The organism is Streptomyces sp. TAA204 (assembly GCF_000424965.1).
In genome coordinates this window covers 40,054-97,724 of record NZ_KE384282.1, presented here as the reverse complement: position 1 = coordinate 97,724, position 57,671 = coordinate 40,054, and the positions used below count along the sequence as shown (strand labels likewise).

Below are 57,671 nucleotides of genomic sequence, written 5' to 3'. Positions count from 1 at the left end.
GACCGGCGACGGCGTCGACGACCTGGCGACCTTCCACGCGTACCAGAACCACGCCGAGGGCGGAAAGTTCTGGCGCGGCACCGCCTCCGGCCTCTCCACCACCCCGGTCGCGCTGCCCTCCGCCGCGACCGCGACGGTCGGCGACTTCGACAGGGACGGCAAGGGCGACCTCGCGACCCGTACGGTCCCGGGCAACATCACCGAGGAACTCCCCTACGACGCGGGCACTCTCAAGATCTACTACGGCACGCCGGACGGCCCCAGCAAGACCCGCATCAAGACGATCACGCAGAACACCACGGGCGTCCCCGGTGCAAGCGAGGAGGGCGACCAGTTCGGCGCCCGCCTCGACGCCGGCGACGTGACGGGCGACGGCTACGACGACCTCGCGGTCGGCGTCCCCTTCGAAGCCATCGGCAACAAGGCCGCGGCCGGGGCGACGGTTGTGCTCAAGGGCGCCTCCCTGGCCTCAGGCGGACTCAGCGGCACGGGAGCCAAGGCATTCCACCAGGACACCGCCGGTATCCCCGGGGTCGCCGAGGCAGGTGACCGCTTCGGCGGAGCCGTACGACTGCTCGACGTCACCGGGGACGGCAAGGCCGAACTCGCCGCCGCCGCACCGTACGAGAACGACACCGGCGCCATCTGGTCGCTGCGCGGCACGTCTTCGGGCGCGACCGCGACGGGTTCGACGGCCTACAACCCCGTCGACCTCGGCACCCCGGCCCCGAACGCCCGCTTCGGGTCGGCTTTCGCCAACGAGAACGGCACGTTCCTCTACGCGCCCTGACGGGCCGTAGGGCGGACACTGGGACGGACACCAGGACGGACCGGGCGCACCGCTCACCGGGATGCTCCCGCCGGGCAGGCGGGGGCATCCCGGCGTCCTCTCAGCAGTCGGCCTTCGGTTGTCAGCAGACGCGGCCGGAGCTGAACCAGTCCTGGAAGACGGACCAAGTGCTCTGTCCGACGACGCCGTTGACGGGCAGCCCGGCACAGTTCTGGAACTGCCGCACCCTCATCCGGGTCTTCGCGTCGAAGTTGCCGCTGACCTCGATCATGTCGTCGATGATCAGAGTGTGCAGCAGATAGCACTGGGCCTGCTTGACGGCCGGTCCGGTGTCACCGAGCTGGAGGGTGGGTCTCGCGTTGGAGTACTCGCACTCCTTCGCGGTGGGCCCGGCCGTCCCCTCACCGGCGGTCGCGGTGCCGGCGGACGCCGTACCGGCTGATGCGGCGCAGGCGGCGACGGCGAGCAGTGCGGTCGCGGCTGCGGTGGCGATCCGTGCCTTTGTCCTGGTGCGGTCGGGAGTCATCGGTTCCCCTCTTGGTCAACTGGTCCTCGGTCAACTGGTCCCGGTCACTGGCCGGCCGGGCGAGGGGTGAGTGAGGCCGGTGCGTCGCGCCCCTGCTGTGCTCCGTCCCCCGGGTCGGCACAGGCGCTCAATACTGCTGTGCGGCCCGGCAGTTGAACAGCGGAGCGCAGCATTCCCGGGTGCCTCCGTCGTGACCGCGAAGGAATTCCGCGAGATCGCCTCCCGGAGGTATCCGCCGCCGCAAGTGAGGGCATGAACACGTCAACACACTCGAGCTCTGTCCCCCACCAGGAGGCTGATGTGTTGGTCCGTAATATCGCCCGAGCGGTCCTCGTCGGGCCGCTGACGGCTCTCGTCCTCATGAGCGGCCAGGCAGTGGCCGCCCCGGCGGAGTCGCCGGGCAGCGCGGCCGCGCCCGTGGTCCTCACCTACGACGCCGGCGGCTCGGCCGAGTTCGCCGACGCCGTCGACAGCGGCGTGCAGGTATGGAACGAGAGCGTCACCGGCGTCCGCCTCGAACCGGCCGAGGGCGGTGAGCAGGCGAACGTGAGCATCGTCGCCGACGACGGCTGGCCTCGCGCCGTCACCACCAGCCTCGGCAACGGCATCGTCTACATGGGCCGCGAGGCGGTGCAGCAGGGCTACGACACCACCCGCATCGCCTCCCACGAACTGGGGCACATCCTGGGTCTGCCCGACATCAAGCCGGGCCCGTGCTCCAGCCTGATGTCCGGGTCCACGGCGGGAGTCTCCTGCACCAACCCCAACCCGGACGCCTCGGAGAAGGCCGAGGTGGAGGAGAACTTCGCAGGAGGCTTCGCGGGCGCACCCGACGACCGGCGGGCCAAGGTCTTCGTGGACTGACAGACGGGCGGTGACGCCTGAACCCGTGAACCCGGGAACGGCTCCGAGAGGTTCAACTCCCGGGGCCGTTCCCGCTGTTCACCTGCGGGGCCGAGCCCGTCCGCCGGACGGGAGGACGCGGGCGGGACCACCCCGCGCCGGGCAGCGGGCCCGCCGACGCGCGAGACCACCGGCGAGATCCCGGGCGGTCTGCACCGGGGTCGGCACCGGCGCCGGCGCGGTACCGGGCCCCTGACTGCCGCTGCCCGCGCTAGCGTGAGTGGTGTGACGCTGTTCATCTCCCCTGAGGGGCCGGGCCTCGCCGAGCTGGCACGGCAGGCCATGTCGTCCACCCGGCGCGGCTACGACCTGCTCGCGCCGAAGTTCGACGGCAGCCCGTTCCGGACCCCGGACGAGGTGCTGGACGCCACCGCTCTGGCGCTGCGCCCGCTCGGGCCGTTCGCTGCGGGGCTCGACCTGTGCTGCGGCACCGGCGCCGGTGTCGACCGGGTGCTGCGACGGGTGTGCACCGGCCCTGTCACGGGGCTCGACTTCAGCGAGGGCATGCTCGCGCGGGCCCGCCGGTCGGTGCCGGGTGCGGAGTGGGTGCGTGCCGACGCCCGTGCGCTGCCGGTCCGCGACGCCTTCGACCTGGCCGTCAGCTTCGGGGCGTTCGGCCACTTCCTGCCGCATGAGCGGCCCACCCTGTTCGAGCAGGTCCACGCCGCTCTGCGCCCCGGTGGCCTCTTCGCCTTTCCCGTCGCGGCGCCACCCCGTGTCGGTTCGCGCCAGTACTGGGCGCTGTGGGGATTCGACGCGGCGATGCGGGTGCGCAACGCGCTGTGGCACCCGCGTTTCGTCATGTACTACCGGAGCTTCCGCCTCGCCGAGGTGCGCCGTGACCTGCTCGGCGCGGGCTTCACGGTCACCACCCTCGCCCTGGAGAGCCTCGGCCGCCTGCCGGACGGCAGCCCCCGCTGCCGCCTGGTCCTGGCCCGGCGGCAGGACTGAACTCGCTTCTTGGGACGGCACGTTGCAGCGGCAACGCCCGGCTGACGCTGCACTGTTCAGGCGGTCTCGCCGAGACCCCCGCTGGACGGCGCGGCACTGATGAGCGCTGACCTCGGGCTGCTGCGCGTCGCGGGGCGCGGACCACCCGGCTTGATGACGGGCGAAGCCGCCGGTCGCAGCACCTAGTCTTGCTCCCCATGCGGGTGTGGGTGAGCGGAGCGCGTGGAACGCTCGGTGCCGAGGTCTGCCGGCAGTTGTCAGCCGCAGGGCACGGCGTGATCGAAGCCGACGTCAGGGGTGACGGGGGCGGCACGGTCGATCTGCTGGACCGGCACGCAGTGGCCCGGTCCCTGGAATCGGCCGAAGCGATCATCCACTGCGCCGGAATTCCGAGCCCGGAAGGGGTCGCCCCTGCGGATCTGGTGCATGCCAACACCATGTCCACCTTCAACGCCCTGGAGGAAGGGTGGACGGCCGGAGTCCGCACGGCCGTTCTGGCATCGAGCGGGTCCGTCCACGGGACGGCGTGGTCGCCCGAGCCGCTCACCCATCCCTATGTCCCCGTCGACGAGGACAGCCCCCTGCGGTATGTCGACCCGTACGCGCTGACCAAGGACTTCCTGGAGCGCATGGGTCAGATGTTCGCCCGCCGGGGCATGACCGTGACCGCTCTGCGCTTCCACTGGATCCTCACCCGTGACGAGGTGCGCCGACTCGTCGACAGCGTCCCGGAGGAGGACGGAGCCCGCGGCCTGTGGGGTTATGTCGACCTTGAGGACGCGGCACGGGCCTGCCTGCTCGCCCTGGAGCCACGGGACGGGTACGACGCCTATCAGGCCTTGCTCATCGCCGCGGACGACACCCGCGTGAAGCGCCCCGTCGAACAGCTCCTCGCCGAGCACTGCCCCGGCACCGAACTGCGGGCTTCCCTCACGGGCGAGGCCGGCGGCTTCGACTGCTCTCGCGCACGCCGCGTTATCGGCTGGGAGCCGCGCTCGCGTTGGCGAGACCCGTAGATCGGCCTCACAACGAAAGCTGAGGGGCTGTCGAGCCCAGTTCGGCGCTCCGTCCTGGAGGATCTGCCGCGTACGGCCGAACTGCTGGGGTACGGCGACGGCTCGCCGGCCCGGATACCGGTCCGGAGGCCGACGCCCTCCTGCACCCGCGAAGAAGACAACGGGACGACGGGCGGTCATCCGCCCCTGGGGCTGCTGTGCGGGCTCGGACCGCGTGGTTCGAACCGTGTGGGGCGGCCCAGCGCTTGTAATTGATGAGATGCGTGGAGAGACTGTCGGCGTGTCAGGCCATGGCCCGGGGGAGGTGGAGTGGCCGACCTCGACCGTCGGTTCCGGGCTTTGGCGTGCGCCCACGCCGTCTCGTCATACGGCACCTATCTGAATCTCATCGCGCTGAGCCTCTTCGCATTCGAGGTCACCGGTGGCGCCTTCGGCGTCGGAGTGGTGATGGCGGTGCGTCTGGCCTCCGGCTTCCTGGCCGGTTTCGCCGCCCCCAGGGTGGCTGCGGTGGCGGGCCGCCGCAGCATGATGGTCGGCGCCGACGTCGCGCAGGCTGCGGCAATGACCGTGCTGGTCGTCGTCGCCGGGGACGCCACCGTCTCTCTGCCGCTGGTGGCCGGTGTGGTCGTGGTGCTCGGTGCCGGCAACACGCTCTTCTCGGTCGCCCTGCGCAGTTCGGTGCCCGTGATGGTGGGTGACGCCCGTCGCGGGGAGGCGAACGGGCTGCTGGTGACGCTGCGTTCGTTCGCCACCGTACTCGGATTCGCTTCGGCGACCCCGGTCGTCGCCGTCGGCGGCTATGCGGCGGCGTTCGCGGTCAACGCCGCGAGCTTCGTGGTGTCGGCGGCGGTGCTGCTCATCGCGCGCCCCCGCGTGGACGTGGCGGACCGTACGAACGACGTGAGCGGCTCAGCGGACGCCTCCTCCTGGTCGGAGAACGGCGGAGGGCTGCTGCGCGGACTGCTGGGCCTGCCCGTCGTGCTGATCGGTATGGTCCTGCTCCGCGGCGTCGACGCGCTGGCGTCCTCCTCCCACAACGTCGGCCTGCCGGTGTTGGCTCAGGAGACGTCGCCGTCCGAACCCGCGCTGATGATGACTCAGTTCTGGGCGTCGTGGGCGGTGGGCACACTGCTCGCCCACCAGGTGCTCAAGCGACGCCGCCATACGGGTGGCCGGGTCTGGGACGAGCGGGGTTTCGCGATCGGGACCTGCGCGATGTCCGTGTGTTTCGCCCTCGCCTTCACCGGGTTGCCGGGCATCGCGCTGATGCTCGTGGCGCTCGGCGCCGGCCTCGGCGACGGATATACCGAGATCATCTACACCTCGCGGCTGCAGGAGGCTCCCGACGCCCTGCGCAACCGGGTCTTCGGCATCTCTGCCGCAGCCGAGACCGCCGGATTCACCGTCGGAGCCGTCTCGGCCGCGGCGGCGCTCGACGTGCTGCCCGCCTGGGTCGTCGTCGGCTTCTTCCACGGTCTGGCCGTGTGCGCGGCGTCAACCCTGTTGCTGTTCCTCGCCACCCGCCGAAGGCGCGGTCGGCACCTGTCGAGATCTGGCGCAGACGAAGGAGAGGATGCGCGTGCAGCGCGTACCGGAACCGGCCCTGTACCAGGGTCCTGAGCTGGAGTTGGCCGAGGACGCCCCACGCGACGCAGTCCGGGCCCTGGTGCGTGCCGCGGAAGCGTTCCCCCAGGAGGCGCTGGTCACGGTGGGCCACGACGGGCAGGCCACGAGGCTGCCTTACCCGGAACTGCTGGACCGTGCCCGCCGGTTGCTCACGGGGCTGCGCCGGCACGGGCTGCGTCCCGGGGACGATCTGGTGCTGTGCGGACTGCCCCTGCGCGAGTACTTCCCCGCCTTCTGGGCCGCCCTGCTCGGCGGCGCCCGCCCGGCCGGCATCACGGACCGCGCCGAAGCGGGGTCACCCGCTCTGGAACGGCTCCGGCACACAGCCGAGTTGCTGAATCAGCCGCTGGTCGTCTGCGATGCGGAAGGCGCGTCGGCACTGGCCCGGACATCGCCCGGTCTGCGTGTCGTCTCCGTCGAGGAGTGCCTGGCCCACGAGCCCGCCGAGGACCTCGTGGAGCCGGAGGAGTCCGATGTCGCGCTGCTGATGCTCTCCTCGGGCAGCACCGGTCCACCGAAGGCGGTCCGGATCACCCACCGCGGTCTGGCCGACTTCGCGGCCAGCGCCCCAATGGCACTGGGCATGCGCCCGGGCCACACCACGGTCAACTGGCTCCCGGTCGACCACAGTGGAGCCTTCCTGCTCTACCACCTGCTCCCGGTATTCGCCGGCTGCACCAACGTGCACGCACCCACCGGCCACGTGCTCGCGGAGCCGCTCCGCTGGCTGGACCTGCTCGACGAACACAGCGCGCAGCACAGTTGGGCACCGACCTTCGCCTACCAGTTGATCACGGAGGCATTGGCCGGGCACCCGAGCCGCCGGTGGGATCTCGCCGGAGTCCGGTCTCTGGTGTGCGGCGGCGAGCACCTGTCCCTGCCGGTGCTCCGGCGCTTCTTCGAGGCCACGGCTCCCTTCGGACTGGGCGAGTCCCTTCTGGTGCCCGTCTGGGGAATGGCGGAGACGGTCACGGGAATCACCTACGGCCGGCTCGACCGGCCCGGGACCGTGCACCGGCTCCTCAAGGACAGCCTCGACGGCGATCTGGTCACCGCCGGCGACGACGTGCCGGAGCACGAGTGCGTCACCTTTGTGGCGTCCGGCGCACCGGCGCACGGCGCCGCCCTGCGCGTCGTGGACCCGGAGGGTGCACTCCTGCCGGAGCGCAGGATCGGGCGGCTCCAGGTGTGTTCGGCCGCCCGGATCACACCGGGCTACGTACGCAATCCGGAGGCGGACGCTGCGGCCTTCCCGACGGGACGGGACTGGCTGGAGACGGGCGACCTCGCCTTTCTCGCCGAGGGCCAACTGGTCGTCACGGGCCGGCACAAGGACATGATCATCATGGGCGGCCACAACGTGTACTGCCATGAGGTCGAGGAGGTCCTCGCCGCCGTACCCGGGCTCCGCACCGGGGAGGTGGCCGCCTGCGCGGTCCCGGACCGGAAGAGCGGCACCGAGACACTGGCCGTGTTCTTCACCGGCCGTGGCCCCGGTGAGGACGAGCGCATCACGCGGGAGGTGAAGGCGGCGCTCTTCCGCAGGCTGCGGCTCACCGCGTCCCATGTGGTCCCGGTGCCGCCCGGGGAGTTCCCGAGGACACCGTCGGGAAAGGTGCGCCGCGGTGTGCTGCTCGGCCGCCTGGAGAGCCGACAGGAATCCGAACTGCCCCCGCCGGTCGCCAATCAGCCCGACGCTGTGGTGCGGATGGTCCGGGAAGAACTCGCGGCCGAGCTCGGCACCCCGGTGGACGTCGACGTACCGTTCTACGAACTCGGCCTGACTTCAGTGCAGTTGGTGCGCCTGCGCAGCCGTCTCGAACTACGGCTCGGCAGCGACGTCCCGCAGGTGGCCCTGTTCGAGCACCCCACGGCTGCTTCTCTCGCTCGGCATCTCGCCGGACCGGACGGCGCGGTGGGAAGCCTCGCGGCGGCGCGCAGGTCCGCCCCGGCAGAGGCCGGCGATGACCGGCGGGTGGCGGTCATCGGCATGGCCGCACGTTTCCCCGGGGCGGAATCGGTCGAGCAGTTCTGGACGCTGCTGCGCGACGGTGAGAGCGGCTTGAGGGTTCTGACTCCCGAGGAACTGGCGTCCGCCGGTCTGTCCACTCGACAGATACAGGAGCCCGCCAGGGTGCCCGTGGCGGGTGTCCTGTCGGGAGCCGACGCGTTCGACCCCGATTTCTTCCGTATGACGCCGCGCGAGGCCGAGTTGACCGACCCCGCGCACCGGCTGTTCCTGGAGGTCTGTCACCAGGCGCTGGAGGACGGTGGCCACGAGGCGACCGGACCGGGCACCAGAGTCGGCGTCTTCGCCGGCTCCGGAATGAACCTCTACGGGCATCAGCACCAGAGACCGGGCGGGCCCCTGCCCGACGACGAGCCGGCGACCGGCATGCAGGCGACGATCGGCCGGGAGCCGGACTTCCTCGCCTCGCGGGTCGCCTACCGGCTGGGGCTGACCGGCCCCGCGATCGGCGTCCAGACCGCCTGCTCCTCCTCCCTGGTGGCCGTGCACCTCGGCGTGCGAGCACTGCTCGACGACGACGCGGACATGGTCCTCGTGGGCGCGGCGGCCGTCCACACACCGCAGGAGACGGGCTACCTTCACCACCCGGGCTCGATCCTCTCGCCGACGGGCACCTGCCGGGCCTTCGCCGCGGACGCCGACGGCACCGTCGGGGGCAACGGCGTGGCGGCGGTCCTGCTGAAGCGGCTGGACCGGGCACTGGCGGACGGCGACACGGTGCACGCGGTGATCCGCGGCTCGGCGGTCAACAACGACGGCGCGGCCAAGGCGGGTTTCAGCGCGCCGGGCGTGCCGGGACAGACCGAGGTCGTGCGGCGGGCGCTGAGCAATGCGGGCGTACCGGCCCGGTCCGTCTCGTACGTGGAGGGGCACGGCACAGGCACGCCGCTCGGCGACCCGGTGGAGTTCGAGGCGCTGGCGCGCGCGCTCGGGGAGGGAACCGGCGACACCGGCTTCTGCGCCCTCGGCTCGGTGAAGCCGGCCATCGGGCACCTCGACAGCTGTGCCGGCATGGCAGGGCTCATCAAGACGGTGCTGATGCTGCGGCATCGCACCCTGGTACCGACCCGGAACCTGGACCGCCCCAACCCCGCCCTCGCTCTGGAGCGCGGCCCTCTGGTCCTCGCGACGGAGCTCCGGCACTGGCGGACGCCGGCCGGCCTGCCCCGGCGGGCCGGGGTCAGCGCCCTGGGAGTCGGCGGCACCAACGCCCATGTCGTGCTGGAGGAGGCCCCCGAGCCGCCGGACCCGCACGTGTCCGCCCACCCCGTGCTGGTACCGGTCTCCGCGAACGACGCGGACATGCTGGCGGAGCGCACCGCCCGGCTCAGCGAACACCTGCGGCAGCATCCCGGCCTGTCCGCCGTGGACGTGGCCGCCACCCAGGCACTGGGGCGCAAGCACCGCGGGGTGCGTACCGCCGTCGTCGCAAGGACCACGGAGGAACTCGCGCGGGCGCTGGCACAGCCGGTGCCGCGGGCCTCCGCCGGGCCCCTGGAGTCGCTGACCTTCGCGTTCCCCGGGCAGGGCAGCGCCCGCCGGGCAGAGATGCGGGACCTCTACGCCGCCTTCCCCGAGGCCCAGCGGGTACTGGACCGCTGCGCGGAGATCTTCGCCGACGAGTTCGGCGGCACGCTGCTGCCCCTGCTCACCGAGGAGGACGGTTCCGCGGACGACGGTCCGTGGCCCACCGAAACCGCGCAACCTGCTCTGTTCGCACAGCAGATGGCCCTGACGGAGCTCTGGCGGGCCTTCGGGATCGTCCCGGGACTGCTGCTCGGTCACAGCGTCGGCGAGTACGCGGCACTCTGTGCGGGCGGGGCGATGTCGCTGGAGGACGGCCTGCGCCTCACGGCCTGGCGCGGACGGCTCATGCAGCGGCACTGCCCACCGGGGAGCATGCTCGCGGTCCGGTGCGGCGCCGACGAGGCGCGCCGGATCGCGCGCCTCGCGGGTGCCGAAGTCGCCGCGTGCAACGGGCCGCGCGCCCAGGTCGTCGCCGGTTCGGGCGAGGCCCTCGACGAGGCGGCGCGGCTGCTGGCCGAGGAGGGGCTGCAGTGGCGGGCGCTCCCGGTGGACCGGGCCTTCCACTCCGCCGACCTCGACGAGGCGATCGACGCCTTCCGTCCCCACGCGGAGCGAACGCAGTTCGGACCGCTCCACACGGCTGTCGTGACGGGCGTGGACGGCCGGCTTCAGCCCGCCGGCTGGGTGCCCGGCGTCGACTACTTGTGCCGACAGGCGCGGCAGCCGGTCCGGTTCGACCTCATCATGACCACCGCCAAGGCGCACAAGGCGGCCGACTTCCTGCACATGGGGGCGGGGGCCGGCCTCGCAGGGCTGGGACGGCACTGCCTTCCCGACAGCCGGTGGCTGGCAGGCCAGGGGGAGCATTCCGACCAGATCGGCGGGGTGCTGGGGACACTGGCCGAGCTGTACCGGCGAGGTGCGGAGCCGAACTGGCACGCCGTCGTCCGGTCAGGTGGCCGGGTGCCCCTGCCGGGCCACCCGCTGCGCCGACGCAGTTTCGCTCCGGCCCCTGTACGGTCCGCGGACGCGTCCGGACCTGCCGACGAGCGGCAGACGCCGTCAGTCACGAAGGACAGGACGCCGCCGCCCGGGTCGGCCGGTTCGGACGACGTACTGCGGACCCTGTGCGAACTGACCGGCACCAAGCTGGGAATCGAGGTGTCGGCGGTGCACCCCGACGGCTCGTTCTTCGCACTCGGCGCGGACTCGCTCTCGCTGATGGGCCTCACGGCGGACATCGAGCGCCGGTACGGCGTCCGGGTGCCCATCCGGGAACTGTTCTCGGGTGCCGACACGCCACGCGCCCTGGCCGGCCTGGTCTCCGCGCGCACAGCCGTCCCAGCGGCCTCGCCGGCTCCCGCGGCGGACAACGCAACCCTGCCGTGCGAGGTGGCCGCCGCGGTCACGGAGCTGCCCGGTGAGGCGCCCGCCCGGCCGGACGTACCGCGGAACCCCCGCACCGCACCGGCCGCCGATGCTCCGGCGGCCGACGCCCCGGCTGCCGACGCCCCGGCCAAGGCGGAACTCTACGAGCTCTTCACGCGCCAACTGCACCTGACGGAGCAACTCGTCGAGAACGTGTCCGGGGTGCTCTCCGCCCAGCTCGACCTGCTGCGAGGAGGCGGCGCGGCCACCGCGCCTCCACAGGCCCGCGAACCTGCGACCGCGGCCGGTCCGGCCGTCACCGGCCGGCCGGAAACACCGATACCGGCGCCACCGACATCAGCATCACCGCCCCAGCAGCCCGCGCCGCCCCGACATGACGCAACAACACAGCAATCCGTACCCGAATCGGCAACGGCTCCTCCGCCGAACCCCGGGTGCGACTTCAGCCTGTACTTCTTCGGCGACTACCCCGACGACGCCGAGCAGGACAAGTACGGCCTCATCCTGGCGGCGGCCGAGTACGCGGACACGCAGGGATTCCACGCGCTGTGGTTCCCCGAGCGGCACTTCAACTCGTTCGGGGCCCTGTTCCCCAACCCCTCAGTGCTCGCTGCCGCGTTGGCGGCCCGCACGGAGCGCATCCGGCTGCACGCCGGCTCGGTGGTGCTGCCGCTCCATCACCCGGTCCGGGTCGCGGAGGAGTGGTCGGTGGTCGACAACCTCTCAGGCGGCAGAGTCGGTCTGTGCTTCGCCAGCGGCTGGCACGCGACGGACTTCGCCCTGGCTCCGGAGAACTTCGGCCGGCACCGCGAAGTCATGTACGAGCAGATGGAAACGGTGCGCGCCCTCTGGGCCGGTGACCCGCACACGGTGACCGGAGGCGACGGCCGGCCCGCCGAGATACGCCTGCACCCGCGCCCGATCCAGGAACAGCCGCCCATGTACGTGGCCGTGGTGGGCAACCCGGACAGCTACCGCCTGGCAGCGGCGAACGATCTCGGCATCGTCACCAACCTGATGGCCCAGACCGTCGAGCAACTCGCTCAGAACATCGCGCTGTACCGCCGGACCCGCGCCGAGCACGGGCTGGACCCAGCGGCCGGCAGGGTCGTGGTGCTGGTGCACACCTATCTCGGCGAGGACGCCGCACAGGCGCGGGAGGAGGCGTACCGGCCGTTCGTCTCCTACCTCCGCTCCACGCTGTCCCTGTTCAACCAGGTCACCAACAGCCTGGGGTTCGAGATCGACCTGGAGAACTCCGAGGACGAGGACGTCGAGTTCCTGCTCGGCCGTGCCTACGAGCGGTACTGCGACTCCCGTGCCCTGATCGGCGACGAGAAGTCCGCGGCCGGGATCGTACGGCAGTTGACCGCCGCCGGAGCCGACGAGGTCGCCTGCTTCGTCGACTTCGGAGTACCTGCCCAGCGGGTGCTGGACGCGCTGCCGATGATCGACCGGCTGCGGCGCGGCACTCCAGGCTCGCCGGGCGCGGAGGAACTTCCGGCGAAGGAAGCGACGAAGCCGCCGACGGCGGGGACGAACCCACCCTCGGCGCGGGCGCCGTTGTCCCCGGCGCAGCGGCGCATGTGGTTCCTGGAACAACTGCACCCCGGCACGAGCATGTACCACGAGCCGAAAGCCGTCCGGCTCGACGGCCCGCTGGATGTGGCGGCACTGCAGTGGGCGGTCAGGCAACTCCCGGGACGGCACCCGGCGTTGCGCACGGTCTTCCGTTGCGATGACGGGATCCCCTACCGCGAGACGCTGTCCTCGGTCCGGCTGGACTGCCCGGTCACCGACAGTGCGGGCGCCGACGAGGAGCAGGCCCTGCGGAGCGCCCTGCACACGGACGGGCGGCAGACTTTCGACCTGGGTGAAGGCCCGTTGATCTCGACGCGACTGCTGCGGCTGTCGGACGAGCGCCACTTGCTGTTCCTGATGGCGCACCACATCGTGTTCGACTCGTCGTCCACGTCCGTTCTGATCCGGGACCTCGCCACCTGCTACCGCGCACGGGTCGCAGGACGACCGGCGCCGGAGCCTCCGGCGCACCGGGGCCCCACCCCCGTTCCGGCTCCCGGAGCCACGGCTGCCGCTCTGGAGTTCTGGCAGCGTGAACTGAGCGGCGCTCCGGAGCTGACGCTGCCGGCCGACCGGCCGCGACCAGCGGTCCGCTCCGGCGCCGGCGCCGCCCTGACACACGACCTGGACGCCGGCCTCGTCACGGCGCTGCAGCGCCTCGCCGCCGGTCACCGGGCGACGCTGTTCATGGCGACGGCCGCCGCGGTCGCCGCTGTCGTCGGCCGGTTCGGCGGTCTGGAGGACGTCGTGCTGGGCACCGCGGTCACCGCGCGGCCGCCGGAGGCCGAAGACGAGGTCGGGCTCTTCCTCGACACGGTCGCGCTGCGCCTCAGGCTCGACGGCGACCCGGACTTCGGGGAGTTGCTGCGCCGTGTACGGGAGACGAGCACGGCGGCGTACGAGCACCGTGACGTGCCCTTCGACGAACTGGTGGCCGCGCTCAATCCGCACCGCGACCCGGGTCGCAACCCGCTCTTCCAGGTGCTCGTGGAGTACGAGGACGAGGGGCGGGTCGACTTCGCACCGCCGGACGTCCAGGCTGCCCTGCTGGACGTCCCCAGCTCCCGCGCTCCGTTCGACCTCAGCTTCTACCTCACTCGTCACCCGGACGGCCTGCGCCTGATGGTGGAGTACGACACGGAGCTCTTCGAAGCGGGCACAGTTCGCAGGTTCGTCGACTACGTGGAGCAGATGCTGCGCCGGGCCGTGAACGACCCCAGCAGCCCGCTGTCCGCGCTGACCGCCGTGACCGGCGCCGACCGCACCAGGCTTGCGGAGCTCGGCGGGCACGGCCAGGCCGTCTCCGGACCGGAGGACACCCTGCACGGACTGTTCGAAGGACAAGCGAGCCGGTGCCCGGACGCCACCGCGCTGGTCACCGACGACGACACGGTGAGCTACCAGGAACTCGACAGCCGGGCTGAGGCGTTGTCCCGCCTGCTGCGGGGACAGGGTGCGGGTCGCGGTGAGCGGGTGGCGATCCTGCTGCCTCGCGGCGCTGAGCTGATCATCGCGATCCTCGCGGTCCTCAAGAGCGGTGCCGCCTACCTGCCGCTCGATCCGTCTGCGCCCGGCCGACGCATCGCTGGACTGCTCGAGGACGGCGCCCCGGTGCTGGTGCTCACGACTGAGGAACTGTGGCAACGCCTCCCGGCGGTCGGCTCGTTCACCGTGCGGTTCCTGGACGGCACCGTCCGGGCCGGAGCCGGGGACGAGCTGTCCCCGGAAACCGGCGAGGACGCAGCCGGACCCGCCGTGGCGCCGGAAGACCCCGCCTATCTCATCCACACCTCCGGCTCCACGGGAGGCCCGAAGGGCGTCCTCGTGCCGCACCGCGGTCCGGCGGCGCTGATCAGCGCGCATCTTCGGGCGCATCCCCCGCTGCGGACTCTGCAGTGGACCTCACCGACATTCGACGTCAGCGTCCAGGAGATCTTCACCACTCTCGCCGCCGGCGCCGCTCTGGTGCTCATCGAGGACGAAGCGCGCAACGATCCGCACCGCGTGGTGGACGTGGTGCGCCGAGAGGGCGTGCAGCGCCTGTTCATGCCGTTCACCCCGCTGAAGTACCTGATGGAGTCGGAGCCACGTGTGCCGTCACTGCGGGAGATCTTCTGCGCAGGCGAACCTCTTCGGCTGGGGCCCGCATTCCAGCACTTCCTCGCCTCGCATCCGCAGTGTGTCCTCCACAACCAGTACGGGCCCACGGAGACCTCCGTCATCGTCACCTCCCACCGGGTCGACCCCACAGCCGGCGACCGGCCGCCCATCGGCACTCCCGTACCGGGCGCCCGGATACGGCTGCTGGACGGCGAGGGCCGCGAGGTGCCGGTCGGATCGGTCGGGGAGATCAATGTGACCGGCGCACCGGTCGCCCTTGGATACCACCGGCGCCCCGAGGAGACCGCCCGCGCCTTCCTGCCGGACGACGCGGGCGGCACCATGTACCGCACGGGGGACTTGGCCCGCTGGCGCGGCGACGGCGAGCTGGAGTACCGCGGGCGGGTCGACGAGCAGGTCAAGGTGCGCGGACACCGGGTGGAGCCCGGCGAGGTGCAGGCCGCGCTGAACGGTGTGTCCGGGGTCCTCGACGCCGCCGTCCTTCCACGGAGGGACCGGCACGGGGACGTCGAGCTCGTCGCCTACGTCGTCCCCGCCGACCCTTCGCACGACCTGGAAGAGCTACGGGCGTCCCTGGCCTCGGAACTGCCCGGGCACCTGGTGCCGGGGCGCTGGGTCGCTCTGGAGCGTCTCCCGGTCAGTTCCTCGGGGAAACTCGACCGCTCCCGCCTGCCCGGCCCGGCGACTGCCGACAGCCTGCGTGCGGCCGCCCCCGGTACGGGCACCGCCCCGGCCACCGCGTCGGAGAAGTCGCTGCACGAACTCTGGGCGGGCGAACTCGACTTGCGGGAGGTGCCGGTGGACCGCTCGTTCTTCGAGCTCGGTGGTCACTCGCTGAGCGCCGTACGCCTGCTCAACCGCATGCGCGAGGAGCTGGGCGTCGACTTGTCCATGGCGGAGTTCTTCCGCCGCCCCACCATCCGCGCGGTCGCGGCCGAAGACGAACAGCCTGCCTGCGGCCCGACCGTGATCGCCACCGCGCCCGCGACCTCCTTGCAGCGCAGGTTGTGGCAGCGGCACCACGAGCGCGACAGGCCGGAGGTCTACAACGTCGCGCACCGGACGGACATCCGGGGAGACCTGGACACCCGTGCTCTGGAGCGCGCGCTCGACGAGCTCGTACGGCGTCACGACGCCCTGCGCAGCCGTGTGGTGATCCGGGAAGGGCAGCCATGGGTGGAGGTGCTCGACGAACTCCCGGTGCGGCTGCCCGTCGAGAATCTCCCGTCGGCCACCGACCATGGTGAGGCGCCGGTGGCCCGGTTCCTCCAGGACGCCTACCGGCCCTTCGAGATGAACCGGGCGCCGCTGTTCCGGTTCCGTCTCGCCCTGGTGGCGCCGGGCCACTGGGTGCTGCTCAGCGTGCTGCACCACGCGGTGTGCGACGGGTGGTCGATGGGTATCGTCCGTAGCGAAATCGAGCTGCTGTACCGAGAGTTCCGGTCCGGCTCCGAGACGCTTCCGGCCGCTCCGGCCGGGCAGTTCACCGAGGTGGCGCATACCGAGCACGGGCTGCCGGAACGTCGCCGGGCAGAGCTGGAGGGCTTCTGGCGCGGGGAGTTGGAGGGCGCGTCGCTGCGTCCCCGACTTCCCGCAGACCGGCCGCGTCCCGCCCTGCTCTCCGGACGTGGGGGGCTGCACCGCTTCGTGATCGACGGTGAGATGCCGCGGCTGGTCGCCGAGTGCGCCACAGCTTCGGGCTCCACCCCCTACTCGGTGCTCGCCGCGGCGTTCTCGGTGTGGCTGGCGAGAACGTGCGAGGGTGACGGGGACGTCGTCCTTGCCGCTTCGAGCACCAACCGGATGCGCCCGGAGCATGCCGAGGTGGTCGGGATGATCGGGGACGCGGTGCTGCTGCGGGCACGGCTCGGCGAGGCCGTCACCTTCGCGGACCTGGTGACGCAGCTCGGTACGACGCTCTTCACCGTCCTCGAACGGCAGGAACTCCCCCTCACCGAGGTGGTGCGCCTGGTGGCCCCCGATGTCGCCGAGGGGCTTTTCCCCACGGTGCTCTTCACGGTGGTGACGACGCCGACACCACAGCTCCGCCTGGACGGCGCGACCACGACGGTCGAGGACCTTCCCACTCGGGGGACGGCCCGCAACGAGTTGTACGTCGTGCTCGTACCGCGGGAGGAGGCGATCGAGGTGGCCTTCGAGTATTCCGCCGACCTCTTCACGCCCGCGACTGTCGCCGCTTGGGGTGAGCGCTTCGCCGCAACTCTGGCGGAGCTTGTACGGGACCCCGCGAAGGAGCTGCCGAAACTGACGTCCTGACACCGTCGCCCCCGCCGGCGGACGGGGACGCGACCACCGTGCCGAGGGTGGGGTCGGGGTCATCTGCTCCCACTCGCCCGCACAGCCCGCAAGGCCGTGAAGGAGTACGACCGAACTGGTTCGGCCACGGTCTTAGAAGGTCGCTCCAGACGGTCCAGCGACGTCAGCGCCATGTAGACGCACTTGAGTGCGGCTGTACACGCTTCACGTATTGGCGCACCTGCTCGGGCATGCGCTGCGGGGAGCTGGTTGGCCTCTGCTGGTCCACGGTGGATCTGGAGAAAGGAACCTCGGACGTCCGGAGTCACCTTGCTGTGGCGGATCGCTGCCGTTGGCGTCAGAGCTGGCGTCATCCGGCACGCGAAAGCCCCCGTCCAATGATCTGGACGGGGGCGTTCTCGCTGTTCTGCGACGTGGCTGGGGCCGGGGTCGAACCGGCGACCTTCCGCTTTTCAGGCGGACGCTCGTACCAACTGAGCTACCCAGCCGCAGCGGTCCTGACGGGATTTGAACCCGCGGCCTCCACCTTGACAGGGTGGCGAGCACTCCAAACTGCTCCACAGGACCAAGCTCGTGCGAGCGCAAGTCTCGCACAGGGTGTTGCGTGCCCCCAACGGGATTCGAACCCGTGCTACCGCCTTGAAAGGGCGGCGTCCTGGGCCACTAGACGATGAGGGCTGATGGCCCACCTGGGCGCTTCCGTCGAGTCAGCGCGTCGGGGACGTGAGAAGCATATGGGATAGCGGGAGTGTTCGCCAAAACGGTTACGGGGAGTCGGCCGGCGAGGGCGAACGGGACGGGTCCTGGCCGGGGGACGGGCTGCCGGCCGAGGGGGAGGGAGTGGGCGTGGCCGACGGTGAGGGGGACGGGCCGGGGTCGCTGTCGTCGTCCGCGAGGTGGCGGGTGACCTCGGCGGTGGTCAGGCCGAGGCCGCCGAGGGTGATCTCGTCCCAGGCCTGCAGTCCGCCGTCGCCACGGTCCAGGTAGAGGACGGACGCGGAGACCTTCTGCGGCTCCTCCCCTTCCACCGCCCGCAGCCCGCCGCCGCCGGTGGAGCCCTCGATCATCAGCCGGGTGCGCTCGTCCAGGATCTCGGTGGTGCGCTCGTGCGTGTGTCCCGCGAGGGCGAGGGGGACGAGGCCGTCCGCCTCCTTGACCAGTACGGGGTTGTGCGCGACGGCTATGTCGACCGGGGTCCCGGCGGACTTCTGCGCGCGCAGTGCCACTGCCAGCCGCCGGCCCTCCTCGCGCTCCTCCGGGTCGCCCTCGGGCTTGACGGAGCGGTCCGGGGTGAACTGCGGGTCGCCCCATCCGGCGATGCGCAGTCCGGCGACGTTGAAGGGCACTCCGTCGTCGAGGACGTGGACGTTGCTGCCCTTCTCCTCCGACATCTTCTCCAGCGCCTTCTGTGTGGTGTCGGAGTCGTGGTTGCCGCGCACCCAGATGTACGGGGCGCCCAGGTCGCGTACGGGGTCGAGGAACCCGTTCTCGGCGGCGGTGCCGTGGTCCATCGTGTCGCCCGTGTCGATGATCGCGTCGATGTCGTACTGCTCGACGAGGGACTTGATGATCTGCCACGCGGCGGGGTTGAGGTGGATGTCCGAGACGTGCAGGACGCGGGTGGTGGAGGGGTCGGGCTGGTACGCGGGGAGGGTCGAGGTCGCCTCGTAGAGTTTGGTCACGTTGGCGACGAGGCGGGCCAGCTCCTGCTGGTAGATGTCGAATTCGGTGACGATGCTGCGGGCGTTGCCGACGACCGAGGGCGCGCTCGCCAGCAGCCCGGAGAACTTCGGCTCCAGTACCGACTTCGGGTTCCAGGTGGCGAACGCCGTGGCGCCGGAGACCGCCAGGAGCGCCAGGGAGAGCCCGCCCGCGGCGAGGGCGCGCCGGGGGCGGCGGTAGACGGCGAGGGCGAGCGCGCAGGAGCCGGCGACGGCGGCAGCGGTGGCGCGTACGGCGAGGTCGGCGGTGCCGGAGCGTACGTCGGAGGTGATCTCGCTCTCCAGGCCCTCCAGGCGCTCGGGATGGTCGACGAGGGCCGAGGCGCGTTCCTGGTCGAGCTGGTCGACGTCGACGTCGAGGCGCAGGGGGGCGTAGTGGCTGCGCAGTTCGAGGGCGCCCAGCGGGGAGACGTTGACCTTGGTGCCGCCCGTGAGCGAGGGGCGAAGCGCCATTTTGGTGTCGACGGGGCCGACGGGGGCGCTGATGCTGCCGACGACCAGCAGTCCCAGCCAGGCGCCGAGAAGGGTCACGGCGGCCAGGCCGAGGGCGCGCACGTACGGGCGGCCGGTGCCGGGTTCCGGGCCGCTGCCGGGACGGCGGTCCGGGCCGCCCTCCGGGCCGCCGTCCCGGCCGAGGCGTGCGCGGCGGCGGCGAAAGCGGTCGGCGAGAGGGGCGCGCACGGTGCGTACCCATTGCGGCAGGTGGAGCTTTTTGCGTGGCTTCCTGGCGTCACGGGCCATGAGGCCCCCTATGCCCGGTGAGCGGCAACCTATGCGGGATGCGTGGGGCCGACGGTGCGGGGCGAGGGGCCGGTGACCGACAATGGCCGCGTGGTGGAGATGACACGCGAGGACTTCGAGGAGTCGGTGGCGGAGGCGCTCGACCGTATTCCGCCCGAGCTGACCCGGCTGATGGACAACGTCGCGGTCTTCGTCGAGGACGAGCCGCCGGCCGAGGACCCGGAGTTGCTGGGCCTCTACGAAGGCACGCCGCTGACCGAGCGCGGCGAGTGGTACGCGGGGGTCCTGCCGGACCGGATCACGGTCTACCGCGGCCCGACTCTGCGCATGGTCGACGGCGAGGGCGGCGGCCGGGACGGGGTGGTCTCGGAGGTGGAGGTGACGGTCGTGCACGAGATCGCGCACCACTTCGGCATCGACGACGAGCGGCTGCACGAGCTGGGGTACGGGTGAGCGAGGACGGCCGGGGTGACCGGGACGGTCAGGACGGTCAAGGCCGTGAGGGAGGCCGGGCGAGCGGCGGTCCCGGCGATCCGCTCGCCCAGGAGGCACTCGACCCGGACGTGGACCTGCACGTACCCGCGCAGCGTGCCGAGGCCGCAGGCCGCCACGGACTGCTGGTGCTCGCCGTCATCGCGGCGGGCGGCGCCTCGGGTGCCGTGGCGCGCCACGCGGTGTCGCTGTGGCTGCCCGCCCGCGGTGCCGCCGGTTTCCCGTGGGGGATCTTCCTGGTCAATCTGCTCGGCTGCGCCCTGATCGGCGTGCTGATGGTGCTGGTCAGCGAGGGGGGCCGGGACGCGCGTACGGATCCGCTGCTGCGGCCGTTCCTCGGTGTCGGCGTGCTGGGCGGGTTCACGACGTTCTCGGCGTACGCGGTGGACACCGTCCGGCTCCTGGAGGAGGGCCCGAGGGCGGCCGTGGCGGCGCTGGCCTATCTGGTGGGGACGCCTGTCGGCGCGCTGTGCGCGGTGTGGGCCGCCGCGGCGGGTACGCGCCGGCTCCTGGGGAGCGGGTCCGGCGGGCGGCGTGCCGGCCGGCGGGGAGCCGGTGCCGCCGCCGGTGAGGGGGGCGTGCCGTGAACTGGCTGCTGGTGATCGTGGGCGGCGCGGTGGGTGCGCCGCTGCGGTATCTGGCCGACCGGGCCGTCCAGGTGCGGCACGACTCCGTCTTTCCCTGGGGCACCTTCTCCGTCAACGCGGTGGGCAGCCTGCTGCTGGGGCTGGTGACGGGGGCGGCCGTATCCGGCGTCGCCGGCCGGGGAGCGGTGGCACTGCTGGGCACGGGACTGTGCGGGGCGCTGACGACGTACTCGACGTTCTCGTACGAGACGCTGCGCCTGGCCGAACGCGGCCGGCGCTTTCTCGCGGTGGCGAACGTGGGGGCGTCGCTGCTGGTCGGTCTGGGGGCGGTGTTCACGGGGCTGGCCCTCGCACGTGACCTCCTCGCGTGAGGTCCCCGTGCGGCCTCCTCGTGCGGCCTCCCCGTGCGGCGTCCCCGTGCGGCCTCCCCGTGCGGCGTCCCGCGTGACGTCCTGGTGCGAGTCCTCCCACGGCCCCACAGCGTTCCCCCGTGACCCTTTGCACCGAGGGGCAGTTGGGCAGTTGGCCCGCTGCTTCCCGCGCCCGGAGGGCCCGTTGTGCGCCGATACAGATCCTCTCTCCCGTCCCGTGCCGCCTGTGCCGGCCCCCCGCCGGTGCCGGTTCCGGCGGCGGTTCCGGCAGTGACCGCGCGGGGCGCTGCCCGTACTGCTCCCCGTGCCGCTGTCCGTACGTTCGCGGCGGTACTGGCGGCCGTGGCGGTCGTGGTGGTCTCCGGTTGCGTGACGGTCAACGGCGCGGCGGGAGAGGGCACTTCGCGCGGCGGCGCGGCGGGTTCCGCGAATGGGGCCAGCGCGGCCCCGGAGGGCGCAGCGGACGGTGCGGACGGCAGCGGTGGGCGTGACGCGCACCGCGAGAGCGGCACCCGGGGCAAGGACGCCTCGCGGCGGGCGCAGAAGCGCGGGGACGGGCACGGCGGCGGTCACGGAGGGCGCGGGCAGGGGCACGGCGAGGGCGGCGGCTCCGGGAAGTCCGCGGCGTCCAAGTCCCGCCGCGGGGAGGCCGGCCGGCTGCCCGGCCTGCCGAAACACCCTGCGCCGCCCCGTACTTCGCATCCGCGTCCGCCCGTTCCGCCGATGCCGAGTGTGCCGAAGCCCACGCCGAGCCCTCCGCGTACGCCGACGGGGCTGCCGACGCCTCCGACCAGCGGATAGCCCTTGATCAGGCGCTGCGCCCCCTCCCGGACCTCATTTGCACGCGGCACCACGGGGTGCGTATGCTGGGTGATCGTTTGATCCCAATTGCCCGGCGCCCCTGAAGAGCGCGCCGCGTGGCGCGTTTCTCTTAGCCGTGGCTGACCGCATCGAGGCGGTCGTTTGCGAATTCACGGAGTCTGGGCGCGTGCTGCTGAACTCCGGAAGGTTCGCATTTCGCATGTCTGTTGCCTCAATCGATGTCGTCCTGCCCGATGACGAGGAGACCGTCACGTTCGCCGATCTCGGGCTTCCCGAGCCGGTCGTACGCAAGCTCGCGCAGAACGGCGTGACCACGCCCTTCCCCATCCAGGCCGCGACCATCCCGGACGCGCTGCAGGGCAAGGACATCCTCGGCCGCGGCCGTACCGGCTCCGGCAAGACCCTCTCCTTCGGGCTGCCGCTGCTCACCCGCCTCACCGGCGGGCGTACGGAGCGCAAGCGCCCCCGCGGCGTCATCCTCACGCCCACCCGCGAGCTGGCCATGCAGGTCTCGGACGCCCTCCAGCCCTACGGTGACGTCCTCGGCCTGAAGCTCAAGGTCGTCTGCGGCGGCACCTCCATGACCAACCAGATCACCGCCCTGGAGCGGGGCGTCGACATCCTCGTCGCCACTCCCGGGCGGCTGCGCGACCTCATCTCGCGCGGCTCCTGCTCCCTCGCGGACGTCGAGGTCGCGATCCTCGACGAGGCCGACCAGATGTCCGACCTGGGCTTCATGCCCGAGGTCACCGAGCTGATGGACCAGCTCCCCGAGGGCGGCCAGCGCATGCTCTTCTCCGCGACCATGGAGAAGGAGATCGACACGCTCGTACGGCGCTACCTCGTGACGCCCGTGCTGCACGAGGTCGACGCCGCGCAGGGCGCCGTGACGACCATGAGCCACCACGTGCTCGTCGTGAAGCCGCGCGACAAGGCGCCGGTGACCTCCGCCATCGCCGCCCGCAAGGGCCGCACGATCATCTTCGTACGCACGCAGCTCGGCGCGGACCGCGTCGCCGAGCAGCTCCGCGAGGGCGGTGTGGGTGCCGAGGCGCTGCACGGCGGCATGACGCAGGGCGCGCGGACGCGCACCATGGCCGACTTCAAGGAGGGCAAGGTCAATGTCCTGGTCGCCACGGACGTCGCGGCGCGCGGCATCCACGTCGACAACATCGACCTCGTCCTGAACGTCGACCCGGCCGGCGACCACAAGGACTACCTGCACCGCTCCGGGCGTACGGCCCGCGCGGGCCTGTCCGGGACGGTCGTCTCGCTCGCCCTGCCGCACCAGCGCCGGCAGATCTTCCGGCTGATGGAGGACGCGGGCGTCGACGCCTCGCGGCACATCATCGGCCGGGGCGACGTCTTCGACGACGAGGTGACGCAGATCACCGGTGCGCGCTCGCTGACCGAGGTGCAGGCCGACTCGACCGCCAACGCCGCGAAGCAGGCGGAGCGCGAGGTCGCGAAGCTCACCCGCCAGCTCGAGCGTGAGCAGAAGCGGGCCGCCGAACTGCGCGAGGAGGCCGAGCGGTTGACCGCGCGGGCGGCGCGCGAGCGCGGCGACGACCCGGAGGCGGCCGTGGCGCAGGCCGCGGCGGAGCTGACCGCGGAGGTCGAGGCGGAGGTCGCGAAGGAGCTGCGCCGGGAGCAGCGGCGCGAGGAGCGCGACCAGCGCCGCGACGCCAAGCGTGACGACCAGCGCGGCGACCGGCGTGACGACCAGCGCGGCGACCGGCGTGACGGGGGCGACCGCCCGCGCCGCGACGGCGACCGTCCCCCGTACAACCGGGGCCGCGACCGGGACGGTGGCGGCGACCGTCCGCGCCGTGACGGCGACCGTGGCGGATTCCGCCGCGACGACCGCCCCTCGTACAACCGTGACCGGCGGGACGGCGACCGCGGCGGCTTCCGGCGTGACGACCGCCGTCCGGCTCCCTCCGGGCACAGCCGTGACGCTCGCTCGCACGACGACCGCCGCCCCCACGGCCGCCGTGACGACCACCGCGCAGGTGGCCGCTCCTTCGACCGCCGTACGGACAAGCCCCGTTGGAAGCGCAACGGCTGACACTTCCCCAGCGCGAAGGCCCAATGCCTTCGAAGCCCGGCGGTCCGTCGGGCTATGCTGCGGGGGCGGGCCGTTAGCTCAATTGGCAGAGCAGTGGACTTTTAATCCATTGGTTGAGGGTTCGAGTCCCTCACGGCCTACCGAATTGGAGGCCAGCGCGCCCCGCTGACCTGCGAGGGAGTGCCCGGACCGGGTTGATCGGTCCGGGCACTTCCTCGTTTGGGGACTTTCTGCGTGAGCGATGCGTGAGCGGATGGGCCTTGACCGGGTGGCACGAGCGCTCATGCCGCGCGGTTGGAGTCAGCAGCTACGCCTTGAGGTCGAACTGGCGAAGCCATTCCGGGTCTCCGCCTCCAACGGTGGCCACCAAGCCTCCGCTCAGCAGCAGCATGTACAGAACGAAGGGCATCTCGCCGTTGTCATCGTCGCCGTAGTGCTCCACGCCCTGGTTGAGGGTCACGTCGGGATCGGCGTCGGGGTGACCGATGAGACCTGCTGCGTACAGGAGATCTTCGTGGGCGATCCCTAGAGCGTCAGAGACCCAGTCGACGGCCTCGCATGCCTGCTCCTCGGTGATCGCTTCGCGGGCTGCGACGAGCCAGCCCATGAGGACACCGAAGACCATGGTCGGGTCAGACGGATGGTCCCCCTCAATGAAGGTGCCTCCGGGGCCCTTTGATGGGTTCTCCAGCCAGGTGGCGATGTCGGCGCGTAAGCGTTTGGCTGTGCGAGCGCGGGAAGTCTCGGACAGATCCGGCGGGGGTAGGTTCTTACGTCCCGCGCGGGCGCTTCGTCGACGTTGGCTGTTTCGTCCCATGGCATAAGCGTGGCATTCCGACATCCTGCGCGGAGGGGAATTCGGCAACCCACGACCGGCACGCTGACTGAAGTCGCTGCGCAGCCGGGCTGGTTGTGAAGGTCAGAGGTTACGAACTTCCCCGTCCGCCATTTTGGCCACGAGCTCGGGGGATCAATTGCACGCCAGCCTCGGCGGCACTGCGATCAACCTCCGGGAGAAGGCTCGTGTACGTGTCCGAGGCCAGCACGATGGTGGAGTGGCGCAGAGTCTCTTTGATCGTGTGGAGGTCGCCGCCGCCCGCGTGGACGACGGTGGCAGCAACGTGGCGGAGATCGCGAAAGGTGATCGGTGGTAGGTCGGTTCTCGCGAGGATTCGGCGGAAAGTCTCTGACGCAGTTTCGGGGTGAAGCCTAGAACCATCCTCGTTGGTGAAGACCTTGCCGCTCTCCTGCCAGGCAGGGCCGGCGGCTTCGCGTTCGACTTGCTGGCGGGCGCGATGTTCACGTAGGACGCCGATGTTGACGGTGTCGAGCGCGATCGTGGCCGCGCTTCCGTCGGTCTTGGGAGCGTCCTCGTATGGATCCCAGCCGTCGACCGTTATGGCTCGGGCAGGGGTGATGGCGCCGCCCTCCAGGTCGACGTTGTCCCAGTCTTGGCCCACGCCTTCCCCGCGCCGCAGGCCGCGTGTGCCGCAAAGGTGGAAGAGCGCGTAGAGCCGGTCGCCTTCAGCTGCGTCGAGGAACGTACCGAACTGCACCGGCGTCCAGACCATGACGGGAGAGGGCTTCTCCCCGGTGGCCCGCCAGCGCTCTACGCGCTCGGGAGTCCACAGCAGCGGCTTGGGGCGCTTACCCGACTCCAACTCCACGTGGGAGGCCGGGTTGAACGTGATGAGCTGACGGGCGATGGCTGCGTTCAGTGCCGCCCGAAGCGTGCGACGGATGGCCTGTCGACTCGCTGGGCCCGTCTGCTTGCGGTACGGCGGCATCTCGGCGAGCTTGGCCCGCTCACGCTCCAGACGGTTTCGTTCGGGCAAGGGCGGGCGACCCGGCTTTGTCGGCTTGCACCGAGCCACTTGCTCATCCCGGGCTTCGTTCTCAGCGGCGATGACCTCATTGGTATCCGAGATCGCGTCGAACATCTCCACCAAGTGACCGACGTTGAGGCGGTCGAGGCGTATGTGGCCGATGCGTGGCTTGAGATGGACGCGTATGTGGGAGGCGTACCCGTTGTTCGTCGTACGGCGGGTCTTCTTGGCCGCCAGCCATTCATCCAGCCATTCCGCGACCGTGAGTCGAGCTATCAGGTCCAACCCGAAGCGAAGCCGGTGGCGGGTTGTCTCGATGTCTGGAAGCGGTGCCTTGTCATCCGCGATCTGCTCCAAGATCGCACCGACTCGATCAAGCTCGTCGGGTTCGTCCGGTGCGGCAAGGGCAAGGAGCCCGCGGACGTGATCCAGGTCCTTCTGGGCGTCCTTGAGGGTGTCGTAGCCGGCGCGGTTGAAGGAGCGGCGGGTGCCGTCTTGGCGGGGTGGGAGTTCCTGGCGGATGGAGTAGGTGCCGTGCTTGCGGCTGCTGCGTTTGGGACAGGCCGTGCCGAGTGGTTTGCCGGTCTCGGGGTCGCGGCAGTAGCAGCGGCGGTAGGTGGAGCCTTTCAAGCGTCCTCCTCAGGGGAGTTGGGATCGGGGCCGTGGGGGTGTTCGTCGAGGAAAACGAAATATCGGGGGAGGGTGGGGGGACGGAAGCCGGCACTGCGCATCTGGGCGCGAACACGGCGGAGTGCGGCGTAGTCGTCGGCCAGGCTCTGTTCGTGGTGCTCGGCGCTACGGAGGGCACTGCTGCGCTTGTCGGGGTCGTTTGCCATGCTGGCCTGCTGACGCCGGGACTTGGCGTATCTCCTGGCTTCTTCCGCGGAGGTGAGCACGGCGTGGTGGAAGCGGTGCAGACGCAGGCTCCAGTCGGTGTCGAATTTGTCGTCCTCGCCGGTGAACCAGGTCAGCGCGTCCCAGGGCGATCCGGCCCCTCGCAGGGGCAGTTCGGCGTAGGTACTGATGTGGCCGACGGGGATGATGAGGCTGATGGGGTTGGTCTCCAGGGCTTTGGCCAGCACCATGACGTCGACCAGGAGCAGTGAAGTGCGGCGTCCGGACTCCATGTTGGCGATCACGTTGCGGGGGATGGGGTAGCCGATCTCGCTGCACACTTGGGCCAGGCGCTCCGCGCTCATGTGTCGCTCCTTGCGTCGGCGGCGTACTTCGGCGGCCACGGTGGCGGCAACCTGCGCCGACCAGTCCAACTCATCATCCTCATCGTCGTGTGTCATGAAGACACAGTAGCTCTGTCTAGCCTTGTTTGTACTGCCGGGAGCCGGTCGCGACCGCCGCGTCCGCCGAAGGCAACGACGAGAGGGAGCACGGCACATGAACGACGAACCCGAGAAGCCCGCCGGTCGGCGGAGGGGTATGAGCCAGGGCGAGGTGCTGGAACTTCCTGCCACGGTTGACCTGGAGACAGCCAATCGTGCCCTGGGGTTGGGGCGGAGCAAGGGCTACGAACTCGCCCGCCGGGGCCAGTATCCGTGCCGGGTTCTGCGGCTGGGCAACGCCTACCGGGTGGTGACCGCCGACCTGCGGTCCCTGCTCGGCCTGGCCGTCTAGCGCCGGATGCTACACACCATCTGTATGTCTCAGGGACACAGAATTGCTGGACTGTTGCCAGTGGCCGGTCGTAGGTTGCTGCTCGCCTGCCGAGAGGCGGTGCATGAGGAAGGCCCTCGGGGCTGCCACCCCGAGGGCCGAGGACGCCCCAACTGATCGCGTGTGATGACGAATCGGTGGTGCGGGGCCTGCCAGCCCCGCACCACCGGGTGAGGAACGCCTATGGACAACCCTACGACCCAGCCCGAACCTGCCGCACCCCCCCACAACTATCCCTTCACCGGGTGACGGGGAGCAGCCACAGCCCACGACGGGCTCGTCCGCGAGCGAAGCCGGCAACCCGGCAGCGCAAGATCTCAACGCCGACGGCGGCGGCCACGAACTGGATGGTGCCGGTGCCGAATTCGAGCCGCCGGACTGCCCTGACGGTGGTGAAGACACCGGCGCAGAGTTGCTGGGCGACCTGCGCTCAGCGCTGGGCCGGTATGTGATTCTGCCGAGTACGGAGGCGTTGGATGCGGTCACGTTGTGGGTGGCTGCGACGCATCTGCAGCAGGTCTTCCAGCATGCGCCGAGGTTGGCGGTGGTGGGTCCGGCCAAGCGGTGCGGCAAGTCGAGGCTGCTGGATGTGATCACCGAGACCGTCCACAAGCCGGTGATCACCGTCAACGCCAGTACAGCGGCGATCTTCCGGTCGGTGACCGCGAATCCGCCGACACTGCTGGTGGATGAGGCCGACACCCTCTTCGGCAGCCCGAAGATGGCGGAGAAGAACGAGGACCTGCGCGGCCTGCTGAACGCCGGTCACCAGCGCAACCGTCCCGCTCTGCGCATCGCCGGGCCCGAGCACCAGCCGGTCTCCTTCCCCACCTTCGCCATGGCCGCGCTGGCGGGGATCGGCGACCTGCCCGACACGATCATGGACCGTGCGGTGGTGGTGCGGATGCGCCGCCGCGCACCAGGCGAAAGAGTGGCCACCTTCCGCTCCCGCCGCGACATCCCGCACTTGCATCTGCTGCGCGACCGCCTCGCCGCCTGGGCCGGTGAGGTTGCCGAGCTGGCGGTGGAGCGGGAGCCGCAGATGCCGGTCGAGGACCGCGCAGCCGACACCTGGGAACCCCTCGTGGTGGTCGCCGACCTTGCCGGAGGGGCCTGGCCTGCGCTGGCGCGGTCGGCGTGCGCGGCGATGTCCGCCTTCGAGGCCGGGCAGGACGAGGAGGGCGGGCTGAGGATCCGCATCCTGGCCGACATCCGCACCGCCTTCGCCTCCTGCGGCGATCCCGAAGCGCTGGCCACCACACGGCTGCTGGGGATTCTGAAGGAGGACGCGGAAGCGCCCTGGGCCGAATACGGCACCAGCGGACTCACCCCGCGCGGTCTGCAGCTGCTGCTGAAGGACTACGGCATCACCTCGGCCAACATCCGCTTCCCCGACGGCATCCAGGCCAAGGGCTTCGCCCGCAACAAGTTCCTCGACGCCTGGGCCCGCTACTGCCCCACCGCGGCCCCAGCACCTCCTGGGGGCTGACCCGCATCGACTGGTCCCACCCGTCCCCGCGCAGCTCACCGCCGGGACGGGTTCCGGGCCCGCAACGAGTCGACCCGTCACACCCCCTCCACCCGTCCCTGTGCTGACCAGCCACGCAACCAGTGGGACGAGTGCAACGCCAACCGCCCCTGCAGCAGGCGCGCGCAGCGTTCCGGCCACGCCTGCCGACACCCTCCACCCCCTGGAGACACCGCCGCATGACCCACCCCGCCCCCACCCACAACCCCACCACCACGAGGCCGCTTGCCCGACGGGTGAGCGGCTGGGACCGCGCCGCGATCCTCGCTCTCGGCGCAGCCGCCTGCGCCCTGTCGTATGACGCGCTGCAGCAGATGGCCATCGCCATCCACATACGCGGCCCCCTGACTTACCTCTTCCCCCTCGTGATCGACGGGTTCATCGCCTACGGCGTCCGCGCACTCCTCGTCCTGAACACCGCGCCCTTCCGGGCACGGCTGTATGTGTGGACGCTCTTCGGCACCGCCACCGCCGCCAGCCTCTGGGCCAACGCCCTCCACGCCATCCGCCTCAACAACCTCGCGGAATCAGGCGGGTTGCGGCTCGGAGACATCACCGTCGGCCTCCTTTCCGCCCTCGCCCCCCTCGCCCTCGCAGGCGCCGTACACCTCTACATCCTCATCGCCCGCCAAACCGACACCGGCACCGGCAGCAGCGGCCTCAGTGCGGAAGCCTCATCGCTCTTCGACGAAGCGGACGTGTCGGCTTCCGTGCAGAACGACGAGATACCGGCTCGCAGGATGCGGCGCATCGGCCGCCCGCCCGGCGCAGAACTCCCCGAACTCCTCGACCTGGCACGGCCGCTGTTCGCAGCGCACGAAACCCCCACCCGCGAGACGGTCCGCCACACCATCCGCACCGCCGGACACAGCATCAGCGAAGACCGCCTCACCCAGATCATGACCACCCTCCGCACCGGCCCCACTCCCCGGACCGGGGACTGACCGGAACTCCCCGCAGGCCACACCCGATACGCCCCAGGACGGTCCCACGGTCCGCAGCCCCACCGGACCGTCTCGCGCAGCAACTTCAGGAGTTCGGCCGAGTACCGGACCACCCCAGCGGACCGCTCCTCACAGCCCGGACCGGTTCGCAGCCGGCGCAGACCCAGCCACCTCCGACCCCCCTCGCCATCCCCAACACGCCACGGAGAACGCCGACATGCACGAAACACACCACGAAACACCGCCCGACCAGCAGCAGATGGCAGACCACCCCAGCCGAAGCGCAGCAAGGTATCCCGTTGGACCGTCCAAGGGCCGGTCCAACGGGGAGGTCTCCGCCCCGGGGGTGGCGGAGACCTGCGGGCACCAGGGGGTGCCCGAGAAGGACCGGTCCGTCGACGTTGGCCCCGCCGTAGCGCCGCGTGCGGCCGAGGAGGCGGCCCTCTACCGCGTCGCACGCCGCCGCCCGTACGGCAAGGGACAGCGCACCCAGCGCGTCGACGCCCGCTACAGCACCGACGAGAAGACCAAGATCCTCGCCAAAGCCAGGACGTTGGGCATCACCGGCGCCCACCTCGTCGGTGCCGCGGTCATGGCCTACATCGACGGCGACCTGACACTGCCCGGCCAGCGCACCGTCGTCGACGACTACATCGACGAACTGGCCGCCCTGCGCAAGCAGGTCGCGAGGATCGGCTGGAACGTCAACCAGATCGCCAAACGGCTCAACTCCGGAGGCGATCCCCACCCTGTGGACGCCACCGTCCTCGAACGGACCGAGCACACCCTGAACGCTGTCGGCACCGCCACCACGAGCATTGACGACGCCGCGCACCGGGCCGTCACGCAGATGCGGCAGACCGCCGCGTGATCGCCAAGATCACACGCGGCAAGAACACCGCCTCACTGATCGGCTACCTCTACGGCCCCGGCCGCGCCAACGAACACACCGACCCACACCTGGTCGCCTCCTGGGACGGCTTCGCCCCCGACCCCGGCCGCACCGACGACTTCACCACCACCAAGAAGCAGCTCGTCAACGCCCTGAACCTGCGCGTGCACCAGGCCGGCGACCGCGCACCCGAGCAGCATGTGTGGCACTGCTCAATACGGGCCGCACCCGAAGACCGCATCCTCAGCGACGAAGACTGGGCGGACATCGCACGCCGCATCGTCCACGCCACCGGCATCGCCCCCAACGGCGACCCGGACGGCTGTCGCTGGGCCGCCGTCCGCCACGCCGACGATCACATCCACATCGCCGCCACCACCGTCCGAGGCGACCTGAGGTCGGCACGCCACTGGAACGACTACCTCACCGCCAAAGCCGAACTCGGCGCCGTCGAGCAGGACTACGGCCTGCGCCGGGTCGCACTCGGCGACCGCACCGCCGCCCAGCGCCCCACCCGCGCCGAAAAGGAGAAATCCCGCCGCAGCGGCCACCAGCTCACCGCCCGCGAACGCCTCCGCACCATCGTCCGCACAGCCCTCTCGGCCGCCACCAGCACGGAGGAGTTCATCGGCCTCCTCACCGACACTGACGGCATCCTGATCGAGGTCCAGCACTTCCCCTCCGGCGACATCCGCGGCTACAAAGTCGCCCTCGCCGACGACACCAACGCCGCCGGACAGCCCGTCTGGTTCTCCGGCTCCAAACTCGCCCCCGACCTGTCCCTCCCCAAGATCCACGAACGCCTCAACGCCGACAACGACACGAGCACCAGCGACCACAAGGGGCGAAGCAGCCGGAACCCCTGGCACGAGGCCACCGCAGCCACCGAGGAGATCCCTGAGTGCCTGGAACAAGGCGATGACGCAGCCTCACAAGCCCACCTTGCTGCTCTCGGCGAAGCCCTCGACGCCCTGCCGCTGATCGCCCCACCACCGCTCCGGGCCCAACTCCGCCAAGCAGCAACAGCCTTCGAACGGGCAACCCGCTCCCGCATCCGCGCCGAACACCACCACGCCCGCGCCCTACGCAGTGCCATACGGGCCCTCGTGCGCGCCCCCGCGCCTGCGGGCGATGGAGACGGCCTCGCCATGCTCCTCGACGCCGCCATACTCGCCGTCATCGCCGCCACCCGATGGCACCAACTACGCCAGCACGACCAACAAGTCGCCGCAGCTAACCAAGCCCGGCTCCACCTCCAGGCCGCCTCCGACCAAGCGGCAGATGCACCCCTGGCCGCGCTGGCCCGACGAAAACCACCGAAGCAGACCGTGGACCGGCAGGTCTTCCCGATCCGCCAGGCCGTCCCTGGGCACGCGGAACGGGTCCTCGCCGATCCCGCCTGCGACGCGCTCACCTCCGTGCTCACCGACGCCGAGGCCGCAGGCCATAACCCGGCACAGCTCCTCCAGCAGGCCGCCGACCAACGAGCCCTCGATGACGCACGCTTCCCAGCACGCGTCCTGACCTGGCGCATCCAGCGCCTCACGACAGCAGGCACACCCACCGGCCATGACGCTGCCACACACGCCCACGGCTCGGCCTCGAAGCGGCCCCTCACCATCACACCGGCACCGCATCCACCGGCCCCTCAACCCCTGCCCAGCAGCCAACGCCATCGATGACTCCGCATCGAACGACGAACACAGCCTCTGGTCGACGTTGTGCTGTCGATGACCGGTCGCAGAAAGCCCAGCTCGTGAGCGCTCTCGCTCATGAGCTGGGCTTTCAAAGGCAGTCAGCCTCAGGCCCCGGTGACCTCGATGGCCGCCAGGTTCTTCTTGCCCCTGCGCAGCACGAGCCAGCGCCCGTGCAGCAGCTCGCCGGATGTGGCCACCGCGTCTTCGGCGGTCACCTTCACGTTGTTCACGTAGGCGCCGCCCTCCTTCACGGTGCGCCGGGCGGCCGACTTGCTCGCCACCAGGCCAACATCTGCGAACAGATCGGTGACCTGTCCGAGTTCGTTCACCTTGGCGTTCGGGAGCTCGGAGATCGCGGCGGCCAGTGTCGCCTCGTCGAGTTCGGCGAGCTCGCCCTGTCCGAAGAGTGCCTTCGACGCGGCGATCACGGCGGCACACTGGTCGTCGCCGTGCACCAGGGTGGTCAGCTCCTCGGCGAGCGCGCGCTGCGCAGTGCGGGCCTGCGGCCGTTCCTCGGTTACCTTTTCCAACTCCTCCAGTTCCTCGCGGGACTTGAAGGAGAGGATGCGCATGTACCGCGAGATGTCACGGTCGTCTGTGTTCAGCCAGAACTGGTAGAACGCGTACGGCGTGGTCATCTCCGGGTCGAGCCAGAGCGTTCCGGTCTCCGTCTTGCCGAACTTGGTGCCGTCCGCCTTCGTCATCAGCGGCGTCGCAAGCGCGTGCACCTCGGCGTGCGGCTCCAGGCGGTGGATCAGATCCAGACCTGCGGTGAGGTTGCCCCACTGGTCGCTGCCGCCGGTCTGGAGGGTGCAGCCATACCGCCGGTACAACTCCACGAAATCCATCGCCTGAAGCAGCTGGTAGCTGAACTCCGTGTAGCTGATGCCCTGGTCGGATGCCAGTCGCTGGGCGACGGAGTCCTTGGTGAGCATCTTGTTCACCCGGAAGTGCTTGCCGACGTCCCGCAGGAACTCGATCACGGACAGGCCGCCGGTCCAGTCCAGGTTGTTGACCATGATCGCCGCGTTCTCGCCCTCGAAGGAGAGATACGGCTCGATCTGGGCGCGCAGCCGGGTCACCCATTGGGCGATGGTCTCGGGATCGTTCAGGGTGCGCTCGGCGGTCGGCCGAGGGTCGCCGATGTGCCCGGTCGCCCCGCCCACGAGCGCCAGCGGCCGGTGCCCGGCCTGCTGGAGCCGACGCAGGGTGAGTGCCTGCACCAGGTGGCCGACGTGCAGGCTGGCCGCGGTCGGGTCGAAGCCGCAATAGAACGTGACGGGGCCGTCCGCGAGAGCCTTGCGCAATGCGTCCTCGTCAGTGACGTGGGCGATCAACCCGCGCCACCTGAGCTCGTCGACGATGGCCGTCACAGTCCTGTGTCTCCTTGAGTCGGGTGTGTAAGTGTCGCGGCCAGTGTAGAGCTCCCAGGAGCTTCTGTGTTTCTGCTGGTCAGGGGTGCACAGAGGGAGCAGCAGCCAAGATCACGGCGTCCCGGAGCCATCTGCGTCACGCCGTCCCGAACCATGCGTCGAGCAGTCCCTCGACTACGGCTTCGCTGTGCTTGCGGTAGTCCCTCACAAATGCTCTGCCCTTGGCCACGAAACGGGTCCTGAGCGCTGGATCATGATCGATCGCGTCGATGATCTGCCGGAAGTCCCGTGCGGCCCGTTTGATGTCGTTCGGAAAGACCACGGGGTACAGCACCGTGTCCTCAAGCTCGTGGCCGGCGATGGGTGGCGGGGCGACGAACATGGCGGCGTTCCCGAGTTCGGGCAGGCTGCCGATCCGGTGAGCTACGACGGGGACTCCAGCTTCCATCGCTTCAAGGGCTACCCGTGGAAGGCCTTCAGGGCCGAGGGACGGCAGCAGCAGAATCCTGGTGCGTTCGTAGATCGGGGCGGGGTCGGGAGCGAACGGGGCTACCTGGACGTTCGGTGAGGGTGGTGCGTACGGCGGGACGTCGGGCCAGGTCTCCACGACAAGGTACGTGTCGCCGGGTCGCTGACGAATGATCTCGTCCCAGACGCACCGGCCCTTGATGGGGTGGTGATTGATCAATGCCAGCGCCCGCCCCTCGGTGCCCGGAGGCGTTGCGTTGACTCGCCTCTCGGGCAGGAGGTTGGGGAGAACCCGGGCCGTCACTCCGGTCTGGCTGTGCAAGGCGTCGGCGATGGTCTGGCTGACCGCGTGCACGCTGGCCTGCCGCAACAGGTTGTAGTAGCTCCGCACCTGGTCGGGCGGGTGGTCTTGGCTCGTGGGGTATAGCTGGTCTGTCACGAGCACGACTACGCGCCGACCGGTCGCGAGGCTTTCGTCCAGCACGGCGTGGTGCGCCTCAGTGAGGAAAACCGCGGACGAGTTAAGCAGGATCACGTCGGGGTCCAGTTGATCTACGAGGTCTCGCAGCGCTCGCCGGTAGGCGTTCGCCGACCCTGGGGCCGTGAGGAAGGTTTCGTGGACCGTGGTGTTCTGCACTACCCGGGTACTGCGTTCGATTTTGGGATTCTCTCTCTGAGCGATGCAGGCGAGGGTGGCCTGGTGCCCTCGGGCACTGACGCGTTGCAGTAGCTGGCGGACTTGCAGGAACAAGCCGTTGGTGAAGCCCTCGCGGGTGAAGTCGTCGACGCTCACAAAGACCGTGCCGGTCATGCGGTCACTCCTTGCGGGTCGCGGCAGCGGCGAAGCCGTCGAGCAAGGCCCAGAGCCGGGCGGCGAGCCGGCTGTCGGCAGAGGGTGGGCCGGTGACGCTGAGGGGAGAGGGAGCGAGCATTTTCAGGCATGCGATCGCTGAGTACAGGGCGAATACATGCTGCCGCTGGGGACCGTCGCACAGCGGCGCGGCAGCCTCCTCGATGCAGTCGGCCTCCGGCCCGCGCGCCAGAAGACCGGCGCGGGCGACAGCGAGCGGGTACAGGGCGTCGCCGAATCCGACCTCGTCCAGGTCGACGATCGCTGTGATTCTCCCGCCGTGCACGAGCACGTTCTGGTGGGTGGCGTCGATGAGATATGCCTCTGGGCTGATCGCATCGAACTCGGGCTGTAGCTCGTGGATGGTCCTGCGGATCTCTTCGATGGCCGGGGTCTGCCGCTGCTGGGGGGTGAGCTGTTCGACGGCGCCGATGTAGTACTCCCACAGCACGTCCGACCAGTGTGGGTGGCAGCGGCGGTCGTCGTAGCTGGCGACACCACCGTATCCGGGACCGGGCGGAAGTCTGCACACGCGGTGCTGGATATCGAGCAGGTCGACGGCAACGCTGCGCTTCTCGGCGGCCGTGAGGTCGGCGTAGACGTTGCAGAGGTCATCCCCTGGCGCCCGCTCCAGGAACATGATTGGCCACGACAGTTCCGACCTGGACAGATCCATGGACAGCACGCGGGGGACAGGCACTCCCACCTCAGCAAGCCGGCGTCGCCAATACGCGAATCCCGCGAAGCACTCGGCGCGGTCGTGTCGCGTGATCCGCGCTATCACGCTCTCGCCGGACGCCAATTCCACCGCGTACACGAAGTGGCTGCGGCCCATGGGAATCCGGCGCGCGGCCACGGCGTCCTGGCGCAGGCATCGGCGTACCGCTTGCAAGACCTCGTGCTCGGTCGGAGGCTTCATGGGACGAGCAGGTCTGCTGCGGCGAGCGGAATCACACTGAGGCTGGCGTAGCCCCGGAAGAATGACCAGGTCGTCTCGAAGTCGTCGGTGCTGACGATCAGTCCGGGCACGTCGAGGCAACCCGCGAGGTGACCGAGGCCGCTGTCGCACCCCACGAAGAGACGGCCGGACAGCAGACGAGCGACCATTTCGGGGAGATCAGCCCGTACATAGGTCACGTCTTCGCCGAGGTAGGCCTCGGTGTCGGGGCCACCGAGGACCCGCACTTTGTCGTGTGCCGCAACCTGGTTCAGGATCCGCCGGACGGAGTCTCGCGGAACCGGGGTACTGGAGCGCGCGTCGAACTGGCAATACACCACGCTCTCTTGAACACGAGGCGGCGGTGCGTGACGGAGGGACAGTGGCGGTACTCCGTGGCGCGCTCTCCCCCCGTAGGCATCAGTGACGGCGTGGTTGAACCGGTCAAGCCACGGGAGGCTCCACGAAGATCGAGCGAAGATCGCGTCGCCATTGACCGGCTCGATAGGCGAAGAGGCATACCTCACCCGCTCGCATGCGAACACCTCCACGACTTCAGCGAGGATGGGCGAACCGGTCACGGCAACCGACGCCACAGCATTGTCGCGGCAGTAGTGCTCCAGGCCGGCAACGATGCCCAGCGAATCGCCAAGGCGGTTGTGCCGGGCAAAGCACATCACGGTTCCCTCGGCGAGCGCCGTCGGCGGCATCTCCGCCCTCGATGGGGCTTCCGCATCATCGGCGAGCTGGTCACTGAGGCAATGCAGCCCGCGTTGGTTGCAGCGCCAAGTCCGGGGAGCTGCCGGGATGTCCACTGCGGGCTCGGCGTGGCCATCAACGAAATGCACCTCGTGGAAGCCGAACTCCTCGATGAGTTCACTGATCGCTGGTGGGCCGCTCACCTCGACTCGCTCCAGCCCATGCTTGCGGGCATATGAGGCCAGGCCGGCCGCCAACTCCACACAGTCACGGACAGGGATGTCGGCGACGGCGAAGCGTGCCGGCAGCTCCCCTGGACCGGGCGATAGGTGATTCACCGAGCCCCCTCGTACACGTCCGCGTCCAGATGCGCGGCATCGAACCGTCGCTTGCCCGTGAGCAGGTGCACGACCAGTTCTCTGGTGTGGAGATCGGAGAAGTACGGGTTGAGGGAGTACACCCGTATCGCCACAACCGGCTCGCCGGCCGGTGTATAGAACGCCGCGGAGGTCTTGCTCACCGCGATCTGTTCGGCTTCCGGCACGATTCGACGTGATAGCCAAGCGAACAGGTCGGAGTTGTACTGGTTTATCCTGCGCACCGAGTTGGCGTCTTCGAAGTCCTCCTCGGCAGCGGCCGGGTCGCCAGGCGGGTAACAGCGCACGAACACATCCGGGCCGTACGAATCCTTGTTGATGGCTTTCGCGTCGAGACCGGCCAGAGCTGTCAGGTGGCGCCGAAGGGCTTCGGCTGTCTCAAGCGCGTGACCAAGCAGTTGCCGCATCCCCTCCTTGCCCAGGGCCTGCAGGCCGACCCAGGTCGCGACCATGTTCGCCGCCGACCGAGACGTCTCCAGCGTGAACGTCCCCGGGTTGTAGGCGTCCTTGTCGTGGAACAGCGGCGTCATGACTCCGCCGTCGCGGCGTAGCCGCGAGAAGTCTTGTCCATCCCGCATGACGATCATGCTGGACGTGTACGGCGCGAACCCGGTCTTGTGAAAGTCGGTTCCGAACGAGTCGGCGTGCCGCACCGTCTTCAGGCGTTCCACCAGCAGTGACAGCTTGGCGACCACCGGGCCGCTGAAGCCGAGGGGATTGCGATGCAGGTCATAGTCGACGAAGCAGAGGTAGGCCCACCCGACGACCGTGTCGGCATGCACGTGGGGCGTGTAGTCCAACTCGTATTCGGCGGCGAGTCGATCGCGCATCCCAGCGATCGCGGCGAAGTCGTCGACGGCCATGTTGGAGGTCGTCCCTCCTGCGCCCACAATGCATGCCAGCCGCTGCCCGCGTACGAGCACGTCGCGACAGGCCGCCTCCATCGACCCCAGATCCGTGGTCTGGTCGGGATGCGACGCCGCGGCTATGTAGTTCCGAGTACCGATCCCGAGCCACGCGCACGCCGACTTCTGCGAGTAGTGCGCAGGCCACGAACCCACGACGGCGAGCCCGGGCTCCAGCCCACGCTCTGCGTGGTCGGGCTGCGCCTTGGATATGCCGACGTTGATCGCGTACAAGTTCGTCGCCGTACCGCCGAAGGTGAACAGGCCGCCGGCCCGGCCCGGGTCGTATCCCGCCAACTGCGCCAGCGCCCGAGCGCATGACAGTTCAGCGGAGAGCGTCTCTGCCGCGTCCTCCCCGGTGACACCGTTCGGCATGAACAACGACACCGCGCACCACGCCGCCAGGCTTACGAACGACGGCGGCGGAACGATGTTCTTGGCGAACATCTGGTGATGCACCTTGACCGACCCGGCCAGCCAATCTGGCAACTGGCTAAGAACATCCTCCGGAGCGATGAGGCCCTCTGGCAGGCTTCCATCGCCCAGTGATGAGCGCCGATTCCCCCGGCCGCGTGGGTACACCGGCCCCGCTCCCTGATGCCCCAGCGCCTCATCGAGAGCACAGCGCACGAGCTCAACCAGCGCCTCCGCATTGCTCCCATCGGGACGCAGAAACAGGCTGGCACGCCAGGACTCGAACTCCTCTGAGCCCCAGGAGGGATCAGTTTTCATCGAAAGTCCCAACAGCTCGGAAGGGCCCAACGACCGCGCTCACCGCCCGGCATTCCCGTAGAGCTTCATTCGCTCAGGCCGGGGAGCGCGCCTCCGACCGGACACAAGGTCCTCGCAAGCGACGGCGATGGACCACACCAGATCGTCGCGTTGACGACGCAGAAGCGCGACGCGCTCCGCAGCTCCAATCCCGCTCCCGAACAGCCGCTCTGTGTGCAAGGTCCGGAGCGTCAGCACCGAGAGTCGGTCAAGCGCCGAGCCGATCGACTCTGTGAGGGGAGGCACCTCTTCTTTGGCTGCCCACGTCTGCCCCAATATCCCGTCCGCCTGCTCGATCAGTGCGTGGCGAAGGTCGTTGAGTTCGTCGATCTCCCGCTTAATGGCGGGGATCTCCCCGTCCCCAGCTTGCCGGACCCGGTCCTCGGCATCCCACTGCTGACTGTTGACCGCATGGAGTCGGCCCAGAGTGTTCAACAGCTCCGGCGAGCAAGAGAACGGCATGCGGGTAAGAGCATCCTCGCACCAATCGCGTTGCCCCTTTGGCGCCTCTGATGCATCCGTAAACTTCGCAGTGCGGGGGTCATTTGCAGACTTACCGGTGTCTAGACCCAGCTGAGCGGGAGTGGTCATCTGTAGTGATCTACTTTCGGTTTCTCGTTGGGATGGTCTTCAGGGAGCCCGCAAACGGAGACAGCCTTGAGCCGACCGCAGGGTGTCAAGGATGAGTGCGGACGTGCTGTTCCCTTCGTTCAATCCCCGGCCGCACCAGCGGATTCCGGTCCGCGCTCACGCCATCGGACGACGGTAAGTACACGAATCGCTCTCTCAGGCTGCTTGCCCCTTGAGCGTGGCGACGTCCCGGGCCCGCTCTTTCAGTTCGCGCACGGCGCGGACCTTGGCGTAGGGGACGATGCGTCGACGCATGGTGTCGAAGTGCTCGTCGCCTCGTGACGTGCTGAGCTGCGTGTAGTCGTCCAGGAAGGCGTTCCATGTGGCGCAGGCTGCGTCCACGTGTCCGAGTTCGAACTGGCGCTGTGCGAGGAGGGCGTTGGAGTGCACTCGGCCTTGGCGTTCCTGCTTGGGCTGGATGCGCAGGGACTCCTGCATGGCAGCGATGGAGCCGGCCAGGTCCTTGAACTCGTAGAGGACGTGGGCCACATGGAACTGGTAGGCGCTTGCGTCGTATCCGCCGACGGCGTCGCGCCGACCGTCGGCTTTGGACAGCGCCGTTTCGGCCTCCTGCAGTCGCGCCATTGCCCTGCGGCGGCTGCCGGTCATCGACTCGGCGTGTGCCTGCTGTCCGGCGAGGAATGCCTTCAGCCGGGGGCCGGCCTGGGGTGATGCTTCGGCGGCCGAGTCTGCGAGCGTCAACGCCTTCGTGCCGTAACCCAAGTTGGAAGCCTGGAGGCTCATGCCCCGCAGCGTCCTGCAGTAGGTGACGTGATCCTCGGCGGCCCCGGCCAGCTTGAGCGCCTTGACGTAGTAGCGCTGTCCGAGTCCGTGCCGACGCTCGTACATCGCCATCCAGCCGGTCAGGTAGACGAGGTCGGACGCGGCGGCGAGCATGCTCTTGCGGACGCTCTCACTGGCTGATGCCTTCAGGTACGGCGTGACAGTGTTGACGAGGAACGCGGCGGCCATCGGCCGCGCATGGCCGCCGCCCAACTCATCGAGGATGTCCGCGATCCTGTCGGTCATGGACCGTACGGTCGCCACTTCCCCTTCCCCGATACGGGCGGTACGCGAAGGGGCGGCTGTCGCGGACTGGGCGAAGACCTCTTCGAAGCCTGGTACTGCGAGGGCTGCGGAGTACACGCCAGTGGTGAGCACGGTCCGGCGTGATGGGTCCATGTCCTGCCTTCCGACGTCGAGCAGTTCGGAGACAGTGTCACCCTCGCTGGCCGCGTCGTCGGACCGTTCAGATGCCAGACCGGCTTCGGCCAGTGTCACCGGCCGTTTCAGCTTCCTCGACAGGGTTTCGGCGATGATGGGCCTGACCTGCTGCTTCGGCATGGTTCCCGCGACCCAGTGGGATACGGCGGTCTGGTCGTACCGAAGGAACATGCCAGCCTCCGCTCCGGTCCTGTTCACGGCGGAGGCCATCTGCGTTCGAGACCATCCTGCCTGGTCAAGCAGGGTGGCGAGCGCGGTATTTCGGGTGCGTGCCATGTTCAACTCCCGGCAGCTTTCATGGCTTTCATGCTTTGCCCTTCCCTCAACGCTACCGGTCTCGTAGCTCTGAGGAGTTACCTCGTCGCAGGCAATCACACGATCCGGACGAGGTACACATGGCTACCCCCACGACGGGATGGACTCCGCCCACCGGGCGGGACGTCAAACTGACGCACGCGGGCGTGCACTGGGAGGCCGTGCGGGCACCGGAACGTATCGGGCGCCCTGCCCTGGCCATCCTCGGCGAACTCTCCGGCGCGGTCATTCACGACCCGTTCACCCCCTGCCTGTACTGGCTCATCCCCCTCGGGACGGCCGCCGACTGGAACTTCCCGGACAGCACCCGCGTGCACGTCCTGGGCAGGACGAGTTGGCTTGCCGTGCCGCCCCGCGAGTTCGTCGGCGTGCCCGGACTGCGCTGGGCCCGTCCCGTCGAAGACGGGCACCTGCTGACTCCGCCAGAAGCGCTGCGCGCGGCCCTCGCCTCGGCCATTGCTCAACACTGCGGCCCACGCGAGGTGATGGCGGGGTGAATGCCGTCGAACCGCCTGCCGCTCAGCTACGCATCGCGCTTGCCCGTGCCGGGGAATTGTGGGACGCCGTGCGTGTCTCAACCGACGTCGGCATGCAGGTCATCGCGAGGTTGGGTGAAGTGTGCGGCTCCGTCGTATCCGATGGAATCAGCATGTGGTTCTTCGTCCAGCCGGGCGAGGGCCGCGGTCTGGTCATGCCCGGTGTGACCATCTACCTCGGCGGGGCGCATGTACTGATCCCCGCTGACGATGTGACCGCGCCGCCCGGCCCTCACTGGGCACGCACTGCCGCGCAGCGGTGTACGCCCGCGGCACACCTGCTTCTGGCAGTGCAGGAGTCGGCACGGTGAGCGAACGAGACGCCTATCCGGGGCACTGCTCGTGGCACGACTCGTGGGCCAAGGACGTTGCCCTGATCCGCATCTACGAATGCGGATCAGGCCCGGCCGGCGGCGTATACGCCTGTCTGCCCTGTGCACGCCAGCTCGCCGCACGGCCCACGGCTACGCAGACGCTGCGCATCGAGGTCGCCGCTTTGGAGAAACGCGCCGCAGCCCGCGGAGAGAGCGAATGAACCAGGCACCCGCACTCGCGCAGACCATGCACGTCGGCCCGCTGGGCATCCGCGTCGGCGACCTCACCGTGCTGGACAAGACACGTCTCGAAGTCGTCGACATGACCGTCGCGGGGAGCACGGGCAAGCTGCTGCGTTTCCACGACGGGACGACGCTCGAACTCCGGCTCGGTGACGTACTGCTGGTCCACCGCCCCACAAGTCCCCGTCCCGGGGCGGCACACACCCCCGGGACGGGATGAACGATGCCGAAGGAACCGGTCTGCACGTGCGGGGCGCAGATGAAGCGTCTCGACGCGGAGGGCAATCGTGGCCTCTACCGCTGCCCCAAGTGCAAGCGGGCCACGACCAAGACGAAGTGACTCCGGCACAGCGACTGCCTGTTCACGATGCTCGTCATCGTGGTCGACGACGCCGTGGGGTCGGAAAAAGCTGACGGGTGTGGCCATGTTCAAGGCATGGTGCGGTCGGGAGTGGTTGTAGGCGTGTACCCAGCTGTCGATCGCTTTCTGGGCCGCCGCCAGCGACTCGAACGGCACCACGTGATCGAGGAACTCCGGGCGCTGAGTGCGATGAAACGCTCGATCTTGCCTGTGGTGGTGGGCGAACGCGGCGGCTTGGTGAGGCGCTGGTTGATGCCGTTCTCCCGGCAGATGCGCTCGAAGAGCACTTCCACCGGCTGTGGACGGGTGTGACGGGCCGTGAACTGCTTGCCGTTGTCCGTCAGAACATCGAAAGGCACCCGTAGCGGCGCATCGCGACGGTGAAGGCCGAGCACACCGCCTGGGCGCTGGGCACGGCCACGACGGAAGCGATCACGACGAACCGGGAGTGGTCACGGTTGAGGAGACGAGGCGCAAGCGCTTCGGATGGCACATCAAGGGCCTGGTGAGGAAGGGGCTTGCCATGGCTGCCCGTGAGACCGTCCACGGCATCTCCAGCAGTATCGGCAGTCTCGCGGTCGCGGTGGTTGTGTGGTGGTTCCAGAATCGGTGACTCAGGTGCCGAACCATCCGCCAGCAGTCCTCGATGTCTCCGTCCCTGGTTGAGCCGGGCCTGCCCTGCATCGCTCATGGTGAGCTGCTGAAGTGCAAGCGATGCCAAGCTGACTCACGAGACTTGATCAGAGGGGCGGGCCAGCGGAGAAGAACGACATGAGGCTTCGCGTCAGTCGGGTTGCTTCGCCGAGGCCGTACCAAAGCCCTAGGAGGACGTACGCAGTCACCACGAAGGCCACTACCGCCAGAGGCACTAGGAGTTCGGCCGGCGCACCCAACCCTGCGAGGAGGAGCGCGAATATTGTGACGGCGATAGCCGACCAGAGACAGGCTTTGGCCAGTCGGCGGCCATCGAGGCGGTCGGGCTCGATGGCCGCTTCCTCCGGTAGCTCCGCGGGCGGCAGCATCTGGGTGAATCGATCAGCTGCGATGCTTCCAGCAATGAGGCCAGCCAGCGTGCCAAGCTTCCGCGCTGAAGCCGCCCGGTCTTGGATGAGGCCATCCGCTGCTTGCATCACCGCTGCCTCTACGAGTTCCGCGTGTCTGAGGAGTTGCTTGCGGAGCCCACCGCGGTTCCCGAAGTCGGAAGCGGCGTTCCTGGCAACTGTTCGTAGGGGCAGGCCGAGCTCGGCGGCCTTGGCGCTAAGCCGAGTGGCCTTCGTGTACCGGCCGCCATCCACCGCGATCAGATCAGCACTGGCGGTGAGGAGGGCGAGCGCCAGGTATAGCGGCTTGTAGAGGCGAGGTATGTTCTCCCCCCGCCAGGCCGAAATGATCCAGAAGAGGGCGAGCAAACCCAGCGTAGGCGTGATTGAAACCCAGGGGTCAGCGTTCGGTCCGAAGACGTACTCGGTGTAGGTAGGGCAGCGGTCTTCGCCTGTGGTGAGCAGGCCGCCTGGCCTGCATGTGGCCGAGCGCGTTACCACAGCGAACAGGGCCAGCGCTGCAAAGAAGATCGCGAGCCCTCTCAGCCTGCGGAGGTACGTCCACCGATGGTAGCCGAGTGCCTTGCGGATCGCTGAAGCGTTGAAGTCGATGCCCAGCTCGGCTGCAGCCTTCTCGGCAGGAACCACCTGCTTCTCAACCCAGCGGTGGTGTAGACGCAACAGCGGGTGCCGCCATGCTGGCAGGTTCGTTTCGCTCTCCGGTTCCCCCACGTTCAGCAGGGTAGTGGGAGGTACTGACATGGGGGCGTTACGCCCCCGCTGCGCTGTTGGGCACCGAACAGTCGGATAGGGGCCGGGTTTCGGTAGGTCTCGAGCCCTGCCGTTCCCTTGGCGTGCCAGCGTTCATGGGGGCGGGTTGGCGTGTCGGCGACGGCCGAAAAGTGGTTCTGGATCACTTTCCGTGCTGGTGCAACGGAGGGTCACCACATCCGCGATCATGAACGGTCGTGGGTGATGTGCTTCTCCAGGACTTATGGTTCCACCGGTTCCAAGACGTTCTGATCGAAAACGTGGCGGTAGACGGCGAGTTCGTACTGGTACGGGCCCGAGCAACGGCTGGCCTGGCCGACTGCCCCGACTGCGGTGTGATGTCGTCCCGGGTGCACAGCAGGTACGTGCGTCGTCTGGCCGACAACGCGGTCGGCGGTCGCCCAGTCGTGATCGAATTGCAGGTCAGACGGTTCCGGTGCGGCGAAGCCGCCTGCCCTCGGGCCACGTTCGCCGAGCAGATCAGCGGGCTGACGTTCCGGCACGGGCGACGGAGCATGGAACTGCACACGACCCTGGGACAGCTGGCACTGATGCTCGCCGGCCGCGCCGGCGCCCGGCTCGCGAAGTCCCTTGCAGCCAGGGCAAGCCGCTCCACCCTGCTGCGGCTGATACGTCGGCTGACGGAACCGCAGACCAAGACCCCGCGGGTCCTGGGGATCGACGAGTTCGCCCTGCGCAAGGGGCACATCTACGGCACCATCCTGGTGGACATCGAGACCCGACGCCCGGTGGACCTGCTGCCCAGCCGGTCCGTGGCGACAGTTGCCCGATGGCTGGCGGACCATCCCGGCGTGGAAGTGATCTGCCGCGACCGCTCGGTTGCCTATGCCGAGGCCGGGCGGATCGGCGCCCCCGACGCCACACATGTGGCGGACCGGTGGCACATCTGGAAGAACCTCGTCGAGGCGGTCGAGAACACGGTCGTCCACCACCGGGCCCTGCTGCGGGAACCGCCGCCTGATCTACCGGACTTGGCACCGGCGCCGCTGGACACGGCGAAGCTGGACGCACGCAGCGACGGCCCGCGCCGGTCGGGCCGGCTCTCCGACCGTATCCGCGAACGACACGCGACCGTCCACAGGCTCCTCGAAGAAGGTGCCGGACTGCGGGCCATCGCCCGCCAACTCGGTCTGGCCCGCAACACCGTTCGCCGTCTGGCTCATGCCGCCAGCGCCGATGAGCTGCTGGTGGGTCAGTGGACCGGCCGCACCAGCATCCTTGCCCCCTACAAGCCCTACCTGCACCAGCGGTGGGCCGAAGGGATCACGGTCGCCCGCCATTTGTTCCGCGAGATCCGCGAGCGTGGCTTTGCGGGCAGCGAGGAAGTCGTCAAGAAGTACGTCCGCGAGCTGCGTGCGGTCTTCCCTCACTCAGATCCTCCCCGGAAGAAGCCGTCGGTGCGGGATGTGACCAGCTGGATCACCCGGCACCCCGACAGCCTCGATGACGACCAGGCCCAGCAGCTCAAGGAGATCCTGGCCCGCTGCCCCGCGCTTGACCAGACCGCCGAGCACGTCCGGGCCTTCGCCGAGCTGATGAACAACCGACGCGGCAAGCACCTCAACGAATGGATAGCCCGCGTCCAGGACACCGACCTTCCCGCCCCGCACACCTTCCTCGCCGGTCTGCGCCAAGATTTCAACGCCGTGGTCGCCGGCCTGAGCCTGCGCTACAGCTCCGGCGCCGTCGAAGGACACAACAACAAGATCAAGATGCTGAAGCGTCAGATGTTCGGCCGGGCCGACTTCGACCTGCTCCGCAAACGCGTCCTCCTCGACGCAGCAAGCCGTTCATGATCGCGGATGTGGTGACCCTCCGTTGCACCAGCACGGAAAGTGATCCAGAACCACGATTCACCCGTCGCCGACAGATCAGCCCAAACAACGCACCTTGTAGCGCCTGGGCATCTCGCAACCAGCTCCTGCTCCGCCGTCGGCGGCATGAGGCGGACGTTGGTGATGAACCACCGACGTGCGGAAGGAAATCTGCCACGTGCGTCAGCGGCGGCGCGATGTGAGGCCGTGGGGTTCACACGATTAGGTGATTTGAGCTTGAGTTCCGCTCAGGACTGCACGTTGGAGTAGTGCGATCTCGCCCCAGTAACCTTCTGCGTCGAGGCGTTCACGGACTACATCGTCGGTGACCTCAGCCAGGGCGCGCGGAGCGTTGGGCGGGAACCGAGCACGAACCACCCAGCAGGAGTGGCGGCCAGTTCGGACCGTCGCGGTCGTGGTGGCGAGACTGATCTCCATGTCGGCCATCGGCCCCGGGCGCCATGCTGACATCGCCGGCATCACCGCCAGATGCACGGATGCGGCGCGACAGACGCTCAGGCGCAGGTTGTCGCCGAGGCCATCGCGCCCTTCGGGCCGGTGCCTCCGCTGGCCTCGCCGAACTTCTTAAACCTGGCCGACCTGCCGGCCGCGCTCGGTGCAGCCCGGGTTATGGGGGCGTACTCGGTGGGCCGCGAGGGCCTACGTCAGAGGAGCGCCAACCCACAGCACACCCTGTACCAGCTCAGCGTCGCGGTGTTGTGTTCGCGAGCCCGTGCCATTTGCGTGCCATAAGTCGCCTTCCTCTGCACTCGATTGTGCTGCGGATGCGTGAGCGATGCGTGAGCGGACGAGTCGTCACCCGTCCGGACGAGGCGGCCTCGGCCACCCCGCGCATTGTCTCTGATCAGGTACGTAAGGCTCAGACGGGACAGTGCAGCACTCGGCGTCACGATCCGGCGTGGACTTTTAATCCATTGGTTGTGGGTTCGAGTCCCACACGGCCTACTCTCCGAAGCCCTTGGTGCGGCTCTGACCTTCACGTTCGGGCCCCTGCCGGTTACCCCGGCCGGGGCCCGTCGCCTTTTCCGGGCCCCGGACGGACGGGCGGGTCAGCGCAGTCCGGCGAAGAGGTCTCTCTCGGGTACGGCCGCGCCGGTGGCGTCCTTGACACGTACGAAGGTCTCCATGCCCATCAGTTCGCCGAACCTGTCCTTGCCCATCTTGAGGAAGAAGATGCTCTCGCCCTGACTGGCGTGCGCGGCCAGAGCGTCGAACTTCTGGCCGCTGAACGCGGTGGTGTCCACCCACGTGGTGACCTGGTCGTCGGGGAGGCCGATCTCGGCCATCGCGGCGGCCTCGGCGGGGTCCGGCTCAGGCATGTCCTCGTGGAACTCGCGCAGGGTCTTCTCGAACTGCTGCATCATCGAGTGGGGCATCGTCGTCCAGTACACCTTCGGCGTCAGCTCGGTCATCTCCAGCGCCGCCATCGTGATGCGGTGGGCCTGGATGTGGTCGGGGTGGCCGTAGAAGCCGTTCTCGTCGTAGGTGACGACCACATCGGGCCGGTAGTGCCGCATGAGTTCCGCAAGCCGGGCGGCGCCTTCCTCCACGGGGGTCCGCCAGAACGATCCGGGGGCGTCGTTGGTCGGCCAGCCCGTCATCCCGGAGTCGGCGTAGTCCAGCATCTCCAGATCGCTGACCTTCAGGACGTCGCAGCTCGCCATGAGTTCCTGGCGGCGCATCGAGGCGACGGCCGCCGGATCGTGCGCGGGGTCGCCCGGCTTGACGCCCCCGGGGCCGTCACCGCAGCCGCCGTCGGTGCACGTCACGAGAACCGTGCGGATGCCTTCCGCCGCGTACCGCGCGAGGACCCCTCCGGTTCCGGTGGCCTCGTCGTCTGGGTGGGCGTGTACTGCCATGAGCGTCAAAGGCCGGTCAGTCATGGAAGAGTCCTCCTGCGGGAAAGCAATCCTGGTCCGGGTGAGCGGGGTACCGCGATCCTGTCGCCCCGGAGCCTGGTGGGGCGGACGGCCTCGTGGCCTCCGTGTTCCCCGCCCGTGCGGCACCGGTCCCTCGTACGGTGCAACCGTGCCGACCGGACCGGCTGTTCCCGGCGCGGCCAGGCTGCTTCGCCTTCCGTGTGCCGCGGCGTTTCCACGTGAACAAGGCACAGACGTCATCTGCACCTCTCGGCGCCACGTCACCCTGTGCGCAGGTGCGCACGCACTCCCTGCAGGCCGAACAGGATGAGGAGTTCGACCGTGCCGCCGTCGGCGCTGCCCAGCCAGTGCGGCATGGACGTGTCGAACTCGGCGGCCTCACCGGGCGGCAACGTCAGGTCCCGTTCTCCGAGCACCAACCGCAGCCGGCCGTTGAGCACGTACAGCCATTCGAAGCCCTCGTGCGTCTGCGGGGTCGGTTCGAGCGGTTCCGGCCGGGCCGGGATGATCATTTTGAACGCCTGTGTCCCGCCCGGCCGCCGCGACAGCGGCACGAAGGTCATCCCGAAACGCCGCACCGGCTTCAGGTGAATACGCGGATCGCCGGTACGTGGGGCACCGACGAGATCGTCCAGCGGAACGCCGTAGGTACGGGCGAGCGGCAGCAGCAATTCCAGGGTCGCCCGGCGCTGTCCGCTCTCCAGCCGGGACAGGGTGCTCTCCGACACCCCCGTTGTCACCGAGAGGTCGGCGAGTGTGATGCCCCGGTCGCGCCGCAGCGCACGCAGCCGCGGCCCCACCGCGTCGAGCACCTCCGCTGTCGGGTTGTCCGCCGCCGGCCCGTCCATGGGGGCAGCTTGCCATAACCGCAAGATTTCTCGCCCCTTCCGGGTGCGTCCGGTGACACTGACGGCATTCCGACCGAAGGGGTCTCGATGACCACGACCGATGCGGCCACGTTCTGGGACGGCGTCTACGCGGCCCGTCCGGCAGCCGTCGACCCGCAGCCGAACGTCCGGCTCGTGGAGACGGTCACGGAACTGCCGCCCGGCGCCGCGCTGGAACTCGGCTGCGGCGAAGGCGGCGACTCACTGTGGCTGGCCAGGAGGGGGTGGAAGGTCACAGCGGTCGACATCTCCTCCGTCGCCGTCGAGCGGCTCGCCGAGCACGCCCGCTCACTCGGTCTCGGCGACCGGGTCACCACCGCGCCGTACGACCTGCACGAGTCCTTCCCGCAGGGCCGGTACGACCTGATTTCCGCCCACTACCTCCACACGCCCCACGACCTGGACCGGGCCGCTGTCCTGCGCGCGGCCGTGCACAGGCTGCGCCCTGGCGGGCGGCTGCTGGTCGTCGACCACGGCTCGACCGCGCCGTGGTCGTGGAATCAGGATCCCGACGTGCGGTACCCGACCCCGCAGGAGGTCGCAGCGGGTATCGGCCCGGACCCGGCGACCTGGACGGTCGAGCGGGCCGACGCACCCCGTCGGACCGCGACCGGGCCGGACGGACGTACCGCCGAGGTCACCGACCACGTCCTGGTCGTCCGCCGCTCCGTCTGACCCTCGGCGTGAGAGCCGCGCCCCGTCGAAAGGCAGGACCACCGTGCCCACCACCTCCCGCCGCAGTGACACACCGCCACCCCGTACCGGAAACACCGAGGCCGAGGTTCTGCGCGGCTTCCTCGACTACCTGCGGACCTCGATCGCCGGGAAGGTCGACGGCGCCCCCGAACCGCAGGTACGGACGGCCGGGGTGCCCTCCGGCACGAACCTGCTCGGCCTGGTCAACCACCTCACCTTCGTCGAGCGCTCGACGTTCCTCGGAGAGGAGGTCACCGACTGGCAGGCGACGTTCCGGGCGGCGCCCGAGGACAGCGCCGCAGCCGTCGTCGCCCGCTACCGGGAGACCGTCGAGCGGGCGAACAGGGTGCTCGACGGGTGCGCCGACCTCGGCGCACCCGTCCCCCGTGCCCGGCGGGGCCGGCCCGCTCCCAGCGTGCGCTGGGCACTCACTCACATGATCGAGGAGACGGGCCGCCACGCCGGTCACGCGGACATCCTCCGGGAGCTGATCGACGGCGGTACGGGGCGCTGACAACGGGGCGACTGGGCGACTGTGCGCCGGCTCCGCGCCTTCGGGGGCGGGAACGGTGCCTATGCGTCAGAGGCCGGGTGCAGGGTCCGCGTGAGCCAGTCGGCGCGCGCCCTGCGTGCCGCTGCCGAGACCCGTACGTGCGGGTAGAGCGCGTCGAAGCCGTGGAAGCCTCCGGCCCAGACGTGCAGTTCCGCGTTGCCGCCCGCCGCCCAGATCCGGGTGGCGTAGTCGACGTCCTCGTCGCGGAAGACCTCCGCGGAGCCGGCGTCGATGTAGGTGGGCGGCAGGCCGCTGAGGTCTTCGGCCAGCGCGGGGGAGACGTGGCGGGGGACGTCCTCGCCGTCGAGGTCGCCGAGGACCGACCGCCATGCGAACTCGTTCATCTCGCGGGTCCAGACGGCCGGCACACCGGAGAACTGCCGGCTGGAGACGGTGTCGTTGCGGTGGTCGAGCATGGGGCAGATCAGTACCTGTGCGGCGATGGCCGGGGTGCCGCGGTCGCGTGCCGTGAGTGCGACTCCGGCGGCGAGGCCGCCACCCGCGCTGGCGCCGGCGACGATGAGGCGGTCGGGGTCGATGCCCAGCTCGCCTGCGTGCTCGGCGACCCAGCGCAGGCCCTCGTAGCAGTCGTCGAGCGGGGCCGTACCGGCGGCTTCCGGGGCGAGGCGGTAGTCGACGGAGACCACGACGGCGCCGAACTGGTCGAGCCACTCCAGTGGGATGTCGAGCTGCGAGAAGCGGTCCCCCATGATCATCCCGCCGCCGTGCATCCAGTAGACGCACGGCAGCCGGGACGAGGGGTCGGCTCCTGCGGGGCTGATGACCGTGAGGGGGATCTGTGTGCCGTCCGGGGCGGGGACGGTGACCTCGCGCCGTGAGACCGCGCGGTCCTGGAGGAGTGTCCCGACCGGCTCCGACGGTATCTGCCGGAGCTGCGCGAGCACCTCGGGGCCGAGCTCGGACACGAGAGGCATCTCGGCGAGCTGTGCGTGCAGTTCGGGGTCCAGGCCGGGGCGTGCGGGGGTGGCGGTCATGGCTGAGGTCCTTTCAGGGGCGGACTGCCGGGTGGTGTGGTGGAGGGTGGTGCGGCGGAGGAGGGTGACTGCCGGCGGCCGGCGGCCGACCGCATGCCTGCCGGGGAGCGCTCCGGGCAATGCCGCCGGTGCGGACGGACCGGAGCGGGGATCACAGCTGTGGCCGGCGCTCCCGGAGGACGGCCTTGCCTCCGACCGGCACATGGTCGGTGTACCGGGACTCCGCAGCCAGCAGCCCCTCGATCTGCGACACGACGGCCTGAGCGGCCTCACCGGCGAAGACACGGTGGTGGTCCGCTTCGCTGGTCCACCCCTCGGTGACGTGGACGACGTCCGGGTCGGACGCCGAGCGGCAGACGAGGTAGACCAGGCAGTACTCGCTCGCAGCGGGGCTGCCCTCGTCCAGGCCGCTCAGCAGCAGGCCGACGAGTCGGTCGCCCGTTCCGGGCCTGGCGGTCAGGGTGGCGCTGAATCCGTATTCCGCGGTCACGGCTTCTCTCCTGTCGGATGTGTAGAGGATGATCAGAACCGGGAGCCGGTTGTCGGCCCGTAGGATTCCGGTGACTCCATCAAACAGCTGTGAGCTGGGAATACGGTAGAGCGATCGTCGCGGGAGCTTGCATGATCCTCTAATGAGGGGGATCAGGCAGCGGCCGGGTGTGGTGCAATCGGAGTATGCATCTCGACGAGCTGACCACGTTGCTGGAGCGGCACGCGCGGCCGGACTGGACCACCGACGTCGACGGCGTTCTCGTCTCCAGGGTCGAGCGGCCGGACCCGCCGTCGCCGTCCATGACCGGCACGGTGCTGGCGGTCATCGCCCAGGGCACCAAGCGCCTCGCGCTGGGCGACAGGGTCTACGAGTACGGCGCCGGGCAGTACCTCGTCGCGTCGGTCGACCTGCCGGTCACCGGCAACTTCACCGAGGCCGGCCCGGAGTGCCCGGCGCTGGGGTTCGGGCTCGTGCTGGAGCCGTCCGCCGTCGCCGAGGTGCTGCTGCTGGCGGGGGCGGGGGACATCCCGCGCACCGGCGGCGGCGCGCCCTCCGGCATCGCCGTCAGTGATGCACCGGATGAGCTGCTGGACGCGGTGATCCGTATGCTGCGCCTGCTCGACGGGCCGCCCCGCGACCGGGCGGTGCTCGCGCCCCTCATCAAGCGCGAGATCCTGTGGCGTCTGATCACCGGGGAGCAGGGCGGCATCGTGCGCCAGCTCGGGCTGGCCGACAGCAGCCTCAGCCATATCGCGCGAGCGGTGCGGTGGATCCGCGACCACTACGCGGAGGCGTTCCGGGTCGAGGACGTGGCGCGGCTTTCGGGCATGAGCGTCTCCGGTTTCTACCGCAGCTTCCAGGCGGTGACCGCGATGAGCCCCATCCAGTTCCAGAAGCAGATCCGCCTGCAGGAAGCCCGGCTGCTGCTGGCCACCCGCCCGCACGACGTCACGGGGGTCGGCCACCGCGTGGGGTACGACAGCCCTTCGCAGTTCAGCCGGGAGTACCGCCGCCAGTTCGGCGTGCCACCCAGCCAGGACGCGACGCGTCTGCGCGTCCCGGCCGGCGCCGCGGCGGCCGCCGTCCTGACCTGACGTGGCGTGGCCGCTCGTCCACGGGACCGGGTGCCGCGACCGGCACCGGACTCCGGGCTGTGCACGCCGAGCCCGGCACTGGCGGAGAAAGGCGCTTGCACCTCACGTCACGTAAGGGCTCATCGTGAAGCGCGTACCGAGGAAGGAGCGGAAGTGAGCTACTCCGTGGGACAGGTCGCCGGGTACGCCGGAGTCACCGTGCGCACCCTGCATCACTACGACGAGATCGGGCTGCTGGCACCGGGCGAACGCAGCCGTGCCGGCCACCGGCTCTACAGCGCGGCCGATCTCGACCGGCTGCAACGTGTCCTGTTCTACCGGGAGCTGGGCTTTCCGCTCGAAGAGGTGTCGGCCCTGCTGGACGACCCGGACGCGGACCCGCGGGAACACCTGCGGCGGCAGCACGAACTGCTGTCCGTCCGGATCGAGAAGCTGCAGAGGATGGCCGCCGCCGTGGAACGCGCGATGGAGGCACGGAAGATGGGCATCGATCTCACCCCCGAGGAGAAGTTCGAGGTCTTCGGAGACTTCGACCCCGACGAGCACGCGGAGGAGACGGAGCGGCGCTGGGGCGACACCGGCGCTTACCGCGAGTCGCAGCGGCGTACCTCCTCCTACACCAAGGAGGACTGGCTGCGGATCCAGCGGGAGCAGGAGGAGTGGGGCCGGCGGTTCGTGGCCCGGATGGAGTCGGGCGAGGGTCCTCAGTCCGAGGCGGCGATGGAGCTGGCGGAGGAGCACCGGCAGCAGATCTGCCGCTTCTACTACGACTGCACGTACGAGATCCACACCTGTCTCGCCGAGATGTATGTCTCCGATCCGCGCTTCACCGCCTACTACGAGGAGATCAAGCCGGGGATGGCGGAGTATCTGCGGGACGCGATCCTCGCCAACGCGGTCCGCAAGGGCTGATCCGGGCCGCCGTCCCGGCCGCGGACACGCACGACGGTCTCGTGCCGCAACCAGCGATGCGAGACCTATGCGTCAACGGCGCCCAGTGAGCGTGCCGTCCAGGCGGCGTGGCGGCGGCGGAGTTCCTCGGCGGTGAGGTCGTGGCGGCCGAGGCTCGCGTAGTTGGGGACCCAGGTCTCGACGGTGCTGTGGGAACGGGCGAGGGTGTGCAGGTCCCACAGCGCCGTGTCGGCTGGTGGCGTGCCGGACGCGTCCCGGTAGGCGGCGAGGAACGTGTCTGCGGTGGCGGTTTCGGGGCCGTGCAGCAGCGCGAGATCGAGCCGGCACCAGCCGGTGTCGAACCCGCGCGGTGCCAGGCTCGCACCGGACCAGTCGATCACGCCCGTGAGCGCGCCGTCCCGCCACAGGACGTTGCCCGACCAGTAGTCGAAGTGGGACAGCACCCGCGGCTCGGCGGCGAGCCGTTCGGCGTGCCTGTCCAGCACTGCCGTGGCCGGGCCTGTGCCGCTGCGGGTGGCGGTCATGCCGTCCCGGAAGCCGGTGAGCCGGCTGCTGTGGACGGCGTGCAGCCGGGCGAGGGCGCACCCGAGGGCGGCGGCCGCGGCGTGTGGATCGGCGGGGGTGATGTCGGCCCGCCCCGGGAGCCGGGTGGTCAGGACGGCGGGTGCACCGCACTGTTCGCCGTGCGGGTCGACGCCTATGAGGCGCGGGGCGAAGCCTCCCAGCCCGTCGAGCGCCGTCAGGACCTTCTCCTCGCGGGCGGCGGCGTCGTCGCCGGGCGGGAAACGCCGCAGTACGACCTGCTGTTCCGGACCGGCCGTCTTCAGCAGGTGGGTGGAGGCGTGGGTGCCACCGGTCAGGGGCCGAACTGCGCGCACGGCGGCGCCGGGGCCGAGGAGTTCTGCGACCCAGGCCAGCGCCGCGGCCGACGGATCGGGGGACGGCAGCGAGTTGCCGTACGACGGGTACGGAGGAGAAGCAGACACAGCATCACCCCAGCACGCGCAACGGGCGACAGCCAGCGAATTCCCGAGCCCGGCGGCCGGTCTTCGACCTGCCGGACATGCCTTCGCGCCTTGCCTGGACACGATGGCGTCACCGTTCGAACACCCACTTAGACCACGCGGGTCAACATCCCGCTCCTGGGCCCTCCCCCTCGGTGCGCCCCGTAGGAGCCGGGCCGTGCTCCGCACGATGTTGGTGGCCGTCGTGCCGGACGGCGGACGGCGGACGGCGGAGGGACGCCGCGGGAGAGCGAGGGGCTTCGGATGGCTGAGCTGTACATCGACGGCGAATGGACCTCGGCCGTCTCCGGCGGCCTGCGCGATGTGGTCAACCCCTTCGACGCGTCGGTCATCACCCAGGTCGACGAGGCCGACGAGACGGACGTCGACCTGGCCGTACGGGCGGCCAAGCGGGCCTTCGAACGCGCGGACTGGGCGTGGGCGCCCTCCAGGCGGCGCGCGGACGTGCTCTACCGCGTCCACGAACTGCTCCTGCGCGACGTGGAACAGCTCGCCCGTATGGAGACCCTGGACACCGGAAAGACGGTGGCCGAGGCGCGGCTCGACATCGAGGACATCGCCGACGCCTTCCGCTACTTCTCCGAACTCGTGGGCAAGGAGGCCGGCCGGATCGTCGACGTCGGCCCTGACGTGCTCAGCCGGGTCGTCCATCAGCCGGTCGGGGTGTGCGCGCTGATCGCGCCGTGGAACTACCCGCTGCTGCAGGCCTCGTGGAAGGTGGCGCCCGCGCTCGCGGCCGGCAACACCTTCGTCCTCAAGCCGAGCGAGACCACGCCGCTGACGACGATCGCGCTGATGGGCCTGCTGGAGGAGGCCGGCACGCCGCAGGGCGTGGCCAACCTCGTGCTGGGCGCCGGGAGTACCGTCGGCGCGGCCATGACCTCCCACCCCGAGGTCGACATGGTCTCCTTCACCGGGGGACTGGCGACGGGCCGCAAGATCATGGCGGGTGCCGCGGGCGGCGTGAAGAACATCGCGCTGGAGCTGGGGGGCAAGAATCCCAACGTCGTCTTCGACGACGCCGACTTCGAGGCCGCGCTCGACTACGCCCTGGACGCCGCCTTCCTCCACTCCGGCCAGGTCTGCTCGGCCGGCTCGCGGCTCATCGTGCAGAGCGGCATCCACGACGCGTTCGTCACCGAACTGGCCTCGAGGGCCGAGGCGATCCGGCTCGGCGACGGGCTGGAGCCGCTGACCGAGAGCGGTCCGCTCAGCTCCGCCGAACACCGGGCGAAGGTCGAGGACTACCTGGAGATCGCCCGTATGGACGGGGCGCGGCTGGTCACCGGCGGACGGCGGCCCGACGACCCCCAACTGGCCCGCGGGTTCTTCCTGTTGCCCACCGTCTACGTGGACTGCAAGTCCTCGATGCGCATCGTGCAGGAGGAGGTCTTCGGGCCGGTGGTGACCGTCGAGCGGTTCCACACCGAGGAGGAGGCGGTGGAGTTGGCCAACGACACCCGGTACGGGCTGGCGGGCGCCGTGTGGACGAGCGAGGCGGGACGCGCCCAGCGCGTCGCGAACCGGATGCGCCACGGCACCGTGTGGATCAACGACTTCCATCCCTACGTACCGCAGGCCGAGTGGGGTGGCTTCGGCCGCTCCGGCATCGGACGTGAACTCGGGCCGACGGGGCTGCGGGAGTACCAGGAGGCCAAGCACATCTACCACAACCTCTCGCCCGCTCCCTCCGGTTGGTTCAAGGGATGAGCGACGGCAGCAGGAACGAGGAGACCTACGACTACGTCATCGTGGGCGGCGGCACGGCCGGCTGCGTACTGGCGGCCCGGCTGACCGAGGACCCCGAGTGCCGTGTGTGCGTCATCGAGGGCGGCCCCAGCGACGTCGGCGACCAGCGCGTCCTGAGGCTGCGCAACTGGATCAACCTGCTCGACTCGGAGTTCGACTACCGGTATCCGACGGTCGAGCAGCCCCGCGGCAACTCCCACATCCTGCACTCACGGGCGCGGGTGCTGGGCGGCTGCTCCTCCCACAACACGCTCATCAGCTTTCTGCCCTTCCCGCAGGACCTCCAGGAGTGGGTGCGGCGCGGCGCGGCGGACTGGGGCCCGGGGACGGTGCTGCCGTACCGGCAGCGCCTGCAGACCACCATCCGTCCCGTCGCCGCCAAGGACCGCAACCCCGTCGCCCACGACTTCGTGACGGCCGCGGTCGACGCCCTGGACGTGCCCGTCGTCGAGGACTTCAACGCCCGGCCCTTCACCGAGGGCGCGGGCTTCTTCTCACTCGCGTACGACGCCGCCACCGGAATGCGTTCCTCGGCGTCGGTCGCCTATCTGCACCCGGTGCTGGACCGTCCCAACCTGACGCTGAAGCTGGAGAGCTGGGCGTACCGGCTGCTGCGGGACGGGAGCGGGCGGCTCACCCGCGTCCAGGCCGGCCACGGCAGCGGCGGCACCGGCACGGGAGGCGGACCCCGCACCGGCACGGTACGGGCCGAGCGTGAACTGCTGCTGTGCGCCGGTGCGATCGACACCCCGCGGCTGCTGCTGCACTCCGGCATCGGCCCCGCGGGCCAGTTGCGCGCGCTCGGCGTGGAAGTGCTCGGCGATCTGCCGGGTGTCGGCGAGAACCTCCTGGACCACCCCGAGTCGGTGATCGTGTGGGACATCGCGGGGCCCCTGCCGCCGAACTCGGCCATGGACTCCGACGCGGGCCTGTTCGTACGCCGCGACGGCCGGCTGCCCGGCCCCGACCTGATGTTCCACTTCTACCAGGTGCCGTTCACCGTCAACACCGAGCGCCTCGGCTACCCCACGCCCGAACACGGTGTGTGCCTGACGCCCAATGTGCCCAAGGCCCGCTCCACCGGCCGCATGTGGCTGCGCAGCGCCGACCCGGGGGACAAACCCGCCCTGGACTTCCGCTACTTCACCGACCCCGAGGGCTACGACGAGCGCACCATCGTCGACGGTCTGCGCGTCGCACGCGAGGTGGCGGCAACCGGGCCGCTGCGCGAATGGCTGCTGCGGGAGGTGGCCCCCGGCCCGCATCTCACCACGGACGAGGAGCTGTCGGAGTACGGGCGGCGCGCCGCCCACACCGTCTACCACCCGGCGGGGACGTGCCGGATGGGCGCGGACGACGATCCGGCGGCCGTGCTCGATCCGGAGCTCCGGCTGCGAGGGGAGGAAGGCGTACGCGTCGTCGACGCATCGGTCTTCCCGAGCATGCCGACCGTCAACCCGATGGTCACCGTGCTGCTCGTGGCCGAGCGCGCGGCGGATCTGATCACCGGCCGGGCCGGGCCCGTACCGGGAGTAGCCGGGGGAGTGGAGCGCTGATGTCCGACGCAGGCAGGCAGGGTGGCGCGGGAAGCCCCGGAAGCCCCGGAAGCCCCGGAAGCCCCGGA

45 protein-coding genes, 4 tRNA genes and 1 pseudogene (1 of these 50 running past the window's edge) are annotated in these 57,671 nt (G+C 69.8%); 27 read left to right on the top strand and 23 right to left on the bottom strand.

Annotation, left to right across the window (positions count from 1 at the left end; all coding sequences use genetic code 11):
- Window positions 1-790: the 3' portion of an FG-GAP-like repeat-containing protein gene (locus H343_RS0126770; protein ID WP_028433636.1), read on the top strand. It extends 731 nt beyond the left edge of the window; the window shows 790 of its 1,521 coding nt (coding positions 732-1,521); the start codon falls outside the window, past its left edge; its stop codon occupies window positions 788-790.
- 121 nt (window positions 791-911) lie between these two features.
- Here the strand turns inward: H343_RS0126770 and H343_RS33695 are convergent, their stop codons facing one another.
- Complete coding sequence (locus H343_RS33695; RefSeq protein ID WP_051266124.1) at window positions 912-1,316, bottom strand: peptidoglycan-binding domain-containing protein; 405 nt, start codon at window positions 1,314-1,316, stop codon at window positions 912-914.
- A gap of 300 nt (window positions 1,317-1,616) precedes the next feature.
- On the opposite strand from H343_RS33695, the gene H343_RS0126760 reads away from it, so the two are divergent.
- From H343_RS0126760 to H343_RS33060, 5 genes are all read left to right on the top strand, one after another.
- Complete coding sequence (locus tag H343_RS0126760; protein WP_486587067.1) at window positions 1,617-2,180, top strand: snapalysin family zinc-dependent metalloprotease; 564 nt, start codon at window positions 1,617-1,619, stop codon at window positions 2,178-2,180.
- Window positions 2,181-2,501: 321 nt separating this feature from the next.
- On the top strand, window positions 2,502-3,170 hold the full coding sequence (locus tag H343_RS0126755) for a class I SAM-dependent methyltransferase (RefSeq protein WP_051266188.1): 669 nt from the start codon (window positions 2,502-2,504) through the stop codon (window positions 3,168-3,170).
- Between the two features lie 197 nt (window positions 3,171-3,367).
- Complete coding sequence (locus tag H343_RS33065) at window positions 3,368-4,186, top strand: NAD-dependent epimerase/dehydratase family protein (RefSeq protein WP_078506138.1); 819 nt, start codon at window positions 3,368-3,370, stop codon at window positions 4,184-4,186.
- Between the two features lie 309 nt (window positions 4,187-4,495).
- Window positions 4,496-5,806 carry an MFS transporter gene (locus tag H343_RS0126745; protein ID WP_106958958.1) on the top strand — a complete coding sequence of 437 codons (1,311 nt, stop codon included), beginning with the start codon at window positions 4,496-4,498 and terminating at the stop codon, window positions 5,804-5,806.
- On the top strand, window positions 5,766-16,736 hold the full coding sequence (locus tag H343_RS33060) for a hybrid non-ribosomal peptide synthetase/type I polyketide synthase (RefSeq protein ID WP_051266185.1): 10,971 nt from the start codon (window positions 5,766-5,768) through the stop codon (window positions 16,734-16,736). The genes H343_RS0126745 and H343_RS33060 overlap by 41 nt, the downstream gene beginning before the upstream one ends.
- A gap of 414 nt (window positions 16,737-17,150) precedes the next feature.
- On the opposite strand, the gene H343_RS0126735 is transcribed toward H343_RS33060, so the two are convergent.
- The 4 genes from H343_RS0126735 to H343_RS0126720 all read right to left on the bottom strand — a co-directional run bounded on the left by H343_RS0126735 (window position 17,151) and on the right by H343_RS0126720 (window position 19,198).
- Window positions 17,151-17,224: transfer RNA gene (locus H343_RS0126735), tRNA-Phe, on the bottom strand.
- Between the two features lie 4 nt (window positions 17,225-17,228).
- Window positions 17,229-17,303: transfer RNA gene (locus H343_RS0126730), tRNA-Asp, on the bottom strand.
- Window positions 17,304-17,341: 38 nt separating this feature from the next.
- A tRNA-Glu gene (locus tag H343_RS0126725) sits at window positions 17,342-17,414 on the bottom strand.
- Between the two features lie 86 nt (window positions 17,415-17,500).
- Window positions 17,501-19,198 (bottom strand): metallophosphoesterase, encoded by a 1,698-nt coding sequence (locus tag H343_RS0126720; RefSeq protein WP_028433632.1) that lies wholly within the window; start codon window positions 19,196-19,198, stop codon window positions 17,501-17,503.
- Window positions 19,199-19,288: 90 nt separating this feature from the next.
- Between H343_RS0126720 and H343_RS0126715 the strand changes: the two genes are divergently transcribed.
- Genes H343_RS0126715 through crcB (H343_RS0126705) form a run of 3 tightly spaced genes read left to right on the top strand, consistent with a single transcriptional unit; the run spans window position 19,289 to window position 20,648 of the window.
- Window positions 19,289-19,651: a metallopeptidase family protein gene (locus H343_RS0126715; protein ID WP_199779003.1), complete on the top strand. Its 363-nt coding sequence runs from the start codon at window positions 19,289-19,291 to the stop codon at window positions 19,649-19,651.
- Window positions 19,648-20,277 carry a fluoride efflux transporter CrcB gene (crcB, locus tag H343_RS33055; RefSeq protein ID WP_078506137.1) on the top strand — a complete coding sequence of 210 codons (630 nt, stop codon included), beginning with the start codon at window positions 19,648-19,650 and terminating at the stop codon, window positions 20,275-20,277. The genes H343_RS0126715 and crcB (H343_RS33055) overlap by 4 nt, the downstream gene beginning before the upstream one ends.
- Window positions 20,274-20,648 carry a fluoride efflux transporter CrcB gene (crcB, locus tag H343_RS0126705; protein ID WP_028433630.1) on the top strand — a complete coding sequence of 125 codons (375 nt, stop codon included), beginning with the start codon at window positions 20,274-20,276 and terminating at the stop codon, window positions 20,646-20,648. The genes crcB (H343_RS33055) and crcB (H343_RS0126705) overlap by 4 nt, the downstream gene beginning before the upstream one ends.
- Before the next feature lie 569 nt (window positions 20,649-21,217).
- On the opposite strand, the gene H343_RS36170 is transcribed toward crcB (H343_RS0126705), so the two are convergent.
- Window positions 21,218-21,499: a hypothetical protein gene (locus H343_RS36170; protein ID WP_486587066.1), complete on the bottom strand. Its 282-nt coding sequence runs from the start codon at window positions 21,497-21,499 to the stop codon at window positions 21,218-21,220.
- 170 nt (window positions 21,500-21,669) lie between these two features.
- On the opposite strand from H343_RS36170, the gene H343_RS0126695 reads away from it, so the two are divergent.
- Window positions 21,670-23,538: a DEAD/DEAH box helicase gene (locus H343_RS0126695; protein WP_028433628.1), complete on the top strand. Its 1,869-nt coding sequence runs from the start codon at window positions 21,670-21,672 to the stop codon at window positions 23,536-23,538.
- Window positions 23,539-23,605: 67 nt separating this feature from the next.
- A tRNA-Lys gene (locus tag H343_RS0126690) sits at window positions 23,606-23,678 on the top strand.
- 167 nt (window positions 23,679-23,845) lie between these two features.
- Here the strand turns inward: H343_RS0126690 and H343_RS0126685 are convergent.
- The 3 genes from H343_RS0126685 to H343_RS0126675 form a co-directional block, all read right to left on the bottom strand.
- Window positions 23,846-24,355, bottom strand: coding sequence for a hypothetical protein (locus H343_RS0126685; protein WP_486587065.1), 510 nt, complete (start codon window positions 24,353-24,355; stop codon window positions 23,846-23,848).
- 109 nt (window positions 24,356-24,464) lie between these two features.
- Complete coding sequence (locus H343_RS0126680; RefSeq protein ID WP_028433626.1) at window positions 24,465-25,994, bottom strand: tyrosine-type recombinase/integrase; 1,530 nt, start codon at window positions 25,992-25,994, stop codon at window positions 24,465-24,467.
- The gene (locus H343_RS0126675; protein ID WP_028433625.1) at window positions 25,991-26,659 is read right to left on the bottom strand and encodes a helix-turn-helix domain-containing protein; all 669 of its coding nucleotides are present in this window, start codon (window positions 26,657-26,659) and stop codon (window positions 25,991-25,993) included. The genes H343_RS0126680 and H343_RS0126675 overlap by 4 nt, the downstream gene beginning before the upstream one ends.
- Before the next feature lie 97 nt (window positions 26,660-26,756).
- Here H343_RS0126675 and H343_RS0126670 point away from each other — a divergent pair, with 97 nt between their 5' ends.
- From H343_RS0126670 to H343_RS0126650, 5 genes are all read left to right on the top strand, one after another.
- The gene (locus tag H343_RS0126670) at window positions 26,757-26,993 is read left to right on the top strand and encodes a hypothetical protein (RefSeq protein WP_028433624.1); all 237 of its coding nucleotides are present in this window, start codon (window positions 26,757-26,759) and stop codon (window positions 26,991-26,993) included.
- Between the two features lie 382 nt (window positions 26,994-27,375).
- On the top strand, window positions 27,376-28,521 hold the full coding sequence (locus tag H343_RS0126665) for a DUF3631 domain-containing protein (protein ID WP_106958957.1): 1,146 nt from the start codon (window positions 27,376-27,378) through the stop codon (window positions 28,519-28,521).
- Between the two features lie 218 nt (window positions 28,522-28,739).
- Window positions 28,740-29,504, top strand: a complete 765-nt coding sequence (locus H343_RS0126660; protein ID WP_037905348.1) for a DUF2637 domain-containing protein — start codon at window positions 28,740-28,742, stop codon at window positions 29,502-29,504.
- Window positions 29,505-29,721: 217 nt separating this feature from the next.
- A complete protein-coding gene (locus H343_RS33050) occupies window positions 29,722-30,375 on the top strand; it encodes a plasmid mobilization relaxosome protein MobC (RefSeq protein WP_028433621.1) in 654 nt (217 codons plus the stop codon).
- Window positions 30,372-32,078, top strand: coding sequence for a relaxase/mobilization nuclease domain-containing protein (locus H343_RS0126650; RefSeq protein ID WP_028433620.1), 1,707 nt, complete (start codon window positions 30,372-30,374; stop codon window positions 32,076-32,078). Before H343_RS33050 ends, H343_RS0126650 begins: the two co-directional genes overlap by 4 nt.
- 119 nt (window positions 32,079-32,197) lie before the next feature.
- Here the strand turns inward: H343_RS0126650 and tyrS are convergent, their stop codons facing one another.
- The 7 genes from tyrS to H343_RS0126610 all read right to left on the bottom strand — a co-directional run bounded on the left by tyrS (window position 32,198) and on the right by H343_RS0126610 (window position 40,603).
- The gene (gene tyrS / locus H343_RS0126645; protein ID WP_028433619.1) at window positions 32,198-33,466 is read right to left on the bottom strand and encodes a tyrosine--tRNA ligase; all 1,269 of its coding nucleotides are present in this window, start codon (window positions 33,464-33,466) and stop codon (window positions 32,198-32,200) included.
- A gap of 136 nt (window positions 33,467-33,602) precedes the next feature.
- The gene (locus tag H343_RS0126640) at window positions 33,603-34,745 is read right to left on the bottom strand and encodes a glycosyltransferase family 4 protein (protein ID WP_028433618.1); all 1,143 of its coding nucleotides are present in this window, start codon (window positions 34,743-34,745) and stop codon (window positions 33,603-33,605) included.
- A gap of 4 nt (window positions 34,746-34,749) precedes the next feature.
- A complete protein-coding gene (locus H343_RS0126635; RefSeq protein WP_028433617.1) occupies window positions 34,750-35,703 on the bottom strand; it encodes an aminoglycoside phosphotransferase family protein in 954 nt (317 codons plus the stop codon).
- Window positions 35,700-36,677: a hypothetical protein gene (locus H343_RS33045; RefSeq protein ID WP_486587064.1), complete on the bottom strand. Its 978-nt coding sequence runs from the start codon at window positions 36,675-36,677 to the stop codon at window positions 35,700-35,702. Before H343_RS33045 ends, H343_RS0126635 begins: the two co-directional genes overlap by 4 nt.
- A gap of 77 nt (window positions 36,678-36,754) precedes the next feature.
- Window positions 36,755-38,434 carry a pyridoxal-dependent decarboxylase gene (locus tag H343_RS0126620; protein WP_158679623.1) on the bottom strand — a complete coding sequence of 560 codons (1,680 nt, stop codon included), beginning with the start codon at window positions 38,432-38,434 and terminating at the stop codon, window positions 36,755-36,757.
- A gap of 39 nt (window positions 38,435-38,473) precedes the next feature.
- The gene (locus H343_RS0126615) at window positions 38,474-38,935 is read right to left on the bottom strand and encodes a DUF4254 domain-containing protein (RefSeq protein ID WP_028433614.1); all 462 of its coding nucleotides are present in this window, start codon (window positions 38,933-38,935) and stop codon (window positions 38,474-38,476) included.
- A gap of 324 nt (window positions 38,936-39,259) precedes the next feature.
- Window positions 39,260-40,603: an NsdA family TPR-like regulatory protein gene (locus tag H343_RS0126610; RefSeq protein WP_028433613.1), complete on the bottom strand. Its 1,344-nt coding sequence runs from the start codon at window positions 40,601-40,603 to the stop codon at window positions 39,260-39,262.
- Between the two features lie 119 nt (window positions 40,604-40,722).
- Here H343_RS0126610 and H343_RS33040 point away from each other — a divergent pair, with 119 nt between their 5' ends.
- From H343_RS33040 to H343_RS35700, 4 genes are all read left to right on the top strand, one after another.
- Window positions 40,723-41,139, top strand: coding sequence for a hypothetical protein (locus H343_RS33040; protein WP_051266117.1), 417 nt, complete (start codon window positions 40,723-40,725; stop codon window positions 41,137-41,139).
- 152 nt (window positions 41,140-41,291) lie between these two features.
- Window positions 41,292-41,489 (top strand): hypothetical protein, encoded by a 198-nt coding sequence (locus H343_RS33035; RefSeq protein WP_037905340.1) that lies wholly within the window; start codon window positions 41,292-41,294, stop codon window positions 41,487-41,489.
- Complete coding sequence (locus tag H343_RS35105) at window positions 41,486-41,713, top strand: hypothetical protein (protein WP_037905337.1); 228 nt, start codon at window positions 41,486-41,488, stop codon at window positions 41,711-41,713. The genes H343_RS33035 and H343_RS35105 overlap by 4 nt, the downstream gene beginning before the upstream one ends.
- Window positions 41,710-41,955 carry a hypothetical protein gene (locus H343_RS35700; protein WP_028433612.1) on the top strand — a complete coding sequence of 82 codons (246 nt, stop codon included), beginning with the start codon at window positions 41,710-41,712 and terminating at the stop codon, window positions 41,953-41,955. Before H343_RS35105 ends, H343_RS35700 begins: the two co-directional genes overlap by 4 nt.
- A gap of 120 nt (window positions 41,956-42,075) precedes the next feature.
- Here the strand turns inward: H343_RS35700 and H343_RS34600 are convergent.
- A pseudogene (locus H343_RS34600) lies at window positions 42,076-42,550 on the bottom strand (integrase core domain-containing protein); the annotation flags it as partial.
- A gap of 286 nt (window positions 42,551-42,836) precedes the next feature.
- Window positions 42,837-43,868 (bottom strand): hypothetical protein, encoded by a 1,032-nt coding sequence (locus tag H343_RS0126570; protein ID WP_158679622.1) that lies wholly within the window; start codon window positions 43,866-43,868, stop codon window positions 42,837-42,839.
- A 299-nt stretch (window positions 43,869-44,167) separates the two neighbouring features.
- Here H343_RS0126570 and H343_RS0126565 point away from each other — a divergent pair, with 299 nt between their 5' ends.
- On the top strand, window positions 44,168-45,724 hold the full coding sequence (locus H343_RS0126565) for an ISL3 family transposase (RefSeq protein ID WP_486587063.1): 1,557 nt from the start codon (window positions 44,168-44,170) through the stop codon (window positions 45,722-45,724).
- 1,088 nt (window positions 45,725-46,812) lie between these two features.
- Here the strand turns inward: H343_RS0126565 and H343_RS0126560 are convergent.
- Complete coding sequence (locus H343_RS0126560) at window positions 46,813-47,646, bottom strand: PIG-L family deacetylase (protein WP_028433608.1); 834 nt, start codon at window positions 47,644-47,646, stop codon at window positions 46,813-46,815.
- A 257-nt stretch (window positions 47,647-47,903) separates the two neighbouring features.
- Entirely contained in the window at window positions 47,904-48,491 is a 588-nt protein-coding gene (locus H343_RS0126555; RefSeq protein ID WP_028433607.1) for a helix-turn-helix domain-containing protein, read from the bottom strand.
- An 87-nt stretch (window positions 48,492-48,578) separates the two neighbouring features.
- On the opposite strand from H343_RS0126555, the gene H343_RS0126550 reads away from it, so the two are divergent.
- Window positions 48,579-49,205 carry a class I SAM-dependent methyltransferase gene (locus tag H343_RS0126550; RefSeq protein ID WP_028433606.1) on the top strand — a complete coding sequence of 209 codons (627 nt, stop codon included), beginning with the start codon at window positions 48,579-48,581 and terminating at the stop codon, window positions 49,203-49,205.
- Window positions 49,206-49,248: 43 nt separating this feature from the next.
- On the top strand, window positions 49,249-49,740 hold the full coding sequence (locus tag H343_RS0126545) for a DinB family protein (RefSeq protein WP_028433605.1): 492 nt from the start codon (window positions 49,249-49,251) through the stop codon (window positions 49,738-49,740).
- Window positions 49,741-49,799: 59 nt separating this feature from the next.
- Here H343_RS0126545 and H343_RS0126540 read toward each other — a convergent pair whose 3' ends face one another.
- Together H343_RS0126540 and H343_RS0126535 are read right to left on the bottom strand one after the other, a co-directional pair.
- Entirely contained in the window at window positions 49,800-50,774 is a 975-nt protein-coding gene (locus H343_RS0126540) for an alpha/beta hydrolase (protein ID WP_037905332.1), read from the bottom strand.
- Window positions 50,775-50,925: 151 nt separating this feature from the next.
- Window positions 50,926-51,264, bottom strand: coding sequence for an antibiotic biosynthesis monooxygenase (locus H343_RS0126535; protein WP_028433603.1), 339 nt, complete (start codon window positions 51,262-51,264; stop codon window positions 50,926-50,928).
- Between the two features lie 185 nt (window positions 51,265-51,449).
- Here H343_RS0126535 and H343_RS0126530 point away from each other — a divergent pair, with 185 nt between their 5' ends.
- Entirely contained in the window at window positions 51,450-52,361 is a 912-nt protein-coding gene (locus H343_RS0126530; RefSeq protein ID WP_028433602.1) for an AraC family transcriptional regulator, read from the top strand.
- 153 nt (window positions 52,362-52,514) lie between these two features.
- Entirely contained in the window at window positions 52,515-53,273 is a 759-nt protein-coding gene (locus H343_RS0126525; RefSeq protein WP_028433601.1) for a MerR family transcriptional regulator, read from the top strand.
- Window positions 53,274-53,338: 65 nt separating this feature from the next.
- Here the strand turns inward: H343_RS0126525 and H343_RS0126520 are convergent, their stop codons facing one another.
- Complete coding sequence (locus tag H343_RS0126520; RefSeq protein ID WP_199779002.1) at window positions 53,339-54,259, bottom strand: phosphotransferase; 921 nt, start codon at window positions 54,257-54,259, stop codon at window positions 53,339-53,341.
- A gap of 282 nt (window positions 54,260-54,541) precedes the next feature.
- On the opposite strand from H343_RS0126520, the gene H343_RS0126515 reads away from it, so the two are divergent.
- Complete coding sequence (locus tag H343_RS0126515) at window positions 54,542-56,008, top strand: aldehyde dehydrogenase family protein (RefSeq protein WP_028433599.1); 1,467 nt, start codon at window positions 54,542-54,544, stop codon at window positions 56,006-56,008.
- Window positions 56,005-57,603, top strand: a complete 1,599-nt coding sequence (locus tag H343_RS0126510; RefSeq protein WP_028433598.1) for a GMC oxidoreductase — start codon at window positions 56,005-56,007, stop codon at window positions 57,601-57,603. The genes H343_RS0126515 and H343_RS0126510 overlap by 4 nt, the downstream gene beginning before the upstream one ends.
- The last annotated feature ends 68 nt before the right edge of the window (window positions 57,604-57,671 follow it).

Bases quoted from the DNA above. Each gene is read 5' to 3' on its own strand.
- H343_RS33695 (WP_051266124.1), bottom strand. From the start codon at position 1,316: ATGACTCCCGACCGCACCAGGACAAAGGCACGGATCGCCACCGCAGCC.
- H343_RS0126755 (WP_051266188.1), top strand. From the start codon at position 2,502: ATGTCGTCCACCCGGCGCGGCTACGACCTGCTCGCGCCGAAGTTCGAC.
- H343_RS33065 (WP_078506138.1), top strand. From the start codon at position 3,368: ATGCGGGTGTGGGTGAGCGGAGCGCGTGGAACGCTCGGTGCCGAGGTC.
- H343_RS0126720 (WP_028433632.1), bottom strand. From the start codon at position 19,198: ATGGCCCGTGACGCCAGGAAGCCACGCAAAAAGCTCCACCTGCCGCAA.
- H343_RS0126695 (WP_028433628.1), top strand. From the start codon at position 21,670: ATGTCTGTTGCCTCAATCGATGTCGTCCTGCCCGATGACGAGGAGACC.
- H343_RS0126685 (WP_486587065.1), bottom strand. From the start codon at position 24,355: ATGGGACGAAACAGCCAACGTCGACGAAGCGCCCGCGCGGGACGTAAG.
- H343_RS0126675 (WP_028433625.1), bottom strand. From the start codon at position 26,659: ATGACACACGACGATGAGGATGATGAGTTGGACTGGTCGGCGCAGGTT.
- H343_RS0126670 (WP_028433624.1), top strand. From the start codon at position 26,757: ATGAACGACGAACCCGAGAAGCCCGCCGGTCGGCGGAGGGGTATGAGC.
- H343_RS0126660 (WP_037905348.1), top strand. From the start codon at position 28,740: ATGACCCACCCCGCCCCCACCCACAACCCCACCACCACGAGGCCGCTT.
- H343_RS33050 (WP_028433621.1), top strand. From the start codon at position 29,722: ATGCACGAAACACACCACGAAACACCGCCCGACCAGCAGCAGATGGCA.
- H343_RS0126640 (WP_028433618.1), bottom strand. From the start codon at position 34,745: ATGACCGGCACGGTCTTTGTGAGCGTCGACGACTTCACCCGCGAGGGC.
- H343_RS0126635 (WP_028433617.1), bottom strand. From the start codon at position 35,703: ATGAAGCCTCCGACCGAGCACGAGGTCTTGCAAGCGGTACGCCGATGC.
- H343_RS0126620 (WP_158679623.1), bottom strand. From the start codon at position 38,434: ATGAAAACTGATCCCTCCTGGGGCTCAGAGGAGTTCGAGTCCTGGCGT.
- H343_RS0126615 (WP_028433614.1), bottom strand. From the start codon at position 38,935: ATGCCGTTCTCTTGCTCGCCGGAGCTGTTGAACACTCTGGGCCGACTC.
- H343_RS0126610 (WP_028433613.1), bottom strand. From the start codon at position 40,603: ATGGCACGCACCCGAAATACCGCGCTCGCCACCCTGCTTGACCAGGCA.
- H343_RS33040 (WP_051266117.1), top strand. From the start codon at position 40,723: ATGGCTACCCCCACGACGGGATGGACTCCGCCCACCGGGCGGGACGTC.
- H343_RS33035 (WP_037905340.1), top strand. From the start codon at position 41,292: ATGTGGTTCTTCGTCCAGCCGGGCGAGGGCCGCGGTCTGGTCATGCCC.
- H343_RS35700 (WP_028433612.1), top strand. From the start codon at position 41,710: ATGAACCAGGCACCCGCACTCGCGCAGACCATGCACGTCGGCCCGCTG.
- H343_RS0126560 (WP_028433608.1), bottom strand. From the start codon at position 47,646: ATGACTGACCGGCCTTTGACGCTCATGGCAGTACACGCCCACCCAGAC.
- H343_RS0126555 (WP_028433607.1), bottom strand. From the start codon at position 48,491: ATGGACGGGCCGGCGGCGGACAACCCGACAGCGGAGGTGCTCGACGCG.
- H343_RS0126550 (WP_028433606.1), top strand. From the start codon at position 48,579: ATGACCACGACCGATGCGGCCACGTTCTGGGACGGCGTCTACGCGGCC.
- H343_RS0126540 (WP_037905332.1), bottom strand. From the start codon at position 50,774: ATGACCGCCACCCCCGCACGCCCCGGCCTGGACCCCGAACTGCACGCA.
- H343_RS0126530 (WP_028433602.1), top strand. From the start codon at position 51,450: ATGCATCTCGACGAGCTGACCACGTTGCTGGAGCGGCACGCGCGGCCG.
- H343_RS0126515 (WP_028433599.1), top strand. From the start codon at position 54,542: ATGGCTGAGCTGTACATCGACGGCGAATGGACCTCGGCCGTCTCCGGC.
- H343_RS0126510 (WP_028433598.1), top strand. From the start codon at position 56,005: ATGAGCGACGGCAGCAGGAACGAGGAGACCTACGACTACGTCATCGTG.